The sequence below is a fragment of the Mesorhizobium sp. P3_B5 genome (genome assembly GCF_056402815.1).
Genome location: NZ_JBFUGR010000004.1, coordinates 54,267 through 109,290 on the forward strand (window position 1 = coordinate 54,267; position 55,024 = coordinate 109,290).

Here is a 55,024-nt window from a genome sequence, read left to right on the forward strand (position 1 = left end):
AGATTGCCGCCGAGCTTTTCAAGATCGGCAAAGCACGCCGCAAGATGACGGCAGGCCGGCTGGCGTTGGGGCCGCTCATGGCTCGCCTGCGGCGCCTCAAGTGCCATGTCGCCGAAAATCCGCCTATGGGCAGCATCGCGCGCCGGATCATTTCCCATGCGTGAGCGGATCTCCATACTGAGCAAATCCATGAAAGCACCGAGCGGCCGATGCATGCTGACCGTCATGTAAATACCTGTGTCATTGGCCGGCGGCGCTCGTAAACCGAATAGCGCGTCGCATGGCTGTCCTTTTCACCAGCTGGGATATCCTGCGAACTGACAAGCCGCCACAAATCCGGGTCGATGTCAGGGAAATGCGCGTCGCCATCGACACTGGCCAGCACATGGGTGACGTGCAGACGGTCGGCCAGCGGCAGCGCCTGAGCATAGATCTCGCCGCCGCCGACGACGCAGATTTCGTCGGCGCCGGCCATGCAGCGCCCACGCACGGTCGCCAGTTTGATGGCCTCGTCGAGCGAATGCGCGATTTCGATGCCCTCGGCGCGCCAGGCCTTGTCGCGGGTCACCACAATATTCAGCCTGCCCGGCAAGGGCCGGCCGATGCCTTCATAGGTCTTGCGGCCCATGATGATCGGCTTGCCCATCGTATCGGCCTTGAAGCGCTTGAGATCGGTGGAAAGCCGCCATGGCAAGCCGCCATCGCGTCCGATCACGCCATTCTCGGCAATGGCAACATAGATCGCGAGGTCCATCAGTTGGCTTCCCCGGCGTCGTCATCCGACGGCTCCAAAAGCAATAGGTCGATGTTGTGCTCGGGATAGAAATCCTTCGCCGTCGTCTCGAAGGTCGTCGGCCCGACCTTTTTGACATTGTCACCGCAGAACGAGATCAGCGCTTTCGGATTGCCCTTGTCGACGGTCAACTTGAACTTGCCGATGCTGCCGTTCGCCCAGTTGCCGCCGGTGGTCAGGATATAGGAGATGCGTTTCTCGTAGAATTTGGGATAACCGTCCGGATCTTCCTTGGCCGCCTTGCTCACCGCATTCTCGAAATCGTTGTCCAGGCAATAGCGGGTCTTGTAGGGAGCATACTGGCTACCCTGGAACTTGCCGTCATAGAAGAAGCTGACGGATGACGTGCCGCCGACGCTGGGCTTGTAGCGGTGCGAGACATGGACATCCTTGTTGGCCGGAAAGGTCGAGTGCCACCAATAGGTCGAGCGCAACTGCCACCACGGCGTATAGACCTTGTTCGCCTCAGTACCGTCGCTTCCCGTATCCTCGATGATGATGCCACGGTTCTCCCAATCCTCGGCTACCGCCTTCGGCAGCTTCGCCAGGGCCGCCTTTGCCGCATCGCCGAATGGATTGAACGGCACGTTCTGCGCCTTCAGATCGGCGCCGATGTCGATGCCGAGCGCAAACACCTTCTGCTCGAGCTGCGGCTTTGCCGCAACGCCATCGATCGTCACCTCGAAGCCAAGGAAATTGTCGCTCTGATTTTCAGGGATCGCCGGCATTTCCTCCGGGTTACCTTCGATGTCAGGCAACGGGAAGGCGACGATGGCATCGACATCCTTGTCGGTGTTGTTGTGGAAGACGTAGTCGACCGTCACCTTTTCCGGCGAGATAAAGAGATCCTCGCTTTGCATCGACACCGCATCGCTGCGCGACAGGATCAGCCCGCCGGTGCCGAGTTCGGCGACCGAATCATTGGCCAATGCAGGTGCGGCAGAAAGCGCCAGCGCTGCGATCAGGATGGTACGAAACATGGAAGCCCCCTCGGCAAGAATGCCGCGGCGACACTAGACGTTTCAATGTGGCGTTTCAAAGCCCTTCAACATGCCCGGCAAGGCTTGCGCACATGTCATGGCCGTCTGGACACCGACGTTGCGATCGGGCAGGAGTTCGCCCATGCGCAAGCTTCTCGTCATCGGCATCGGCGCCGGCAATCCCGACCACATGACGGTCCAGGCCATCGACGGCCTGAACCGGGCGGACGTCCTGTTTATCCCCGACAAGGGCACGAAAAAGAACGACCTTGCCGAATTGCGCCGCCATATCTGCGACCGTTTCGTCACCAATCCGAAATCGCGTCGAGTCGAGTTCGACGTGCCGGTGCGCGCCGAACCGGCGCCCTCTTATCGCTCGACCGTCGATGACTGGCATGAGGCGATCGCGGCGATTTACGAAGGCCTGATCCGCGACGAGCTTGCAGACGACGGCTGCGGCGCCTTCCTGATCTGGGGCGACCCGTCGCTCTATGACAGCGCGCTGCGCATCCTCGAGCGGGTGGGGCTCAGAGGCAATGTCGGGTTCGAGCTGGAAGTCATTCCCGGCATCACCGCCGTCCAGGCGCTCGCCGCCGGCCACAAAATGGCGCTGAACCACATCGGCGATTCCATCCTGGTCACCACCGGTCGCCGCCTCACCGAGGAAGGCATGGCCGAAAATGCCGGCAGCACAGTCGTCATGCTCGACGGCAAATGCGCCTTCAACACGCTGGCCGACAAGGATCTCATCATCCACTGGGGCGCCTATCTCGGCACGCCCGACGAGATCCTGATCGCCGGCCGCCTTGGTGATGTCGGCGCCGCGATCGAGAAAACTCGCGAAGAAGCCCGCCGGATGAAGGGCTGGATCATGGACACGTATCTGCTGCGCAAGCAGGAATAGGGAGTAGTCGATAGTGAGCGGTGAAGCCGGCGTCGTTCCCTACTGCCTACTGCCTACTGCCTACTCACTACTGCCTATTCCCTCACCCCGCATCAATCTCCGCCTGCAGTGCCTCCATATGCGTCGCTGCCGCGGACGTCGCCGCCCGTTCTATGGCGCGAAAGCGGCTGACCACGGCGAGCCCTACAGACGTCAATTGGGCGCCGCCGCCTTTTCTGCCACCGGTCTGCGCTGCGACCAGCGGCTTGCCGAACACCCGGTTCATGTCCTCAACCAGATCCCAGGCGTGCTTGTAGGACATCTCCATGCCGCGCGCCGCGGCCGAGATCGAGCCGAAGGCGGCGATCTGCTCGAGAAGCTCGATCTTGCCGGGTCCGATGCGCCCGTCCGGATCGAGGTTTATGCGCAAGCTCAGCGATGGCATTTCCGGTCCTCCGCAGTCACGTCCTTACCCACATTAGGCCCTCAACGCGCTCACCGGTATTCCAAATCGATATAACGACATCGTTCGCGACTATCCATGCGCCTCGGCAGGCAGGCCGGCGCCGGTATTCGCCCGATCGAAGCTCACCGTCTTGACCACCGCGAAGACTTTTCCGCCGAGCCGCAATTTCAGCGTCTGCCGCGACTGCTCGGTGATGCGGGCAAGCACGATGGCGCCGCTGCAGTCGATGCCGATTTCGACCGAGGGTCCCTCGCCCGGCTTTATCGCGATGATCGTGCCTGGCAAAATGTTGAGTGCACTGAGCCCCGCCGGCTGCTCGGTGGCGATCATCACGTCGCGGGCGCGAATACGGATGCGCACCGGGGCACCGGCCGCCATTGCCAGCCGCGGCACACGGATCTCGCCCGCTGCCGAGCCAAGCACGGTCATGCCGAACGCCTCGTCGTGGCGCAGCACGCTGGTGTCCAGCACCGCGCCGCCTTCTCCGCGCTCTTCCGCCGGCAGAAGGTCGAGCCGCTGCATGATCGCCCCGGTCGGGCCGAAAGCGGCTACCTGGCCTTGCGACAGCACCACCACGTCGCTTGCCAGCCGCGCCACCTCGGCGACGGAATGGCTGACATAGACGATCGGGATTTTCGTCTCGTCGCGCAGCCGCTCGACATAGGGCAGGATCTCGGCCTTGCGGGCTTCGTCGAGCGAAGCCAGCGGCTCGTCCATCAAAAGCAGTTTCGGACTGGCCAGCAGCGCCCGGCCGATCGCCACGCGCTGTTTTTCGCCGCCGGAAAGCTTTGCCGGCCGCCGGTCGAGCAGATGAGCGATGCCAAGCAAGTCGACCACCGCATTGAAATCCGCGTAGCGCTCCGCCGTCGGCGTAAACCAGTGGCCATAACGAAGGTTGCCGGCGACGCTCAGATGCGGAAACAGCCGCGCGTCCTGGAACACCATGCCGATTCGCCTTTTGTGCTTCGGCATGAACAGGCCGGCATCGGTATCGACCAGCACACGGCCGTCGACTTCGATCCGCCCCTTGTCGGGCCGGATCAGCCCGGCGATCAAATTGATCAGCGTCGTCTTGCCGGAGCCGGAGGGCCCGAACAGCGCGGTCAGCCGCCCGTCGCTCTCGAAGCGGGCGTCGATGCCGAAATCGCCGAGGCGATGGCTAATGTCGACGAGAACACTCATTCGATGTCCATCCGCCGGCCGACGCGCCGCGCCAGCACTTCCGAGGCGACCAGCGCCGCCATCGAGATGACGATCGAGATCAGCGTCAGCCGCAGCGCGCCTTCATCGCCGCCCGGCACCTGCGTAAAAGTATAAATCGCCGACGGCAGCGTCTGCGTCTCGTTCGGGATGTTGGAAACGAAGGTAATGGTCGCGCCGAATTCGCCCATCGCCTTGGCAAACGACAGGATGGCGCCGGCAATCAGGCCAGGCAGGATCAACGGCAGCGTGATGGTGGCGAACACCCACACAGGATTGGCGCCAAGCGTTCCCGCCGCCGCTTCCAGCTTGCGATCCACCGCCTCGATCGACAGCCGGATCGCCCGCACCATCAGGGGAAAGCCCATGACGCCACAGGCCAGTGCCGCGCCCGTCCAGCGAAAGGAGAAAACAATGCCGAAATGCTCGGCAAGAAAGGCGCCGGCCGGGCCGCGCTTGCCGAAGGTCAGCAGCAGCAAATAGCCGGTCACCACCGGTGGCAGGATCAACGGCAGATGCACCAGCCCGTTGAGCAGCGTCTTGCCCCAGAATTGGCCTCGGGCAAGCACCAGTGCGATCAATATGCCCGGTGGCAGGCTGGCGAGCATCGCCACCGTCGCTACCTTGATGGACAGCCGGACCGCATTCCATTCGTCGGGAGTGAGGTCCAGCAGCCAGTTCATGCGTCAGGCGTTGCCTTAGTTGCTCGGCGCCAGGATCGTGAAGCCTTGTGCCTTGAACAGTTCCGCCGCCTTGGCAGACTCAAGACACTTCAGGAAAGCCGGCGTATCCTTGTCCTTGGAATCGGCCGTCTGGGCAACCGGATAGATGATCGGCGGGTGCGAATCCTCGGGGAAGGTGCCGACCACCTTCACAGCTTTGTCGGCATGCGCGTCGGTGGCGTAGACGATGCCGAGCGCCGCTTCCCCGGTCGAGACCAGCTTGAGCGCTGCGCGCACATTCTCGGCCTGCGCCACCTTGCCCTCGACCGAGGACCAGACGCCGAGCGATTCAAGTGCGGCCTTGCCGTATTTGCCGGCCGGCACCGCCTTGAAATCGCCCATGGCGAGCTTGCCGTCGCCGATAAGCTTGGCGAGGTCGAAACCCTTCTCGATCTTGGTCTCGGCCTTCGAATCCTTCGGCGCCACCAGCACGATCTGGTTGCCGAGCAGCTTCACTTGCGTGTCGGGCTTGGTCAGCTTCTTGTCGGAAAGGTATTTCATCCAGTCGAGATCGGCCGAGATGAAGACATCGGCCGGCGCGCCGCCCTCGATCTGCTTGGCCAGCGCCGAGCTTGCCGCGTAGGAAATGGTCGCGGCTTCGCCGACATCGGCCTCGCAGGCCTTGTTCACGGCGTCAAGGCCGTCCTTGAGGCTCGCCGCGGCAAAAACCACGACCTTGTCTTCGGCATGCGCCGCCGGCACGGCAGCCATCAGCGCCGCCGCAAAACCACCGATCGCAATCGCCCTCAATCCAAAACCTTTGCGCGTCAGCATGAAATTCTCCCTGGGTTTGAAATTCGCTCGGCTCGCAGCCTGCCGACCGATATATCCGGATGAACATAACAAGGGAAGGCTTTTGCTCTACGCCACCATTGTGCCTCGAGGCTATCGCAGCCTACGATGGTTTCGATCGGATACAGCGAAATAAAGATCGAAGGAGACGTATTTTGAAAATCAGTGCCCGCAACATCCTCAAGGGAACAATCGTCGAAATCGTCAAAGGCGCCACAACCTCGCACGTTCGTATCGACATTGGCGGTTCGGTCATCACCGCCTCGATCACCAACGAGGCCGTCGCCGACCTCAAGCTTGAAAAGGGCAAGCAGGCCTATGCCGTGATCAAGGCCTCGGACGTCATGGTCGGCATCGATTGACAGCGATGGTCGGGCAGACGTCCTGCAAATTCCGACATTGAACCTAAGGTGTGTTCAGGTCAGGCCGAGTCGAAAATGGCTGATACCGAGAACCGGAGCGGAGCGTACTTAAGTACGTGAGCACCGGAAGCGCAGGTATCAGCCATTTGCAGGCCGGCCTCACCTGAATATCGGCACGCCTTAGACCGCGATCGGCGCCTTGATCGTGGCATCGGCGAGGTAGTTCTCGAGCCTGAAATCCTCGAAGCGGAAAGCAAAAAGATCGTTCACCTCGGGATTGATCCACAGCGTCGGCAGCGCCTTGGGCGTGCGCCGCAACTGTTCGCGCGCCTGCTCGAAATGGTTCGAATAGAGATGCGCGTCGCCAAGCGTATGGATGAAGTCACCCGGCTTCAGCCCGGTGACTTGCGCCACCATCAGCGTCAGCAGCGCGTAGGACGCGATGTTGAACGGCACGCCGAGAAAGATGTCGGCGGAGCGCTGGTAGAGTTGGCAGGAGAGCTTGCCCTCCGAAACATAGAACTGGAACAGGCAGTGGCAGGGCGGCAGCGCCATGGCTTCCACCTCGGCCGGGTTCCACGCTGAAACGATCAGCCGCCGCGAATTAGGGTTCTTGCGTATCTCCTTGAGAAGATTTGCAATCTGGTCGATCCCGCCGCCATGGCCATCCGGCCACGAGCGCCATTGCTTGCCATAGACCGGGCCGAGGTCGCCGTTCTCGTCGGCCCATTCATCCCAGATGGAGACGCCGTGGTCGTTGAGATACTTTATGTTGGTGTCGCCGGCCAGGAACCACAGGAGCTCATGCACGATCGACTTCAGGTGCAGCTTCTTGGTGGTGGTGACCGGAAAGCCGCGCGCCAGATCGAAGCGCATCTGGTAGCCGAACACCCCGCGCGTGCCGGTGCCGGTGCGGTCGCCGCGATCGGTGCCGTTTTCCAGCACATGCTTCAAAAGGTCGAGATATTGGCGCATCGGTTCGCCTCGATTCGGGGTCTCACCAATCATAGCGCAAGTATGCCCTGACGCCACGCCTGTCTGAAATCTTACCCATCCTGGCAGGCTGATGCGGTGGAGACCTTTTTCAGAATTCGCTCTGGCGAGTCGAATGGCGTGGTTTTCGAGAACCGGAGCGGAGCGTACTTAAGGTACGTGAGCACCGGAAGCGCAGAAAACCGCGCCAGTCGGCCGCCAGAGTAGAATTATCAAAAAGGTCTCAGAGGGAGCCGAGTTTGCCCAGGTCCTTGGCGACCAGATAGTAGAAGGTCACACGGCTCTTGGTGTTGTCGGCCGCCATCGCCTTGCATACCTTTTCGATCGAGGCATCGGCCTTGCTGCCGTCGGTGATGCCTAGCTTCTTGGAAACCCAGCCCGCCTTGACCCGATCGAGTTCCTTGGGATCGGTGCACGACACCAGCGAGGAATCGCGGTTCCTCAGCGCGATGCCGAGATGCTTGACGATCTTGGCGACCGCATCGGCGCTTGCCGCGGCGTCGTATTTCTTCACGTCTGCGAGATAGTCGGCCATCAAAATTCCCCACGTCGGCGCCACGGATCCGATCGATGAGGGCTGTGGCGCGCTGCCGCAACCTGTGCGCTAGGTCGTTAACTCCTCACCACCGCAAAGCTTCGGTTGAGACCGTTTGCAAGTCAACCCTTTGCGTCACCGTTTGCCACACACTTCGACGCGGGGACAAAGCATCAATGCGGCCTTTCATTTTTTGCGATGGCCCCCTATATTCGTTTTGTCGGCTTGACCGACTATGGCGATAAATGGGCGATGAAATAAGCCGTTCGGACCCGGGGGCGGTACCCGGCGCCTCCACCAAGAACCGCTCTGTCATTCAGGGCGGCTGTTGATGGGGGCGAAATAGGATCGACGAAGGTGTAAAGATCGTACTTTTGCCCGGCATGGTACCACCGTCATCGGGCTAAACCTGTAGTTGCAAATGACAACTATGCGGAAGCACGTCTCGCCGCGTAAGCGGTGCGATAGCTTCAATTCAAGTCCTAGAGGTTCGCACTTCTAGGCGGGGTTCGGAGGTACCTGGCAACAGAAACCTCCACTTCTCCCCTCACCATGCCTGTTTCGCTGCAGCCTGAAGCTATCTTCAAGCGGCACGCATCATTTGGCGAAGCGTTTGGCGCCGGCGACACAGAGAACCACGGCGGCGGTAACGGCGACCATGGCCCAGCTTACGGCTTCGTGCAGCAAGGTCGCGGCCAGGGTCAGCCCGAAAAACGGCTGCAGCAGCTGCAATTGCCCGACGGCGGCGATGCCGCCCTGGGCGAGCCCCCGGTACCAGAAGATGAAGCCGATCAGCATGCTGAACAGCGAGACGTAGGCGAGACCGATCCAGGCCGCCTGCCCCGTTCCGGCAAAAGACGCCGGCATGATGACGACGGCCAGCGTTGCCATGATCGGCAACGAGATAACCAGCGCCCAGGAAATTACCTGCCAGCCGCCGAGCGTTCGCGACAGTTTTGCACCCTCGGCATAGCCAAGGCCGCAAACGACGACGGCCGCGAGCATCAGCATGTCACAGACCGGCGAAACGGAAGAGCTCTGCGTCATCGCAAATCCGGCAACGAGGCTGCTGCCAAGGCAGGAGAACAGCCAGAAGGCCGGGCGTGGTCGTTCGCCGCCGCGTATGACCCCGAAAATCGCTGTCGCCAGCGGCAGCAGGCCGATGAAGACAATGGAATGCGCGGACGTAACATGCTTGAGCGCCAGCGCCGTCAGCAAGGGGAACCCGACGACGACGCCAAGGGCGACGACGATCAGCGAAACGATATCGGTCGCTCCCGGCCGCTTCTCGCGAAAAGCCAGCAATAGACAGAGCGCCAGCACACCGGCGATTCCCGCGCGGGCGGCAGTGAGGAACACCGGGTCAAACGCGGCCACCGCCACCCGTGTCGCCGGCAGCGATCCGCTGAAGATCAGCACCCCGAGAAAGCCGTTGATCCAGCCGCTGGTCGCCTTGTCCATCACACCTGTCCTGTTTCGTCGCCAGTATCGGTTGCGTCGAGCCAATTTCTAAGAGACAGTGCACGACAGTTTCGGCAAACTGTCATGGCTGCAGGAGCAGTACGGATGGACATCAGGCTGGAGAGCGATACCGGCACACTTGTCGGCCGCGTCATGGCGGCGATACGACAACGCATCGTCGGACGAACGCTCGCGCCCGGTGCGAAACTGCCCTCCATCCGCGGCTTTGCCAAAGTCATGGACGTTTCGAAGTCGACCGTGGTCGAAGCCTATGACCGGCTCGTCGCCGAGGGCGTCGTCCAGTCGCGGCGCGGCTCGGGCTTCTATGTCGCCGGCCACCTGCCGCCTTTGGCTCTCGCCGAAATCGGCCCGCGGCTGGATCGCGCCGTGGATCCGTTCTGGGTGTCGCGACAATCGCTGGAAGCCGGCGGCGACACAATGAAGCCGGGCTGCGGATGGCTGCCCGCTTCATGGATGCCGCAAGCCGATTTGCGCCGGTCGCTGCGCGGCCTTGCCCGCGCCGATGGCGCTGTATTGACCGACTACGGCACGCCACTTGGCCTTTTGCCGCTGCGCCAGCTTCTGTCCCGGCGCATGGCGGAGCGTGGCATCGAGGCAGCACCCGACCAGATCATGCTGACGGAATCCGGCACGCAGGCGATCGACATCCTGTGCCGGTTCCTGCTCGAGCCGGGTGACACGGTGCTTGTCGACGACCCCTGCTATTTCAATTTTCTTGCCTTGTTGCGTGCGCATCGCGCCAAGGTCGTCAGTGTTCCCTACACGCAATCCGGCCCCGACATGGAGCTGTTCGGGCAAGCGCTGAGCGAGCATCGGCCGCGCCTCTACATCACCAATTCGGCGATCCACAATCCGACCGGGGCGACGCTCTCGCCTGTCGTTGCACACCGGCTGCTGAAGCTCGCCGAGCAATCGGGGCTGACCATCATCGAGGACGATATTTTCGCCGACTTCGAACACGAGCCCGCGCCGCGCCTGGCCGCGTTTGACGGGCTCGACCGGGTCATCCACATCGGCAGTTTTTCCAAGACGCTGTCGGCAGCGACGCGGTGTGGGTTCATCGCCGCCCGACGCGATTGGACGGATGGGCTGATCGACCTGAAGATCGCCACCTCATTCGGCGGCAGCCCGATTGCCGCCGAGCTTGTGCTCGGCATTCTCAGGGATGGAACCTATCGCAAGCACATCAACAGCCTGCACGATCGCCTGTCCCGCGCCATGGCGGAAACCGGCGCGCGGTTGAAGGTCATGGGCATCAAGCCATGGATCGAGCCAAGGAGCGGCATGTTCCTGTGGTGCACGCTGCCTGAGGGCCTGGACGCGGCCGATATTGCGCGCCGCGCACTGGCTGAAAACATCGTGCTGGCGCCGGGAAATGCCTTCAGCCTCGTGCAATCCGCCACCGGGTATCTGCGTTTCAACGTTGCGCAATCATCGGATCCGCGCATCTTCTCGGCGCTTGAACGGGCGATGCAGGGCTGAAATGCGCTCATGAAAAAGGCCGGCACTGACCCGGCCTTTTTCGATCTCGGTGGTGTTGCTTATTCTGCCGGCGCTTCGACCGCGTCGCGCGAACGGCCAAGCGTCACCTTCGCCAGTGTGAACGAGATCACCGCGCAAAGCGTGATGCCGGCCACCATCGGCAGCGGCGTGCCGTCGAAGAACACACCGGCGACACCCATGGCGACTGCGCCGATGGCGAAGTGCAGCGTGCCCATCAGCGCCGAGGCCGTTCCGGCGATCTCGCCATGCTCTTCCATGGCCAGCACCGACGTGGTCGGGATGACGAGACCGAGGAAGCCGTAGCCGACGAACAGCAATGCGGCCATCACGTCGAGCCGGTCGACGCCGGTTGCCATCACCGCAAACAGCACCACCATGGTCGTCGCATAGCCGGTCACCGCGACACGCACTACGCGCCGCAGCCCAAACCGCTCGGCTAGCAATCCGGTCAGCTGCGACATGCCGATGAAGGCAACCGCGTTGATCGAGAAGAACACGCTGTAGACCGAAGGCGACAGCCCGTAATGGTCGATCAGGATGAAGGACGAGCTGGAGAGATAGACGAAGAAGCTGGCAATGCCGAAGCCTGCGATGGCCACCAGGCCGAGGAAGTTGCGGTCACCCATCAGCAAGCGGTAGCCTGAGAGCGCGGTGCCGAAGGAAGAACCGACGCGGTCTTCGACCGGCCGTGTCTCCTTGAGCGAGGTCGCCAAAAGGATGGTGGCGAGCAGTGCCGCACCCGTCACCGTCCAGAACACCGCGCGCCAGCCGAAATTCTCGATGATCTGGCTGCCGGTCAGCGGCGCCAGGATCGGCGACACCGAAAACACCAGCATCAACAAGGACATCAGCTTGGCCGCTTCAGTGCCGGTGTGCAGATCGCGCACGATCGCCCGCGGCACCGCCATGCCGGCGCTTGCGCCAAGACCCTGCAGGAAGCGGAAAGCGATCAGCCATTCGATGGTCGGCGCCAGCGCCGAGCCGACGCCGCCGATCATGAACAGCACGAGGCCGCCATAGAGCGGCAGCTTGCGGCCGACCATGTCGGAGATCGGCCCGACGACGATCTGGCCGAAGCCCATCGACAGGAAAAAGATCAACAGGCTCATCTGCACGGCAGCAGTGCCGGCGTGCAGATCCTCGCCGATCGAGGGCAGCGCGGGAAGATACATGTCGATGGCGAACGGGCCGATGGCGGACAACAGGCCGAGCACGACCGCAATGCGGAGGAATTTGGGACTCATGATAATGGCTTCTTTCGAATTCTGGTTGCCGCCGCAAAGCGGCGTCTACCCCTAGGACGTTCCATCCCGTGAAATCCCGACTCCAGAGCGAATCTATTCGTCTCTCTGGAGCGAAATCTCTTTGCGTTATGTCCACAAATTTAGACAGTCTTGTCTAATTCGTCAATCACCTCTATATAGATTTTCATGAAGCTGCACGTCTCTCCTGACATTTTCCCGCCACGCGGCCATGAGGCCAAGCGCATATCGATCATTGATGCTGCAGCCTCGGTGTTTTGCCGGGAAGGCTTTGCCGGCGCCAACATCGACCTGATCGCGGTCGAGGCCGGCGTGTCGCGCCAGACCGTCTACAACCATCATGGCGACAAGGAGAGGCTGTTCGTTGCCGTGGTGCGTGACCTCACCGAGCGCTGCAATGCCGGCATCTTTGCCACCTTCGCCAGCTTCCCCGACCAACCCAGGGATCTCGAGGCCGACCTGATCGGCTTTGCGGTGCGCATGAACCGCAATTGCATCTGCAATCGCGATGGAAAATTCCTGCGCAAGCTGATCCAGACCGAAGGCGAGCGCTATCCCGAGCTTTTTGCCGAGTGGCGCGACCAGGGGCCAGGCCGGACATGGCCCGCACTTGCCGCCCGTTTCGCCCGCCTCGCCCATGCCGGGCACCTGACGATCGAGGATCCCGATGTGGCGGCGCGCCAGTTCCTGGCCCTTGCCAATGCCGAACTGCAGACAACCTTCATGCTCGGCGGCTCGCCCGGCGATGATGAGGTGCTGCAATCCGCAACCCATGGCGTGCGCACTTTCCTGCGCGCTTTCGGCAAGCGGCAGGCGGTTCGCGCCGACAAACACAACGCCCTCGCCAGCGCCTGAACGACCAAATCGCGGGTATCGCCCCTCGCATCTGCGAAGTCGGGCGCTATATCAGGTTTACGCCGCCCTCAAGCTTGATTACAGCTATGCGGACGATTCAACGGAACCCGACCGCCACATGGCCGACGACCACATCCGCTACGACATTCTGGCCCAGGAGGCGTTGCGCGGCGTCATGCGCAAGGTTCTGGCCGAGGTCGCGCGCACCGGCCTGCCAGGCAACCACCATTTCTTCATCACCTTCCTCACCGGCGCACCGGGCGTGCGCGTGTCCTCAAGGCTGCGCGAGCGCTATCCCGAACAGATGACCATCGTCATCCAGTTCCAGTACTGGGACCTGAAAGTGACCGACACCGGCTTCGAAGTCGGACTGTCCTTCTCCGACGTGCCGGAAAAGCTGGAAATCCCATTCTCGGCCGTGCGCGGCTTTTACGACCCGTCCGTCAACTTCGAACTCGAATTCGACGTCAAGACGGACACGCCCGCAGAGGACGAACCAACGGCAAAGCCTGCTCCCGAACCGCTGGCCATCGTCACCGAGAAAAAGCCGAAGGCGGAGAAGAAGGCTGCCGCCGAGGCCGAAAAGAAGCCTGCCGTGGCCGACGCCGCCGCCGGCAAGAGCGCCGATGTCGTCTCGCTCGACGCCTTCCGCAAGAAGTGAGCCCGACAGGTCTTCGCGAAAAAATGGCCGACATCGTCAATCTCCGCCAGGCCCGCAAGCAGAAGGCACGGATTGAGAAGGACCGTCTGGCCAGCCAGAACCGGGCGCTGCATGGCCGCACCAAAGGCGAGCGCGAGCACGATCGCCTGACCGCCGACAAGGCCGAAAAGTTCGTCGCCGGCCATCATCGCGACAAGTCCGACCCGGAATAGGGCGAGACGACGTGAGCCCGGTCGAAAAACGCTCGGTCACCATTCGCGGCCACCGCACCAGCTATTCGCTCGAAAAGCCGTTTTACGACGACCTCAGCGTCATCGCGGCTGCGCGAAAACTGACATTGGCGGCGCTGGTCGCCGAAATCGACGAAACCCGTCCGCGCGACGCCAACTTGTCCTCGGCGCTCAGGCTCTACGTGCTGGACTGGGCAAAGCGCGGGATGGGAGCCTAGAGCATGATCCCGAAAAGTGGGAACCGGTTTTCGGAAAAGATCATGCTCAAACAAAGAGATAGAGCCCCATCCCGATTCCATCGGGATGGAACAGGCTCTAGCCGCCGCCTAGCGACTTCAGCAGATTGTCTACCGAGAACGGGTTGGCCTTCGGCTTCGGCGGGGCCGGCGGTGGATTGTCGTTGACGCCAGGGAGCGATCGGTCGACTTTTGGCGCCTGCTCCGCAGCCTTGCGCTCGGCTTCGAGCCTAGCTTTTTCCTGCGACGCGATGCGCATCGCGTCTTCCGCCTTCTTGCGCTGCTGCTCCTCAGCCTTCGCTGCTTCCTCGGCAGCCTGCTGCTCGGCCTGAGCCTTTGCGTCGGCATCTGCCTTGGCCTTTGCGTCGGCTTCCGCCTGGGCTTCCGCATCCGCTGCAGCTTTTGCCGCGGCGTCGGCCTTGGCTTTTGCGTCCGCCTCGGCCTGAGCCCTGGCGTCGGCTTCCGCTTTCGCCTTGGCGTCCGCTTCAGCCTGCAACCGCGCCGCCTCCTCCTGCTTGCGCAATTCCTCGGCCGCGTTGTCGCGTTCGGTCTGCAGCGCCGCGTAATAGCGGACCTCGCGCCGCAGCCGCTGTTTTTCAAGCAGTGCCGCCTGCATCGCCTCGACCCGTTGCTGTTCCTTCTCCAGCGCGCGCTGGGTCAGGAACTGCGCCAACGGTTCGCTGTCGAACTGCCGCTTCGCCGCACCGAACGGCCCGTCGACGCTGACATTCATCGTCGGCTCGGAGCCGACCAGCGCCTCGTCGCCTGGTCTGTAGGCGATCGATCCCGCTGCAGCGACAGTGCCGGCATTCAGGTCCGCCGTGATGCCGGCGGACAGTGTCGCCTGCGGATTCTCAAGCTTGACCGGCGGTGCCCGCAACGTGCCGCCGGCAATCGCGAAGGCAACATCCGTGTCCTGCGCCGGAAAACTGCCATCGGCGGCAATCTGCGGCGCGAAGTCGGCGGTCTTGGCGGCATCGATATCGCGCCCGATCGTGTCGGCCTTGGCAATGAAGGCGCCAAAGGCGTCAGGATTGACGCCGGCAATGGTCAGGCCTTTCAGCGCTGCCGTGCCGGAGCCGGACAACGCCGCGACCATTCCGTCGACCGATTTGCCGCTGGTCGAAAGCGACGTGGAGAAATCACCCTTTCCAGTCATTCCGGCGTCCGGCAGCACGGTGGCCAGATCGGCGCTCGACAGTTTCATCTGACCGGTGAAAAGCCCGGTGCCGTCGGTGTTCTTCAATTCGAACAGCCCGGTCAGCGCACCACCCAGGAGCTTGGCCTTGAGGTCCGAAACGCGAATCCCTTCCTGGTCGAGCTTCAGCGTAAAGCCTGCGTCGTAGGCTGTGGCGAACGAGCCGGCGGCAAGGGCCGCCGTGGTCAGGTCGAGGTCGGCGGTAAACGGCAGGCTGGACTTCTGGCTGAAAGGCGCCGTCGGCCAGGCCCCGCCCTCACCAAGGAAGGCCTGGTCACCGAACAGCGTTACCGCCATCGAGTCGAGGTCCAGTTCGTCGAGCGTCAGCGCGCCGGCAAGATGCGGCAGCCCGTCCTTCACATCGATGTTGAGGTCGCCGGCAACCGCCGCTTCGTTGATGGCGCCGCTGAGCCCGCTGAGCACCAGCAGGCCGTTGCCGAAATCGGCGTCGGCCGCGAGCGATGTCGACATCCCTGCCCCCATGCCCGGTAGCCCGACCCCAGCCGTCATCAGCCATGGCTCGATGTCGGTGGCCTCGAGGCTGACCTTGCCCTTGGCGGTCGCCCCTTGCGGCGTGTCGGCGAACGTCCCGTCAAAGCCAGCCTTGAAGTCGTCGGCGGCAAGGCTGACGCTCGTTGCCAGGCCGCCGCCAAGCGTGCCTTTCGCCGAGACGTCAGTGGTTGCCTGGCCGAGCATGCCGAGCGGCAGCGCCGGAAAACCATAGAGCGCCAGCAGCGCCGTGGCGTCAGGATTTCTCGCATTGAAGGTCAGCGCCATCGGCGCATCGAGAGGCCGGTCGGGCGCCCCCTTGCCGGACAGCGACGCTGAAAAGGCCGAGCCGCCGGCCTTGCCTTGCCCGCTGACCGCGAGCCCCGTGGTGCCGTCGCCATTGTCGGCGGCACTTGCCACCAAATCGATGCGCGCGTCCTGGAACAGGTCGGGATAGGCCGCTGCGCGTGCCGAGAGCCCTTTCAGCACCACGTTGTCGGGATAGTGTTGTGCGGCAACATCGATCAACGGCTTGAGGTCGACAGCGACCACCGACGCGTCGAGCTTGCCGGTCGGGCTCTCCGGAAAATCCTTGATGCGGCCGGTGGCGCTGATCGATGCACCGGCCAGCCCGCCGAGCGACAGCCGGTCGATTTCGACCAGCCCATCACGCAGCCTCAGCGCCGTATCGACCGTATCGGCGGTCAGCCCGCCGGCACTGACCGGCCCCGCCTTGATCTGGAAATCGAGGTCGCGGTCGGAAAAACGGTTGGCGCCCTTGTCGCTGACAAAGATCGAGGCGAAAGCTGCAAGCCCATCGACGTCGAGCTCGCCGCCTTGCAGCCGCATCAACACCGACGGTTTGGCATCGTCCGGCTGGCTGGAATCGATGCGGCCGGAAAATTTCGCCTTGCCGAGGATGAGTTCGAGATCGGTGAAGGCCTGGCGCTTCTCCGAGAGATCGACCTTGGCCTTGAAGCCGGCGGCGGGCAGCAGCCGGATTGCCTTGTCGACATCCTTCGACAGCCAGGCGGCAAAGCCGGAAGGCTGCGCCACGGCCAGCAGCAGCGAACCGGTGAAGTTGAAGTTTTCCTCGACGCTGAGCAGGCCGTTGGCTTCCAGCGTGGCGCGGCCGGGCAGCGTCGCGGCCAGCGACTTCACCGACCAGCCGCCATCGGTCGGTTCGGCGGAAAGATGCACGTCGCGAACCGTGGTGTCGCCGGCCACCACCGCCGGCAGCTTGACCTCGACCGTGCCGGGTATGGTCGGCTTCGGCAGGTCGAGCAGCGCCTGCTCCAGTGCTGCGATGCGCTTGGAAAGCGTCAGCCCGGCGCCGGCCGCGGCTCCGACAGCTTCGTCGAACTGCACCTGCGCGCCATTGGCCTCGATGGAAAAGCGTGGCTTCAGCCCAAGGTCGACGCTTGCCTTGCCATCGGCGGTGTAGGGATTGTCGATCGGCCCGGTCTCGAAGCGGAACTCATCGATACCGAGTTTCTGGTGGTCGAGGGAAAACTTGCCGTTCAGCCGGAACCCAGGGTCCAGCTTGCCGGTGCTGACCTTGACCGTCTCGCCGTCGGTGCCGCGCAGCTCGGCCGAATTCTTGTCGGCACCAGAGATCTTGAACTGGCCCGAATAGACCGCGGCCCCCTTGACGATACCGGCATTGCCGTCGCTCTCGATGACCACGGGATAGGCATCCGGATCGGCCTTGAGTCGGAGCCGCATCTGGCCGGTGCCCTCGGCCTTGCCGGTGGAAGCGGTGATCGCGGTGCGCAACCCGTCGAGCCGCAGCGATCCATCCATCCGCCATGGCCCGGCCAGCGACTTGGCCGAAATGGTTGAATTGATCTCAGAAATGAGATGGCTGCGCCCGCCGGCGGCGTGGCTCAACGCGATCTCTCCCTCCGTCACTGTCAGCTTCTCGATCGAAATCTGGTTGAGGTCGAAGGGCGAGGACGGCCGCATCGCCCAGTCGACGGTGCCGTCGGCGGCAATGTCGATCGTCGCCTTCGGCCGCACCAGCCGCATGTCGAAGATCAGCACCTCACCGCGCAGGAAGGGCGCGAGTTCGGCATCCATCGAAAAAGTCTCGACGGTCATTGCCGGCTGGCCGCCCGGCCCCCCGGCGACGGTGACGTCCGAAAACGTCACCGAGGGAAACGGCAACAGCCTCGCCGTCGCATCACCCTCGACGGTGACCTTGCGGCCCAGAACGGCACTTGCCTCGCGTTCGAACTCGGCGCGGTAGCCCGTCCAGTCGACAAAATACGGCACCACCAGCGCCGCACACAGCACCAGCACGAAAAGGCCACCGAAGATCACGAACAGGCGTGCGAGCATCAGCTCCGATTGGGTTGGTTGAAAGCCAGCCGCACTCTACCCGCATCAGCGTGTCTATAAAGAGGCAATTCATCCAGAGACGCTTGATCTCTGATGCATCTGGAAGATCGGAGGTTCTCGGCAGCCGGTGATTGCGTGCCCGCCTATACGCAGCCTATCCCGCCATGGCCCTTCGGCGATATTCGTTCAGCAACACGACCATCTCTTCGGGCGACAATGTCCAGCCCTGAGGCAATGCGGCTTCGGCGCCCAGGCTTTTGGTGACGCTGCGCACGACGGAGCTTTCCTTGACCCCCGGTGCGAAATCGTACCCGATCATATCGCCGATTCTGCGCCGACGATGGACGACGTAGAAGCCTTCGATATCCTTCCAGGGGACCAGCTTGGGCGATCGGACAAGACCTCCGCCGAGACTGAAACCTTGTACGTTCAGCATCAGAATCTGCGGGCGCGCAAGTTGCCAGGCAAACACCAACGCGCCCAGTCCGAAGAAGGCCATGCACCACCAAAGGCCGGCGGTGTCGCCGTCCTTGGAGACATGGATCAGGAAAGCGCAGGCCAGGACAAAGGCGAGACTGGCCGACAACAACAACAGTGTCTTGCCGCGCGATGCGCTTATGACCAGGGGCTCAATAGTCTCTCTCCCGTATCGCATTGCCGCTCCTCACATTTCGGCTATGCAGGTAATATCTTGCCAGGGTTCATGATGTCTTGCGGGTCGAGCGCTTTTTTGATGGTGCGCATGATGTCGACGCCATGGCCGAGCTCATGGCGCAGGAAGCCGACCTTGCCCTGGCCGATGCCGTGTTCGCCGGTGCAGGTGCCATCCATGGCGATCGCCCGCATGTTCAGCCGCGCGACGAATTTTTCCGACAGCGCGATTTCCTTGGGGTCTTCGACATCCATCAGCACCAGCACGTGGAAATTGCCGTCGCCGGCATGGCCGACGATTGGCGCGATCAGCCCCATCTCGGCAATGTCGGCCTCGGTCTCGGTGACGCATTCGGCAAAGCGCGAGATCGGCACGCAGACATCGGTCGACAGGCCCTTGGCGCCGGGCCGCAGCGTCAGCGACGACCAATAGGCGTCATGCCTGGCCTTCCACAGTTTCGTCCTCTCCTCGGCGACGCTGGTCCACAGGAATGGTCCGCCGCCATTTTCTTCTGCAATCATGCCGAACGTCTCGGCCTGCTCGGCAACACCGGCGTCGCTGCCGTGGAATTCGACGAACAGGCACGGGCTCTCGGGATAATCGAGCTTCGAATAATTCTTCATCGCCCGCATCTGCAGCGCGTTGACCAGTTCGATGCGCGCCACCGGGATGCCCATCTGGATGGTTGCGATGACCGCGTTGCAGGCCGCCTCGAGGCTCGGAAACGGGCACACACCACCGGAGATCGCCTGTGGTATCCCCTGCAGCTTCAGGGTCAGCGAGGTGATGACGCCGAGCGTGCCTTCCGAGCCGACCAAAAGCCGGGTAAGATCATAGCCGGCCGAGCTCTTTTTCGCCCGCTTGCCGGTGGTCACCGTCTCGCCGTCGGCCATCACGGCCGTCAGCGACAAAACGTTCTCGCGCATGGTGCCATAGCGCACTGCATTGGTGCCGGACGCCCGCGTCGCCGCCATACCGCCGAGCGAAGCGTTGGCGCCCGGATCGATCGGGAAAAACAAGCCGGTGTCGCGCAGATGCCGGTTCAAATCCTCGCGCGTCACGCCGGGCTCGACGGTGCAGTCGAGATCTTGCGGATTGACCGCAAGGATGCGGTTCATCCGCGACGTATCGACCGAGATGCCGCCGCCCGGCGCATTGGTGTGCCCCTCGAGCGAGGAGCCGACGCCAAACGCGATCACCGGCACGCGATGCGCGGCGCAGGCCCGCACGATCTCCTGCACCTCTTCAGTCGTCTCCGGAAAGGCGACGCCGTCTGGCGCCTGCGTCGGGATATAGGTGGTGGTATGCGCATGCTGGGCGCGGATCGCCTGGCCGGTCTGGAAGCGCTCGCCCAGCTGCTGCTTGAGAATGCCAAGCACGGCCGCGATGCCTTCTTCGTTGCGCTCGACCGGGTTGAGGTCGCTCAGAGCCATGAATTCCTCCGCGAATGGACCAGCGTCCACGCTTGTTATGCGATTATGGATCATGCCTAAAGCAATTCCAGGAAAAGTGTGAAGCGGTTTTCCCGGGAAAAGCGAACAGCGCTTTCCCTTGGGGATTCCGTCAGACCAAAAGACTCGCACCAGCCACGCTCTGTCCAGCAAAGACGAAAAGGAAGCTCTTCCATGTCCATCCCCGCCCCCTTCGTCTCCAAACCCATGGACATCGAGAAGGACTGGATCGACTACAACGGCCATCTCAACATGGCCTATTACAACGTGCTGTTCGACCGCTGCTCGGACGAAGCCTTCGAGGCGATGGGCATGGGGCTGGACTATGTGAAAGAGCGGCGGCTGACCATCTACACGGCCGAAGTCCATGTCTGCTACGTGCAGGAGCTGCATCTCGACCACAAGGTCGTCGTCTCCTTCCAGCTCATCGACCATGATGAGAAGCGGCTCAGGGCCTATCAGGAAATCCGCCACGTCGATGGCTGGCTCGCCGCAACCTCCGAAACGCTGTCGCTGCATGTCGACATGTCAGGCCCCAAGGTAGCGCCCTTTCCTGCCGATGTGCTGGCCAAGGTGGAGGCCATGCGCGCCGCCCATTCCGTGCTGCCAATGCCGGAGCGCGCCGGCCGCTCGATCGGTATTCGCCGCAAGACATCTTGAACCTGAAGCCCGCCGCCGTTAACCTTACCGGGGTTTTAACGTGAACAAGCGAATTGAGGCGTTGAACGACTCAGCGCGGCGGTAGAAACCGTTCGTATCGGGTTTGCGATACGGGGGGCGGGGGCGGAAGCTGGTTCGGGGGAAGTGCATGAAAACCGACATCAAGGTCGAGGTCGACAGGTTGGTCGCCGATCCGCGCATTACCGACTATGATTTCTGGCGCTCGTTGAAGAACGTCAACAACGAGATCTTTCACATCGCCAACAGCAACGAGCCGATTCCTTTCGACATGATCCGCTGGCGCGCCATCCTGAAACAGGCGCGCATGAAGCGCGGCCGCGCCTGAGAATCACCGCCCTTAGAATCACCGCCCTCTCACCACGGCTTCCAGCGGCGAGCGTGCCACCACTGGTGACGACTGGATGATCGCCGTATTGGTCATGGCATAGGGGATGATGCGGTCGATCACCCGTTCGAGCTCGCCCACCGAGCCGACATGCGCCAGCGCGATGAAACAATCCTCCCCGGTCACCCGGTCGCATTGCGCGATTTCCGGGAGGTCGCGGATGATCTCGGCTACGACCGCCAGTTGCCCCGGCACCGGCCTGATCCGCAGCCATGCCGACAGCTTCATCCCGAGCGCAGCCGGATTGAGCCTGACCATATAGGCCTCGATGACGCCGCTCTCCTGCAGCCGCTTGATACGCTCGGCCACACTTGGCGCAGAAAGGCCGACCGCCCGCGCCAATTCAGCCGTGCTGGTGCGCGCATCCTTTTCCAGCAGGCGCAGGATCTTCAGATCCGCTGCATCCAGATCTGGAATTTCATTTCTAAGGCGTTTCACGACAACCTCCTTGCATTCAGATATATTTTAGCCGTTTCGACTAACCATCACCCATATAAATCGCGGAAATCGCCTGCGATACTGATCGCATGGATGATCGAACGCAAGCACCCATCGCCAACCCCACCCGCTCTGTCCATGCAAACCTGGCGACCTCGCTACCACCGCATGTCTGGTTCGGCGTCAGCGCCGTATTCCATTATCTCGGGCCGGCTTTCGCCGTGCTGCTGTTTCCGCATGTCGGCGTGCTTGGCATGGCATGGCTGCGCATCGCCACCGCCGCCCTTGTCTTTGCGCCGCTGACCAAGCCTTGGAAAACATTCGCCCGCGCCGACCGGCACACGCGGCCGCTGCTTCTGGCTTTCGGCGCTTGCCTGGCGGTGATGAACTGTTCCTTCTACCTCGCGCTCGACCGCTTGCCGATCTCGCTGGTGGCGGCCATCGAATTCGTCGGCACCATCGGCGTCGCGCTGATCGGCCTAAAAAGCCCGCGGAATCTCGCCGCCCTTGCCGTCGCCGTTACCGGCACCTTGCTGCTCATCGACGTCAAATGGGCAAGCGACCCGGTCGGCCTGTCCTGGGCCTTTCTCAATGGCGCGCTGTTCGTTGGTTACATCGTGCTCGGCCACCGCGTTGCCGGTGCCGGTGCCGGCGACGGCATAGCCGGCCTGGGTGCGGCGATGGCGGTCGCCTTCCTCATCGTGCTGCCGGTCGGCTTCACCGACGCGCTGCCAGCCTTCTTCTCACCGCCGCTGCTGCTTGCCGCCATCGGCGTCGGCATCTGCTCGTCCGTCATTCCCTATATCTGCGACCAGCTCGCCATGTCGCGCCTGCCGCGCTCGAGCTTCGCCCTGATGCTGTCGCTGCTGCCGGTCACCGCAACGCTGATCGGCATCGTCGTGCTCGGCCAGATCCCGAGCATCCGCGATTGTCTGGGCATCGCGCTGGTCGTCGCCGGCGTCGCCTGTCACAAGCCGGCGCCGGAGTAGTCTGTGGCGCGGTTTAAAGTGTGTTGAGATTCAGGTCAGGCCGAGCCGAGAATGGTGGGTTCCGAGAACCGGAGCGGAGCGTACTTTTCGTACGTGAGCACCGGAAGCGCAGGAAGCCATCGTTTGCAGGCCGGCATCACCTGAGTATCAACACGCCTTACGCCAGCTTCTCCTTGAGAAAGGCGATCGTCCGCCCCCAGGCGAGATCCGCTGCCTTCTTGTCATAGCGCGCGGCCGATGTGTCGTTGTTGAAGGCGTGGTTGACGCCGTCATAGACATAGACGGTGTATTCAACATGGGCGGCGTCGAGCGCCTTCTTGTAGGCATCGATGCCGGCGTCGATGCGCTCGTCCAGGCCGGCATAGTGCAACAAAAGCGCTGCCTTGATCTTCGCTACATCCTCGGCCTTCGGCTGCATTCCGTAATAGGCGACGCCGGCTGCGAGATCGGGCGCGTTGACGGCCAGCGTGTTGACCGTGCCGCCGCCCCAGCAGAAGCCGACCGCGCCGACCTTGCCGTTGCCTTCCTTCTCGCCCTTGAGGTAGGCGATAGTCGCCACGCCATCGGCCGTGACCTGGCTGGCGTCGAGCTTGGTGAACATGTCGCGCGCCTTGTCCTCATCTCCTGGCGTGCCGCCGAGCGGCGACAGAAAATCCGGCGCAAGCGCCACGAACCCTTCCAGCGCCACGCGCCGCGCCACGTCGCGAATATGCGGGTTGAGCCCCCTGTTTTCATGCACGACGATGACCGTGCCGAGCTTGCCGGTCTGCGCCGCCGGTTTGACCAGATAGCCCTTCATCTCACCGCTGCTGCCGGGATAGGTGATGTCCTCCCCCTTCACCCGCGGGTCGTCGTCGGCGACAATCGCCGCCTGCGCCGAATTGGCGGCGAGCAGCGGTGCAATCGCTGCGGCCGCGGCACCCGATCCGGCCAGCCTGGTCAGCTGTTCCATGAAGCGGCGGCGGTCGAGCGTCAGATGCGTGTATTCGTCATAGGCATCGATCATCGCCTGGGTAATGGCAGGCTCGGTGCTGGCGGCCTTGGTCATCATACGCTCCTCGACTTCGGAAATGTCTGCTGCGCAAGATAGGGGCGAGGTCCGCATGGTCCAGTCACGGGTGAGTGAGACGCCGCGTGAAGAAATCGGCGCGTTGCCCTTTTTGCCGATCTTGCACAAGCCTATGGACCGATGAAGGGATATCCGTAAGGTGACGCTTCGAGGAACAGGCGAATTTGCGCTGATATGGGCGTCGGGGTGGCATGCTTGCACGCAAGGTGGGTAAATGGCGCACACTCGGGCTGATGGCCCGTTTCGCGGCTGAACCGCTGACCGCAGCGCGCGACGCACACCGTGTTTTCGGCCCTTTTATTCGCGCCGAATACCCCCATTCGACGACGGCAAAGCCAAGGCGTGTCTTCATGATCGCCGATGCCGGGCTGTATCGGACCATGCTGTCCGACACAGACACCTGGCGCAACGTCCAGATCAGTGCGACCAGCAAGCGATCCGGCGCCTCGAACCGGCTTTCCTACGGCATGACGCGGCTGCGCGGCGAGCGCCATGAGCATTACCGCAAACTGTTCGCACTGCCGTTGAAACGCCCCGCCGTCATGGCGATGAGCCCCGAAATGGCGAGGATCGCCGCCGAGCAGGTTTCAACCTGGCCCATCGGTACGCCCTTCGCGTTGACCGAAGCCGCCAAGACGATGGCCAAGCACCTGGCAATCGGCCTTCTCTTTGGCGACGACCATGCGCGCGCCATGCCGATTGCCGAGATGATCGCGCGCGCCATGCAGGCAAGCTGGATCCTTCCCACCCCGGCCTACTTCCGCTGGTTGCGGGAGGCCGAAGGCCAGGAACGCGCCATCCTGTCATGGGCCGAAGAGAAACGCGGCAACAAGGACGCACAGGACATCCTCTCGATCCTGGTCAACAACACCGATGAAAAGGGCAATCCGCCCGCTGTCGAATTGATCGGCGGCATCGTCAGCTTCGTCTTCGGCGCCGCTTACGACACCTGCCAGAACGCGCTGGCCTGGACGTTGATCCTGCTGACCCAGCATCCGGACGCGATGGCGGAGCTTGTCGCCGAAATCGACGCCGCCACCGGCGGCCATCCCGCGACCATGGACCGGATCGGCATGCTGCCTGTGCTCGATGCCACGATCCGCGAGGCCATGCGGCTGTTTCCGCCGGTGCCGCTGCAAATGCGCAAGGCGACACGCCCGACGAATTTGGGCGATGAGCAGGTCGCCAAGGGCGAACTTGTGCTGATCAGCGCCATGGCGATCAATCGCGACCCCGAACTCTACCCCAACCCGGACAGTTTTCAGCCCGGACGCTGGGCGACGATCAAGCCATCGCCGTTTCAATATACGGTGTTCGGCGCCGGCGGCCACATGTGCCCGGGCGTCACCTTTGGCATGCAGATGATGAAGATCGCGCTCGCGACCATCCTGTCGACACGTACCGTGGAACTGGCGCCAAAGGCGCGGATCGCCTATCGAACCCGTGTGACGCTGGCGCCGATCGGCAACGTCGAGGTGATCATGCGCCAGCGCGGCCAGTCCGTTCGCCCGGGACGGGCTGTCGGCCGCTTTCTCGAACTGGTCGACCTCCCCGCATTGACATAAGGACTGCCGATGACCGCGCAGCAGAAAATGGTCCGCATCTACGATCGGGTCATGAAAAGCAGCAAGCAGCGCCGCTACTATGGCGGCAGCGGCTTCTACAATTTCGGCTATTGGGCGACGGGCGCCACATCGCAGCGCGAAGCCAGCGAAGCCCTTGTCGACACATTGCTGGCGCGGCTGCCAAAGAAGACGGGCAGCATTCTCGATGTCGCCTGCGGGCTCGGCGCGTCGACGAAGCGCTTGCTGCTCAGCTATCCGCCGGAGGCGGTCACCGCCATCAACATCTCCGACGCCCAGGTCGCTACAGCGCGCCAGAACGCGCCGGGCGCAACGGTGCTCCAGATGGATGCGGTCAAGCTCGCCTTTGCCGATGCAAGTTTTGACGCGGTGATCTGCGTGGAAGCAGCTTTCCATTTCGATACGCGCGCAGCATTCCTCGCGGAAGCGTTTCGCGTTCTCAAGCCGGGCGGCGCGCTGGTTCTCTCCGATATTCTGTTTCGCGGCTTCACATCATCGATCTCGGATCGGCTGGGCGTTCCGAAAGCCAATCTCGTGCCCGATATTGCGGCCTATCGGGCGCTTTTCGCCGCTGGCGGCTTTCAGGACGTCGAGGTGGAAGACGCAACCGACGATTGCCTCGGCGGCTTCCGCCGCAGCCTCGTCGCCTGGCCGGCGTCGGAACGAAGAAACGGCGCCATGAGCCTGAAGTCCGCCCTCGGCACGGCCGCCGTCTGCCGGCTGATCGCGGGTTATTTTGGCGCGGTCAGCAAGGCCTACTTGCTGGTGTCGGCAAAAAAGCCCTGACGCGAAGGCCTTAATCACATTTTGGTCATTTCCGACAATCTTGATGCTGCCGCCACAATATAAAGGGAAGCTGCCGGTGGCGGTCTCGTCCCTACCCTGCAGTTGTGCTCATTCCGACCAAGAAGGAACAACGCCCATGACCTTCCCCACTCCGATCCTCGCCGGCGCGTTCATGCTTGCCGGCGCCGCCTTGCTGGCGCTGCGGTCCGCTGCCTTGGCTGCGACGAAGCGATCGATGGTCAAGGTCCGCAGCAACCGGCCCCGGCCCGCTGGCCGCTCGAAAACCAACGACTGAAACCCAAGCCTGAGGGAAGACCATGGACGCCCAGGACATCGTGAACACCGTCTCCCAGAAGGCCGGTCTCAATCAGGCAACGACGGAGAAGGTCGTCGGCACCATTTTTTCGGTGCTCGAGCATGAGGCGGAAGGCACCAGCGTCTCCTCGTTCTTCGCCAAGATTCCCGGGGCCGACGCCCTCGCCCAGAAATACGACGTCATGGCTGCCGGCGCGGCCGGCGGCACCAGCGGCGGCGGCTTGCTGTCGTCGCTGCAAGGTGCGCTCGGCGGTGTGCTTGGCGAAAAGGCCGGCGCGCTGATCAACGGCGTCGCCGCGCTCAAGGCGTCCGGCCTCGACATGACACAGATCCAGAAGGCTGGCACGACCCTGATCCAGCAGGCGGAAGCCGCTGCCGGCCCCGACCTGACTGGCCAGGTGCTCAGCTCGGTGCCCAGCCTGAAGAGCCATCTCGGGCTCTGATCCCGCCTTCCCTCTCTCTCTACAATCTAGCGTATCGCGCCGGCGCTTTGGTCGGCCGCGCGGCCCGTCGCGGCCTGAGCGACCGTTGAAGTCTGGCAGGTCGCTCTGAAGCTGACGATCTGCTGTCTGCCAAAATATCGATATTTAGTGTTTTATGAGAAAAACCTACACTTTCTGGAAACCATGCATTGAGACGCCACGAGCGCTCGACTAGGCAATTAATCACCTATTAGAGGTTGAACTCCACGGTCACGGTTGAACTATCGGCAACCGTGTTTTGGAGGCAGCTACCCCTCTCGCCTATGTGGTTCATGTCGGAGGTCGAAACCAGCCCGCAGGCCAAAGCCATCATCCGCGCGATGCTGGCGCTTGGCCAGAGCCTCGATATCTCGGTCCTAGCCGAAGGCGTCGAGACGCACAGCCAACTGTCGATCCTACGCGCTGAAGGCTGCAACGAGGCACAAGGCTTCCTGCTCGGCCGCCCAGCACCGTTCGCCGAGATCTTCGCTCTTATGCATCACGACGAAGTCGCCGGCGCCGAAATGCCAGTCCACCAGGCTGTTGCCTAGGCAACAGCGCGCCAAGATTCAGGTCAGGCCGAGTCGAGAAAGGTGGGGCCGAGAACCGGCCTACGCCGGCCGTAGGTAGTGCGTCAGTTTCCACTCGCAACCCGAGTCGATTTGTGGCAGGCCACGTGTAAGTTGCAAGCGCGGTTATTCCCGGAGGAACAAAAGTGAGTGTCGTGAGCGGTGTGGTGCTTTGTACATCCTCTGCCGAAGACTGTTCGAGCCCGAACGGTCAGCCCGTTCTCTTTGAGCGCATACAGGAATGGCTGGCGGAGCGCGCCGGCCCCTTCCAACAACTTAACAGCGTCGAGGATAGCTTTGGCGGCAGCAAGCACCCGCAAATGTTTGTGGCCGGCGGCGGCTTCAACCATTTCCCTGAAGACGACTTTGCGGCCTACGTGATGTCGCTGCCTTGGCAAAACCCAGAAAACGTCGTGCTGGTGATCGAGCCCGAAGAAGGAGCGACCCGCGTCTTCAGGCACGAGAATTCAAACTGACGCAGTACCCGGCCGTAGCCTTAGCTGACACGCAACTCTCATAAATGGCTTCGGTCGGCGAAGGCCGGAAGCGCAGGTATCAGCCGTTCGCAGGCCGGCATCACCTGAATATCAGCGCACCTATTTCGGCAGCGTGTAGGCCATCACATAGTCGCCCGGCTTGGTGCCGACCGAACCGTGGCCGCCGGCAACGATGACCACGAACTGGCGCCCATCGGCGACCGTGTACGTCATCGGCGTCGACTGGCCGCCGGCCGGCAAACGGGCCTGCCAGAGCTGCTTGCCCGATGTCAGGTCATAGGCACGGAAATAGTCGTCGACAGCGGCTCCCAGGAAGGCGACGCCACCGGCGGTGATCATCGGCCCGCCAATGCCCGGCACGCCGACCTTGAGCGGCAGCGGCAACGGCGTCATGTCGTAGACGGTGCCGTTGCGGTGCTTGTAGATGATCTTTCCGGTCCTGAGATCGGCGCCCGCCACATAGCCCCAGGGCGGCGCCTGACAGGGAATGCCGAGCGGCGACAGGAATGGTCCCATCACCACTGCATAAGGCGCGCCCTCGTTGCGGTTGAGCCCCTGCTCGCTGCCCTTGGTGTCGCTGGGCGGCGGCACCTCCGCGCGCGGCACAAGCCTCGACGTGAACGCCAGATAGGTCGGCATGCCGAACATCACCTGCCGCACCGGATCGACCGCCACGCCACCCCAGTTGAAGGTGCCGAAATTGCCGGGATAGATCAGCGAGCCCTGCACGGACGGCGGCGTGTAGCGGCCCTCATAGCGCAATTTCTTGAGTTCGATCCGGCAGGCCAGCTGGTCGAACATGGTGATGCCCCACATGTCGGCGCCGGTCAGCGGCTTCGGATTGAAGCTGAGGTCCGAAGCCGGCTGTGTCGGCGAGGTGTGATCGCCTTCGATCGCGCCGCCTGGCGCCGGTACTTCCTTGACCGGAACGATCGGCTCGCCCGTGCGCCGGTCGAGCACATAGAGGTCGCCCTGCTTGGTCGGCCCGACCAGCGCCGGCACCACGCCGCTGGCGGTGGTGATGTCGACCAGCGTCGGCTGCGCCGGCACGTCCATGTCCCAGAGGTCGTGGTGCACGGTCTGCCGCACCCAGCGCAACTGCCCGGTGGCGAGATCGAGCGCCGTGATCGAGGAGGAAAACTTCTCGACATTGGCGCTGCGCCCGGCGCCGAGTTGGTCAGGGGTCTGGTTGCCGAGCGGCACATAGAGCAGGCCGAGCTTCTCGTCGGCGCTCGCCGTCGACCACATATTGGGTGAGTTGTTGGTGTAGGTCTGGCCCGCCGCCAGCGGCGTCGTCTCACCCGGATTGCCGGAATCCCAGTTCCACACCAGGGCGCCGGTGTCGACGTCGAAGGCGCGGATGACGCCGGACGGTTCCTGCGTCGAATAATTGTCGTTGACCGCACCGCCGACGATGATCTTGCCGCCCGATATCAGCGGCGCAGAGGTCGAATAATAATAGCCCGACTTCGGGTATGGCATGTTGGCGAGCAGGTTCAGCGTCCCGGCTTCGGCAAAGGACGGGCACACCTGACCGTTGGCGGCGTCGAGCGCGATCAGCCGCGCGTCGGACGTCGGTAGATAGACGCGCGTCGCACAGGGCTGGCCGGAGGCGATCTTGGCGTCGGCATAATAGGACACGCCGCGGCAGGTCTGGTGCTGGCGATCCTTGTCCAGCTTGATCTTGGGATCGAAGCGCCATTTCTCCTTGCCGGTTGCGGCATCGATGGCGATGGCGAAATTGTGCGGCGTGCAGATGTAGAGCGCGTCGCCGATCTTCAGCGGCGTCACCTGGTAGGTCGTCTCGCCAATGTCGTCGGGACCCTTCACGTCGCCGGTACGATAGGTCCAGGCCGGCTGCAGCGTGGCGACATTGTCCGATGTGATCTGGTCGAGCGGCGAATAGCGCTGGCCATACTGCGTGCGGCCATAGAAGTGCCATTCGCCTGCAGGCACATTGCCGCCGAGATCGGCGGTCGGCGTCACCTTGTCGCTGCTGAGTTCGCCGGCAATGTCCTTTGGATCGGCGGTCATCGAATAGCCGGCGACGGCGAGCGAGGCCAGCACCGCCAGGATCAGCGGGGCCCGCGCGTCGGGGCCGGTCAGGCCGCGCCGCGCCCACGGCGTCAACAGCCACAGCGCCAGAAGCACGATGACGCCGCCGCGCGGGCCGAGTTCCCACCAGTCGAAGCCGATTTCCCAGACCGCCCAGCACAGCGTCCCGATGACGATCGCCGCATAGAGCCACAGCGCCGTGGATTTGCGCCTGTAGAGCAGCCAGGCTGCGACCAGGAAGGCGATGCCTGTGATGAGGTAGTACCAGCTGCCGCCCAGCATCGCCAACCGGATGCCGCCGCCGCCAATCACCAGTCCGATAACAGCCAGAACCAGGGCGGTAAGGACGGTTGCCATGACGACACTCCTTCGGGCGCAACAGGCGAGCGGCCCAAACCGCCACCATGAAATGGAAACGTACCCCGCTTCCAATTCTATTTCATCCGCGGCCGCAGTTTTCCGCCCGCCTGCGCCCGGTGTCAAATTAGCAGAACAACATCCTTTGAAGCCCGGACTTGCTTTGCCTATCTTCTGGTTGTGTCGCCGCTCACGTCGATATGACGGGGCGTGGCATTCGCTATTCTTCTGCCGCCCGCTGGGCAATGCTATGCTTTGCCGATGAAAGCCGATGCCGCCTCGCTGCTCGAACAGGCCCGCAACGCCTATGGACGGCGGGCATGGGCAGATGCATTCGAGCTTTTGCGGGCGACGGATGAGATCGCGCCGCTGGGCCCGGAAGACCTGGAACGGCTGCTCTGGTCGGGAGGCATGCTGGACCGCGATGAGGACGTCTTCGCCGCCGGCGCGCGTCTCTACGACATGCATATCGAAGCCGGACGTGACGACCTCGCGGCCTACTGGGCATTCTTCCGTGGCTTCCGTCTTTTCGCATTGGGCGAGGAAGGCCACGCAACGGCCATGATCCAGCAGGCGCAACGCCTTGCGGATGGCTTCGGCCGCGAGTGTGCGGCGCATGGCTACCTGGTGTTGCTGGCCGCGCAAAAGGAGCTCATGACCGGCAATGACCCGGCATCTGAGATGCTGGCAAGACAGGCGCTGGCGGTCGGCGAACGCTGTTGCGACATCGACCTGATCGCCTTCGCCAGATGCTATCTCGGCCGTGCCCTGGTGCGGCAGGGCCGTATCGAGGAAGGCATCGCCTTGCTCGACGAAGCCATGCTTCCGGCTGCCGAAGGCAAGCTCTCGCCCATCGTCACCGGCCTCATCTACTGCAACCTCATCGCTGCGTGCCGGCAGGTCTATGCGCTCGACCGCTCGCGCGAATGGACCGATGCGCTGTCGGACTGGTGCGGAGCACAGCCGCAGCTGGTTCAGTTCCACGGCATCTGCATGCTGCACCGCGCCGAGATCCTGGAGTTGAACGGCGCCTGGCAGGAAGCCATTGCCGAGGCGCGGCGCGCGACGCTGTCGCTGGCCCACGCGATCGGCAACGAGATGGAGGCCGGAGCAGCCTATCAGGAGGCCGAAATCCACAGGCTGCGCGGCGAAGTCACCGCCGCCGAGAAGCTCTACCGTTCCGCCAGCCGGCTCGGGCTCGAGCCGCAGCCCGGCATGGCCCTGCTGCGTCTCATGCAGGGCCGGGCTGAACAGGCAGCGGCAACCATTCGCCGCGTGCTGGCCACGACCAAGGCCCCGCTGAGCCGGGCCCGCCTGCTGCCGGCGCTGGTCGAGATCATGATCGCCGCCGGGGCCAAAGTGGAGGCGCGCGACGCCTGCCAGGAATTGCAGGCGATCTCCCACCGCTTCGCCACCGACATTCTGGCCGCGATGGCCGCGCAGGCGAAAGGCGAAATCGAACTGGTCGAAGACAACCCGGCAGCAGCGCTCGGCCATTTCCGCGCCGCGCTGACGACCTGGCAGCGGGCCGGCGCGCCCTATCTGGAGGCGCGTCTGCGCGTCCTGGCCGGGCAGGCCTGCCGCAGCCTTGGCGACGAGGACAGTGCCGGGCTTGAATTCGACGCCGCCCGGGCGATCTTCGCCGAACTTGGCGCCGCGCCCGACCTCGCCCGCGTCACTGCTCTGACTGGACCAACCAATTCGCGTCCGCACGGCCTGACCCGGCGCGAGATCGAAGTGCTCGGCCTTGTCGCCACCGGCAAGACCAACAGGCTGATAGCAACCGAATTGGGCCTCAGCGAAAAGACCGTCGACCGGCATCTGAGCAACATATTCGACAAGCTCGCGGTCAACTCGCGCGCCGGAGCGACCGCTTACGCCTTCCAGAACGGCCTGCTCTGACGCTACGGCATGGGGGGAAATCCCCATGCCGTTTCTTTTGTCGTCTGGGGTATCTCCCCGAAGCGCCGCCGAGCCGGTTCGCTATCTTTGATCCATGACTGACGAACCGCATGGAGACGATCATGACCCCGACTTCGACATCCGGCCCAATCTCAACGCATGGAATTAAGCCCCGCAGCAGCCGTGTCGGCATCGCCGAGACCAGGGCGCGTGCCGGCGCGCTGCTGGAACAAGGCGTGGCGTTCATGCAACTGGAGGCCGGCACACTGCAGGCAGTTGGCAGCCAGGCGCCGATCGGCGACGAAACGCGACCAGTGCCGAGGGAAGAACATGTCGATGTCGTCGTCATCGGCGCCGGACAGAATGGCCTTTCCGTCGGCTATCACCTCGCCCACCGGGGCGTGAAATTCGTCATGCTGGAGGCCCGCGAACGCGTCGGTGACATCTGGCGTTCGCGCTGGGATTCGCTGCGCCTGTTCACACCAGCGCGTTTTGACGGGCTGATCGGCATGCCCTTCCCCGCTGGTCGTTATTCCTTCCCGACCAAGGACGACATGGCCGACTATCTGGAGACCTATGCTGGAAAATTTTCCTTGCCCGTGCGCACCGGCGTCAAGGTCGACGAGGTGACCCGCATCGACGGCCGCTATGTCGTGACGGCTGGCCGGACGCGGTACATCGCCAATCATGTCGTGGTCGCGGCCTCGAGCTACCAGAAGCCGAAGATCCCGGAATTCGCGGCCTCGCTCGATCCGTCGATCCGGCAATTCCATTCGGTCGCCTACAAGAACCCCGAGCAACTCAAGCCGGGCAGCGTGCTGCTGGTCGGCGCCAGCAATTCCGGCGCGGAAATCGCCATGGATCTCGTGCCTACGCACAAGGTCTGGCTGGCCGGCAGGCATCCAGGCCACATCCCGGTCGCCTACAATGGCTATCTCGCGATGCGCCTGATCCTGCCTGTCGTCTTCCGCTTCGTTTTCCATCGATTGCTCACCGTCGATACGCCAATGGGCCGCAAGGCAAAACCCGGGCAGCTCGCCCATGGCCTGCCGCTGATCCGGGTCAAGCCTCGGGATCTGGATGCCGCCGGCGTCCGCCGGGTCGCCCGCGTTGCCGGGGTCCGCGACGGCAAACCGCTGCTCGACGACGGCCAGCTTCTTGACGTTTCGAACGTCATCTGGTGCACCGGGTTTCGGGCCGGACTGGATTGGATCAAGCTGCCGATCTTCGACGACAGCGGCCGGGTGAAACAGTATCGCGGCGCTGTGGAGGGCGAAACCGGCCTCTATGTCTGCGGCCTGCACTTCCAGCACTCCACATCCTCGACGATGATCCATGGCGCGGCACGCGATGCCGGGTATGTCGCAGACAAGATCAGCGATCGGATGCGGGCGGCCGCCGGGTAAGGCCGGGCGAGAAGGTTTTGCACAGCTTGCCGGGTGCTGCGGCGACAATATTCGCACGGCGCCCGGGAATCTGGCTTCCAAACCAGAACAAAACGTAGACACTTCTGGCCTTTCGCCACCGAATCACTACATTCGGGGGCGATGTCCGGCTTTTCGGAAGACATGCCTTTTTTTGACGAACCGAACGCGCGGCCTACGGCCCCGTCGGGCATAGCCGCGCGCGCCATGGCGGCCCGCAGCGGCCACAACAATGCCCCCGATTATCTGAACGGCCTCAACCCCGAGCAGCGGCTGGCGGTGGAAACCACCGAAGGTCCGGTTCTGGTGCTGGCCGGCGCCGGCACCGGCAAGACGCGCGTTCTGACCACCCGCATCGCACACATTCTTGCCACCGGAAAAGCCTTCCCTTCGCAGATCCTCGCCGTCACCTTTACCAACAAGGCCGCGCGCGAGATGAAGCAACGCATTGGCCTGCTGGTCGGTGAAGCAGTGGAAGGCATGCCCTGGCTCGGCACCTTCCACTCGATCGGCGTCAAGCTTTTGCGCCGGCACGCCGAGCTTGCCGGGCTCAGATCCGATTTCACCATCCTCGACACCGACGATGTCGTGCGCCTGATCAAGCAGTTGATCCAGGCCGAAGGGCTGGACGACAAGCGCTGGCCGGCCAAGCAGTTCGCGCAGATGATCGACGGCTGGAAGAACAAGGGCCTTGGCCCCGCCGACATTCCGGAGGGCGACGCTCGCGCCTTCGCCAACGGCAAGGGCCGCGAACTCTACAAGGCCTATCAGGAGCGACTGAAGACGCTGAACGCCTGCGACTTCGGCGACCTTTTATGCCACCCGATCCGTATCTTCCGCGCCAATCCGGATGTGCTGAAGGAATACCACAAGCGCTTCAAATACATCCTCGTCGACGAGTATCAGGACACCAACACCGCCCAGTACATGTGGCTGCGCCTGCTGGCGCAAAGGCCGGAAGGTGTGGGAAAAAGCGCGAACGCCGGCGGCAAGCCGATCTCCCCCCATGTGGGGGAGATGTCCGGCAGGACAGAGGGGGGCGCGAAGGATCGCGGCGCCTCCAATGCCCACAGCGGAGATGCCGGCGGGACAGCGCCCCCCTCTGTCGGCTCCGCCGACATCTCCCCCACAAGGGGGGAGATTGGGCGCTCTTCGGCCGAAACCCGCGCCACCGTAAACATCTGCTGTGTCGGCGACGACGACCAGTCGATCTATGGCTGGCGCGGCGCCGAGGTCGACAACATCCTGCGCTTCGACAAGGATTTCCCCGGCGCTACCATCATCCGGCTGGAGCGCAACTATCGCTCCACCGCGCACATCCTCGGCACCGCCTCCCACCTCATCGCCCACAATGAAGGCCGCTTCGGTAAGACGCTTTTCACCGAAAAAATCGCCGAGGACGACGAGAAGGTGCATGTCCATGCCGCCTGGGATTCCGAGGAGGAGGCCCGTGCCGTCGGCGAGACCATCGAGACCTACCAGCGCGCAAAGCACAATCTCAACGACATGGCGATCCTGGTGCGCGCCTCCTTCCAGATGCGTGAGTTCGAGGACCGCTTCGTCACGCTCGGCCTCAACTACCGCGTCATCGGCGGCCCGCGCTTTTACGAGCGCCTCGAAATCCGCGACGCGCTGGCCTTCTTCCGCGTCGTCGCGCAAGGCGCCGACGATCTCGCCTTCGAGCGCATCGTCAATGTGCCCAAGCGCGGCCTCGGCGAAGCCACCATCCGCCAGATCCACGACACCGCGCGCGCACTGCGCATCCCGATGCTGGAGGCGGCGTCGAAACTTGCCGAAAGCGACGAGCTGAAGCCGAAGCCGCGCGCGGCATTGCGCGAGGTGTCGGCCAATTTCGAGCGCTGGCAAAAGGCGCTGGAAACCACCCCGCATGCCGAGCTCGCCGAGACCATTCTGGAGGAGAGCGGCTACACCGATATGTGGAAGAACGACCGCTCGGTCGAAGCCCCTGGCCGGCTGGAGAATCTGAAGGAATTGATCCGCTCGATGGAGGAGTATGAATCGCTGCGCTCCTTCCTCGAGCATGTCGCGCTGGTCATGGATGCCGAGCAGAATGCCGAGCTCGACGCCGTCAACATCATGACGCTGCATTCGGCCAAAGGCCTCGAATTCGAAACTGTTTTTCTCCCCGGCTGGGAGGAAGGCCTGTTTCCGCATCAGCGCGCGCTCGATGAAGGTGGCCGCTCCGGGCTGGAGGAAGAGCGCCGCCTCGCCTATGTCGGCCTGACCCGCGCCAAGAAGAACCTGCACATCTGGTTCGTCTCCAACCGCCGCATCCACGGGCTCTGGCAGTCGACCATCCCGTCGCGTTTCCTCGAAGAGTTGCCGAACGCCCATGTCGAGGTCGCCGAAAGCGGCAACTCCTATGGCGGCTACGGCAATTCCTATGGCGGCGGTTCTTTTGCCTCCGGACGTGGTGGCAGGCAGAATCCGTATGGCGCCTCACGCTTCGACAATGTCGGCGCCAACACCGGCAGCGCGGAAAAATCCGGCGCCTTCTCCAACACCTATGCGACACCGGGCTGGCAGCGCGCGCAAGCCAACCGAACCGAGGCAACCGACCGCAACTGGGGCTCGCGCTCCGGCCATCAGGTCGAGCGCATCGGCTATGGCGAGACGGACAGTGGCTATGGCGCTGGCCGCACCAGCGTCAAAGGCCGCACCATCGACGGCGAGCTGGTCGCCAAATCCGTCGCCGACACGCCGTCGGCCTTCAGCGTCGGCGACCGCGTCTTCCACCAGAAATTCGGCAACGGCAACATTTCGGCCATCGAAGGCAACAAGCTGACCATCGACTTCGACAAGGCCGGCCAGAAGCGCGTTCTGGACGGGTTCGTCGCGGCTGTGTGACGCCTCTCGGCTACAAAGAGCCTACTGTCACCGATACCGCGCCTGGTTCCATTTATGCCCGAGCAGCGACAGGATGATGATCAGGCCGTTGAAGAACTGGACGTAGAAGCCGCTGAGGCCCGCCGCCACGACGCCGGTCTGGATGAACGACACGGTGACGGCGCCGATGGCTCCCCCGACGACGGTGCCGATGCCGCCCCAGGTCGGCGTTCCGCCAACGAACACCGAGGCAAGCACCGGCAGCAGATAGCCGTCGCCTGCGGTCGGCCACCATGTGAAGTTGATCATCACCGAAAAGGTGCCGGCGATCGCGGCACCGATGCCGACGAAGACGAACACTTTCACCCGCACGCGCTTGACGTCGATGCCCATCTGCTGGGCGCTGTCAGGGTTGTCGCCGACCACCCTCACCTGCGCGCCGAAGCGATGGCGGTTGTAGAGCATCGCCGACAATACGACGAAGGCGATGGCCCAGAAGATCTGCACCGGAATGCCGTAGAGCTGGCTGGAGAAGATCTTGTAGGCCCAGCTGTCGGCAAGGCCGGTCAGCGCCATCGACTTGCCCTCGTTGATGATCTGGATCAGGCCGCGCAGCAGGAAATTCATGCCGAGCGTGGCGATCAGCGACGACAGCCCGCCATAGACCACCAGGGAGCCGACCAGGAAGCCGAGCAGCATGCCGGTGACGAGTGCGGCGGCGATGCCTAGAAATGGATCGTAGCCGGCCTGCACGACCAGCGCGAAGACCCATGAGGCAAAGCCCATCGTCGCCGGAAACGACAGGTCGATCTCGCCGCAGGTGACGACGAAGACCAGCGGCACCACCACGAACAGCGCCACCGGCAGCGTGGTCAGCACCGAACTGTAGAGATACCAGGTGGTGAACACGGTCGGGTTGGCGATCATGAACACCGCCATCATCACCACGAACACGCCGAGCGTGCCGAGCGAAGCCCGGTTGTCGAGGATGAAGCCGCGCATCCAGTGATCGGATGGGTGCTTCCACTCCTTCTGGGGGCTGGGGCGGGGAATGCCGGCGGGGTGCAGATCAGGTTCCATGGTCTTGCTCATCGTGTTGCGTGCTCCGCGTCGCCGGCATCGTGCAGCCCGGGCAACCCGCCCGGATGCGCGACGTCTTCCATGAAGTTGATGAGGTCTTCAGCCGACTTGACCTCGCTGCGGTCGGCGGTCAGCGCGACCTTGCCGCGGTCCATCACCACGAAGCGGTCGGCAATGTCGAAGACGTGATGGATGTTGTGGCCGATGAACAGGATCGAGCGGCCGCTCGCCCGTACCTGGCGCACGAAATGGAACACCTTGGCGGTCTCGGTCAGCGACAGTGCCGTCGTCGGCTCGTCGAGGATGATCAGCTCCGCCTGCTTGTAGATGGCGCGTGCGATCGCCACGCCCTGGCGCTCGCCGCCGGAGAGCTGGCCGACGATCGACTGTGGCGTGAACACTTTCGAAGTGAAGCCGATCTCGCGCATCAGCCGGCTCGCCTCCTCGATCTCCTTGTTGACCTTCAGCCAGCCCATGAAGCCAGTGAGTTCGCGGCCCATGAAGATGTTGCGCACGATGGTCTGCTGCACGGCGAGCGCCCGGTCCTGGAACACCGTCTCGATGCCGGCGTCGCGCGATCGTGCCGCACTCCATCCCGTCACCGGCTTGCCGCGCACGAGAATCTCGCCGCTGGTCGGCTTGACCACGCCCGACAGGATCTTGATCAGCGTCGACTTGCCGGCGCCATTGTCGCCGATCAGGCCGACCACCTCGCCGCGGTCGACGCTGAGATTGACCCCGCCCAGCGCATAGACCTGGCCATAGGACTTGCTGATGTCGCGCAGTTCGATGATGCGTTCGGCCATCGTATCCTCGCTTGATTGTCGCTTGCCAGCCTCTTTGCCGGCGGTCCCGCCGGCCGGGCGAAATCCCGGCCGGCAGCCTTGGGAGGTCAGCGCAGCGCCTGCTTGGCCAACTCGGAAACGATCTCGTAGTTCTGCGGCGTGACGAAGCCGGCGCCGGTGTCGACATTCATTGGCGCCAGCCCAAGCACCACTTGCTGGCAGAGGCTGAGGATCGGCAGATAACCTTGCATGAACGGCTGCTGGTCGGCCGTCAGCTGCACCCAGCCGCCCTTGAAGGCCTCGACGATCTGCGGGCTGGTGTCGAAGCCGAAGTTGAAGATGTCACCGGCCTTCCTGCCCGCGGCCTGCATGTAGGTCGGCACATTGCCGAGCATCTGTCCGCCGGGATAGCCGACCGCCTTGACGGTGGGGTTGTTGAGCAACGCGGCGGTGATCACCGGGATCGCGAGATTCGGATCTGCAGCCCATTCGGGTACAGAATTGATTTGAATGACATCGATGCCGGCCTCTTTCAGCGCGGCCACCGTCCCACGCTCGCGTGCGCCCCGGCTCTCATTGTCGAACGGGCCGATCATGATCGCCTTGTCGCCGGATTTCAGCCCGGCCAGCTTGAACGCCTCGGCGCCGAGCGCACGGCCCTGCTGTTCCTGCTGGGCGCCGACATAGCCGCCGCCGAACGCCGCCGTCACCGTCGGCACAGGCACGTTCTGGTACATCATCTTGATGCCGTCCTTATGCGCCTGCTCGGCGAGCGGCATGATCGCGGCGTCGCCCGGATGGCCCATCATGGCGATGCCGGCGGGCTTGACCGCGACCGCCTCGCGCAATTGCTGCACCATCTTTTCGACGTCCCAGCCGGAGAAGATGTAATCGACCTTCGGCCCGAGATCGGCCTCGGCCTGCTTGGCGCCATTATAGACGATGGTGCCGAAGGCGTCGCCCTCGGCGCCGCCGACGAAGAAGCGGATGTGGACGTCCTTGCACCATTTGGCGTCGAGCGCCTGCGCGGGCAAGGTCGAGATCGCAGCGGCGAGCGCGGTGGCGGCGGCCACGACGGTCGAGCGCAGAAGTGTCCTTCTCATCGTCATGCTCATGCACTTATCCTCCCTTTGTTCCCTCGCAAGCCGAGGGGTTTCGACGATCGGCAATACGCCGCAATCTTGGCTGGCCGGCACCTTCCCGCCGGCCCGCACTCACACCGGATTCGGCAAGAAGCTGGCACCTCCCCGGCATTGCTTGAGATAGTCCAGCGCCCGCACCTGGCCGGTGATTTCGAGATCGTCGCGATAGACCGGGTCGTGCCAGCCCTCGATGTCGATGGCGCCCTTGTAGCCGGCCAGCCGCAATTCGCTGATCACCCGCGTCCAGTCGCTGTCGCCGAAGCCCGGCGTGCGCATCTGCACGAAGGGCAGACGGCCGAACACGCCATGCTCGCGGATCACGTCCCAGCGCACCGTCGCGTCCTTGCCGTGCACGTGGAAGATGCGCGGCGCCCATTTGCGGATCTGCGGCATCGGGTCGATCAAATAGACGAGCTGGTGGCAGGGCTCCCATTCCAGGCCGAGATTATCGTCAGGCAATTCGTTGAACATCATCTCCCAGGCATCCGGATTGTGGGCGATGTTCCAGTCGCCCGCCGCCCAGTTGCCGTCCATGGCGCAGTTCTCGAAGGCGATGCGCACACCCTTGTCGGCGGCGCGCCTGGCCAGGGGCCCCCAAACCTCCTTGAAGCGCGGCAGGCTTTCCGGCAGCGGCTTGCCGCGAAGGCGGCCGGTGAAACCGCTGACCGTGGAGGCGCCGAACAGATGCGCGTTGTCGATCACCGTTTCCCAGGCCTTGAGCACACCGCGATCGACATCGCCGCTCTCCAGCGGATTGCCGAACACGCCAAGCGAGGAGACCGTGACGTCGGCATCGCCGATCGCCTCGCGAATCTCACCGGCGAGGCGCGGCAGGTCCTTGCCGCCCAGCGTCTGCCAGAAGAAGGGCTGGACGCTCTCGAAGCCGAGCGGCAGGATCGCCTTGATATAGGCGGCTGGGTCTTCAAGATTGGCCCGCACCATGGTGCCGATCCTGATGTCGAGAAGCGGGTTTGGCATCATTGTTGTTCCTGTGAAGCGATCGCCACCCGGCGCCCGGTCTCGGCGCTCTCGATGGCGCCAAAAACCATGGCCAGGCTCTTGATGTTGTCGGATCCGCGCGTTTCCGGCTCGGTGCCGGTCTCGATGGCGCGCATGAAATCCTGGATGATGCCGAGATGGCCGCCAATGCGGTCGGCGGGATCGAGCGGCGGCACGATGATCGGCTGGGTCAGGTCGAACAGGCCGTCGCGGACCGACAGAACAACTTCCGCCTTCAGCCCCTCCTCGCCGTCCCAGACCAGGCTGCCGTTCTCGGCGATGATGCGCCACGTGCTTTCCCAGCTGGTGCGGAAGCCGGCGGCGCACCAGCTGCCGGCGTAGGTGAAACGCTTGCCGCCGCCGAGATCGAAGACGGCGCTTGCCGACGATCCCTGCCGATACCAGGAATTGGCCGGCTCCCATTCCTGGCAGTAGACACCGGCCGGTTCGCCGGCGACCATGTAGCGGGCGGCATCAAATGTGTGGATCGCCATGTCGAGCAGCAGCACATGCGCCATCTCTTCGCGAAAACCGCCGAAATGCGGCGCGACGAAGAAGTCGGCATGGATGCTGGTTGGCGCGCCGATGGCGCCGGAATCGAGAAAGCGCCTGATGCGCCTGACATTGGCGACATAGCGCCGGTTCTGCACGACGGCATGGATACGCCCGGCACTGCGCGCCGCCTCGACGATGGCGCGCGCATTCCTGGGACTGTCGGCGAGCGGCTTTTCGGTCAGCAGATGGCAATCATGGGCAAAGGCCGAGAACGCAACGTCGCGCCGCGCGGCGGGAACAACGACGTCGAAAACGGCATCGGGCCGGGTCTGGTCGAGCACCGCGTCGAGGCTGGTGCCGATGACGGCGCCGGTGAGCTCGTATTCGCGCGCCCTCGCCTTCGCCCTGTCGGCGTCAAGGTCGACAAGGCCGACAATGGCGAGCCCGGCAACCTGCCTGGCTGCATCAAGCCAGGCCTTGCTCATCGCTCCGCAACCGACCAGGACGACGTTGATCATCCAGCACTCCTCCCTCTCGGTCCCTCCAGACCGGTCGTCACGGCATTCACGGCTTGATCGTAAACGTTTTTCCGTAAACGTTTACGAGAACACACCCGATGAGGTAGAATGTCAATCGCCTGCTTGTAAAAAATCGTCTTGTCGCCTTGGCCTGAGCAGCCGCCGGTGATAGCGAGGGTTGGGGGAGAACTGTCCTTTGGCGTCCAGCATTCACGACCTTGCACGTCACCTGAACATTTCGATCGGCACCGTGTCGCGGGCGCTGAATGGACGCGCCGACGTCAATGCCGATACGCGTCAGCGCGTGCTGGCGGCGGCCAAGACGCTGAACTATTCGCCGAACCAGTCCGGTCGCAGTCTGCGCCAGGGCGCCACCCATTCGATCGCCTTCATGCTGCAGCCGCATCCGGGTGACCAGCAATATGGCGAGCCGTTCTTCATTCCGTTCCTGATCGGACTCCAGGCTAAACTGGCTGAGAGCGGGCTCGACCTCACCGTGGTCATGGGCGCGCCCGGCGACTATCAGTCGGAACGTCTGCGCCGTGTCGTCGAGACGCGCCGCGCCGACGCCGTGGTGCTTGCCTGGACGCGGCGCGAAGACGAGCGCATCGATTATCTGACCCAGGCCGGCTTCCCTTTCGCCACGCTGGGCCGCAGCCGCTCCGGCGCCAAATCCTATCCCAGCCTCGACCTTGACTTCGAAAAGGCCGGTGCCGACGCGGTCGACCGGTTGGTGGCGCGCGGCCACCGCCGCATCGCCGCCATCCGTCCGTCGCTTGACCTCAATTTCGGCTATCTGTTTCTCGACGGCTATCGCAAGGCCCTGCGGCGGCATGGCATCGAGGTCGACCCCGCCCTGATTGCCTCCGGCTTCATCAACGAGGCCGGCGGCTACGAGGTGACACCGCAGGTCATGCAGGCCAAGCCGACCGCCATCATCTTCAACAATGACGCGATGGCGCTTGGCGGCTGCAAGGCGTTGGCCGAGATGGGCATCAAGCCCGGTCACGACATGGCGGTGACCGTCATCGTCGACACGCCGCTCTGCCGCTACTTCTCACCGGCGCTGACCGCCTTCCGCCCGGCGCTGGAGCCGATGGGCCAAAGGCTCGCCGAGATTCTGCTGGCCTCGATCCCGGCCTTCGCCGGCCCGGACGGCCCGCGCCTCATCCGCGAGGTCTGGCCGCTGGAGTTGGTCGCGCGCGACAGCGATTGATCTGGAGCAGCGGCTGGTGGCTAAGGCCGGTAGCTCAATCCACCTTCTTCTCGCCCCTCTCGCCTGCCTTGACGATATCGCCAGTGGTGAACAGGATCTCCTTCAATTCCGCCCGCCAGTCCGTCTTCTGACGCAGCAGGAATTCCAGATCCATGCCGAAATGCTTGAATTCCTCGCCTTGCGCGTTCTTCATGATCGCCTTGGCCTGAGGGTCTTTTTCCACCGACATGCGCTGTTCGTACCAGCCGATCGCCTCCGCCTCCTCGATCAGCGAGGTGATCATGCGGGCAAAGGTTCGCACCTTCTGCGACAGTTCTTCCGGCGGCTCGTGATACTGATCGAAACCCATTTCTGTCCCTTCCTGATCCCATAGCCCGGCCGATCAAGCGAAGCGGCATCAGGCTTCGTTGCAACGGATCAGAATGGAGAATGGTTCCGGCTGCCGGCGAGCCCGCCCCTGTCACGCCAGTATCATGTTCGCGTCCTAGACCGCTTCCGGGAAAAGGGCTCGCGGCATCGTCCGATGCGACGTGGAGTCCTTTCGGGTTTTGGCCGCTCCAGCTTTGTCGCAAAGAGGATAATCATGAAGAACTCGCACCTAACCCTGTCGCTCGGCGTCGCGCTGGCGCTGTTCGGCGCCGTGACGCCGACGCTGGCCGACGGCACCGCCACCATCGGCGGCCTCGTCAACAAGGGGCTGGTCGGCGTCGGCCGCATCCCGGCCAACCTGAAGGACAAGTTCGGCGAGACCTTCGGCTCCGGCTCCGGCATGTCGATCGACACCGCTGGCTGGACGCATGACGCCGACGGCTACAGGGGCTCGCTGTGGCTGCTGCCGGACCGCGGCTACAACGTCGTCGGCACCACCGACTACCGGCCGCGCCTCAACACGATCGGCATCGAGTTCACGCCGGTGGCACCCGGTGCCGCTGCTGCGGCCGGACAGGAACAGACGGGCGTCAAGGCGACGCTCGCCGACACCATGCTTTTGACCGACGACAAGGGTGCTGACGCCACCGGCCTCGACCCGCTCAACGGCGTTCGCGCGGCAAGCGGCGACCTGCCGATCCTGCCCGAGGTCAACGGCAAGCTGGCGCTCGACAACGAGGCGATCGCGCGGCTGCCCGACGGCACCATGTTCATCTCCGACGAATACGGCCCCAACATCTACCGCTTCTCGGCCGACGGCCATTTGCTGTCGGCCACGCAGCCGCCGGCCGCCCTGGTGCCGATGCGCCATGGCGCGCCGAATTTCGCGTCCGACAATCCGGGCCCGGGTGCGGCCGAGCCCGATCCGAAGGATCCCGACACCGGCCGTCAGAACAACCAGGGCCTCGAAGGCATGGCGCTGACACCGGACGGCAAGTTCCTCATCGCCGTCCTGCAATCGGCGCCGCGGCAGGATGGCGGCGATTCTGGCTCGACGCGCCAGAACACCCGCGCGCTGGTCTATGACGCCTCCGACCTCGCCCACCTCAAACTGGCGCATGAATATATCGTGCCGCTGCCGGTGTTCACCGACGCCACGGGCAAGACCAAGATCGCCGCGCAAAGCGAGATCGTGGCGCTGTCCGACCAGACGTTTCTGATGATCACGCGCGACAGCAACAACGGCCAGGGGCTGAAAGGCGACACCTCGCTTCTGCGCCTGATCAACATCGTCGATCTCTCCGCGGCGACCGACATTGCCAACGGCGCCTTCGACGCTGCCGACAAGTCGGTCGCGCCCAAGGGCGTGCTTGACCCCTCGGTGACGCCGGCCAAGCTGACGCCGTTCATCGACATCAACGACAAGGGTGAGCTCGGCCGCTTCGGCCTGCACAATGGTGCGCCCAACGACAAGAACAACCTCTCCGAGAAGTGGGAAGCGATGTCGGTGGTCAGCGTGCTCGATCCGGCGTTGCCCGACGACTATTTCCTGTTCGTCGCCAACGACAACGACTTCCTCACACAGGACGGCTTCCAGGTCGGCGCGCCCTACAAGGCCGAGGACGGCGCCGATGTCGACACCATGTTCCTGGTCTATCAGGTCACGCTTCCGGGCCTCGCCAAGAAGTAGTCGGATACAATGGAAAAAAGCGGACGCGCCGGGCGAGTCCGCTTTTTTATCGGCGATCAGCGATACCGCTGAGAAACTTACTTCAGAATCTCCGCGTCCCTTGGCACGCCGGCATCGATCGGCTCGGCGGTCCTGTTCGACACGGCGGAGTTCTCCCCGGCGACCGAGAAGGTCTCGCGCACATGGACCTGGGTTACGCCGTTGACCCGGCTGTACAGGTCGATGATGTCCTGGTTCATGAAGCGCACGCAGCCCGACGATGCGTTCTTGCCAATGGAATCCCACTCTGGAGTGCCGTGCAGCCGGTACATCGTGTCCTTGCCGTCACGGAACAGATAGAGCGCACGGGCGCCGAGCGGGCTCTGCGGTCCCGGCGGCATGCCGTCCTTGTATTTCGCCAGTTCCGGCCGGCGCTGGATCATTTCTGGCGGTGGCGTCCACACCGGCCACTTCTTGCGCGCCTGAACGACAGCGGTGCCGGTCCAGCCGAAACCGGCCTTGCCGAGGCTGACGCCGTAGCGGATGGCCTTGCCGCCGTCGCGCACCAGATAGAGGAAGTGCTCCGACGTATCGACGACGATGGTGCCGGGCTTTTCTCCGGTCGGATCGTCCACGATCTGGCGCACGAACTTCGGATCGAGCTTGGATATCGGGATCGCCGGCAGTTGGTAGCCCTCGTCGACACGTGCCGCGTACATGCTTTCGGCAGCGCCGAAAGCCGAATCGCTTGGCGGCGGCGGCGCTACCACCGGCGGCGGCGCCACGTCCGTCGTTGTGCAGGCCGAAAGCGCCACGGATGCAGCACCCAAGGCGGATGCCCCCAGAAACGCGCGCCGGTTCAGGCGCTCAGAAAAAAGCGGATTGTCGGACATGATATTGCGCCCCACGCGGCGACGATCCATATCCCATTCCGAATGCTTTGAGAACCTGATTGGCGCAGGCGCGCAAAGCGGAATGTTCCGATGCCGCATCGACCTTGTCCGTTAAATCGGCGATCATTGCGACCGGACTGAGACAGCGCCGAGCAGCCCACCATGGACGAAAAGATACTCGCGCGCCGGCGCACCGGCGACCTGACCAGCGGCCCGATCCCGCGCACGCTGCTGCTGTTCGCGCTGCCGGTGCTCGGCTCCAACGTGCTGCAGTCGCTTAACGGCTCGATCAACGCCGTCTGGGTCGGCCGCTTCCTCGGCGAATCGGCGCTGACCGCGACGTCCAATGCCAATCTGGTGCTGTTCCTGATCCTCGGCACGGTGTTCGGCATCGGCATGGCGGCGACCATCCTGGTGGCGCAATCGGTCGGCGCGCGTGATCTGCCGGAGGCGCGGCGCATCGTCGGCACCAGCGCCACTTTTTTCTTCATCGTCTCGGTGGTGTTCGCGGTCTGCGGCTGGATCTGGGTTGATGCCATCCTCAACACGCTGGGCACGCCGGCCGACGCGCTGCCGTTGGCCCGCTCCTATCTGCGCATCATCTTCGTTGCCGTGCCGATGATGAACCTGTTGTCCTTCGTCATGACGGTGCTGCGCGGCGCCGGCGATTCGCGCACGCCGTTTTTCTTCATGGCGCTCGCGGTCGTGCTCGACATCGTCTTGAACCCGCTGCTCATCCGCGGCATCGGCCCCTTCCCCGAGCTCGGCATTGCCGGCTCGGCCACCTCGACACTGATCGGCCAGACGGTGAGCGTGATTGCCATCCTCGTCGTGCTCTATGCGCGCAAGCACCCGCTCAGGCTCGCCGGCGCCAACCTGGCCTTGCTGCGGCCGGACCCGGCGCTGCTGCGCATCGTCGTCTTCAAGGGCGTGCCGATGGGCCTGCAGATGATCGTCATCTCGGCGGCAGCGCTGACCGTGATGGGCATGGTCAACTCCTATGGCTCGCAGGTCGCCGCCGCCTACGGCATCGCCGCGCAGCTGTGGACCTATATCCAGATGCCGGCGCTGGCCATCGGCGCGGCGGTGTCCTCGATGGCGGCGCAAAATGTCGGCGCCGGCCGCTGGGACCGGATCGGCCGCATCGCCGCGTCCGGCGTCGGCTTCAATCTGGTTTTGACCGGCGCCCTGGTCGCCGTGCTGTTCGTCTTCGACCGTTCGGTGCTCAGCCTGTTCCTCTCCAGCGACAGCACCGCGATCGACATCGCCGCCCACATCAACAAGGTCGCCTCCTGGTCGTTCATCCTGTTCGGCATCACCATCGTGCTGTTCGCCACCGTGCGCGCCACCGGTGCGGTGATGCCGCCGCTGATCATCCTGGTGATCTCGGTACTGATCGTGCGCACCGGCTTTGCCTACTTCATGCGTAGCGTGATCGGCGAGGAAGCGCTGTGGTGGAGCTTTCCCGCGGGATCGATCACCTCGCTGCTGCTCGCCGCCGCCTACTACCGCTTCGGCCGCTGGCGCACCATGCACATGATCGAGGACAGGCCTGCCGCCGGTGAGCCGCCGGACACCGGCCTCGGCGTGCCGCGCCAGCGCGCCAACATGATGCCCGAGACACCGAACGGGTGAATGGTTGGCGCCCCAGCCGGTTCCCCCAGCCATTTGGCCGGTAGCCGCACGTTCCGCCATCGCGTAGATTTCACCCTATAGAGAGGGGGAATCATGGGCAAAGGCCGGGTCGAGGCATTCACCGATGGCGTCGTCGCCATCATCATCACCATCATGGTGCTGGAGCTGAAAGTGCCGCATGGCGAGGATCTTTCAGCCCTGGAACCGCTGTGGCCGATCTTCCTCTGCTATGTCCTGTCCTTCATCAATGTCGGCATCTACTGGAACAATCTGCACAACATGTTTCACACCGTGCAGCGCGTCGATGGCGGCGTGCTGTGGGCAAACCTCAACCTATTGTTCTGGCTGTCCTTGATTCCGGCGACGACGGCCTTCATGGGCGAGAACCATTTCGCGCCGGTCCCCGTAGCGGTCTATGGCGTGGACCTGGTGCTGTGCGCTATCGCCTACACCATTCTCGTCACCAAGCTGCACCATTTGCACGGCCACGAGACTGCCTTCGCCAAGGCGCTGGGCAGTGACCGCAAGGGCAAGATCTCGGTGGCCCTCTACATCTGCGCCGTCCCGCTTGCCTTCGTCAACCAATGGATCGGCGTTGCGATCTTCGTGCTGGTGGCCGCGATCTGGTTCGTGCCGGATCGGCGTTTTTCCCGGGTGCTCGAAAAGTAGCGCCTGCCGCTCCTACTTGCGCATCGCCTTCAGCTTTTCGGCGACCGAAGCGGCGAGATCGGCATAGCGCTCCTCCAGCCGCTCGGCCGCCTTGATGATTGAAAAATCATGGCCGAATTTCTCCAGCGCCATGCGCAGTTTCTCGACGAACTCGGCCTGCTTTTCGAGCGCCGAAAACAGCGTCTTCACCTGCGCCTCGCTGATATCAGGATTGGCCAGCATTTGCGGCACCTCGCGACCCATCTGGTCGCCTGTGGCGGTCTGTTCTCTAAGGATCTCGATCCAGTCGGCCAATCCGCAGTCTCCCTGTTCAGCCGCAACATGCGCAGCCGTCGCGGACGCGGTCAACCCGAACACGCTGGACGGCCTTGCACGAAGCGCATCCCGCGCTAAGTTCGGCGCAACCCAAGACAAGGAAGAAATCATGACCACCGATGCCGAGATCCAGACCGCTCTGCCCGCCCTTAGCCCAGGCAACGTCGCCGTCATCACCGGCGGCGCCAGCGGCATCGGTCTTGCCGCTGCCAAGCGGCTGGCGGCGATGGGCATGAAGATCGTGCTCGCCGACATCGCTGGTGCGCGCCTCGACGAAGCCACCCGCACTGTTGCCGCGATTGCCGGCAACGATGGGGTTCTCGCCATCGCCACCGACGTTGCGAAGGCCGACGACCTCGACCGGCTGGCCGAAAAGACGTTCGCCGCCTTCGGCGACGTGTCGCTGCTGATGAACAATGCCGGCGTCGGCAACAATCCGGGAAAGCCCTGGGAGAACCGCGACGCCTGGAAGCGGCTGCTGGACATCAATTTCTGGGGCGTCGTCCACGGTGTCGAGGCCTTTGCCCCGCGCATGCTGGCATCGGGAAAAGCTGGCCTGATCGTCAACACCGGCTCCAAGCAAGGCATCACCACGCCACCCGGCAACCTCGCCTACAACGTCTCCAAATCAGGCGTCAAAACGTTCACCGAGGGCCTGGCGCATGCATTGCGCAACGAGCCGGGCGCCAGGATCAGCGCACATCTGCTGATCCCGGGCTTCACCTTTACCGGCCTGACCGAGGGGGCGACTGAAAAGCCGGCCGGCGCCTGGACCGGCGAGCAGGTCATCGACTTCATGCTGGCGTCGCTGCTGCGTGGCGATTTCTATATTCTGTGCCCCGACAACGAGGCAGCGCGGCCGATGGACGAAAAGCGCATGGCCTGGGCGATCGGCGACATCATCGAAAACCGCCCTGCTCTGTCGCGCTGGCACCCCGACCACAAGGATGCTTTCGCAGCTTTCATGAAAGGCTGACGCTCAAGCCGCCTGCTTCTTCGCGCCGCGCTTCTGCGCCACGGCCTTCTTGGCGGCCATATCGGCGATCTCCCGGTCATGCCGCTTGGCCGCGCGTTCGCAGCGGTCGCGGATTTCCTCGACTTCGGATTCGGTCAGGTGCTCGATGCCGATGAAATGATTGTGGCCTTTGCTGACCCGGATCAGCTCGTCGAGCTTGGCCTGGATCGCCGCACCATCGCGGTTCTGCGTGTTCTGGATCAGAAACACCATCAGGAAGGTGATGATCGTCGTGCCGGTGTTGATGACCAGCTGCCAGGTATCGGAAAAGCCGAAGAGCGGCCCGCTTCCCGCCCAGACCACGATGATCAGGCAACAGGCGGCAAAAGTCAGCGGCAGGCCGGCAAGGTGCGCGACCTCGTTGGCGACCTTCGTAAAAAGTTTCTCGAACATCTGAAAAATCCCAAAATGGCGGCGACGAGATGACCCCGGACGAGATCATCTCGCGCCGGGGAGAAACAACCGGCGGCCGCTCCGGGTTCCCTGCCGAAAAGGATTTCGTGAACAATCGCATGCACGTCTGACGAGCTCAGGAAGCGTCGTTTTCCCAGCGGTCGAGGAAAGCCTCGATCGGCATCGCCTGCATATCGGGGACGGCTTTGGCCAGTTTTTCCGGCGTCCAGTCCCACCAGGCGAGGCTTTCGATCCGCGCCACAATCCCGCTGGTGAAACGCGGCCGGAGCGGCTTGGCGGGCACGCCGGCGACAATCGCATAAGCTGGCACATCGCGCGTCACCACCGCATTGGCGCCGACGATCGCGCCATTGCCGATGCTGACGCCCGGCATGATCACCGCGCCATGACCGATCCAGACATCGTGGCCGATGGTGACCGCCTTGGCCTGCCGCCGCGCCTTGAACGCGGTGTCGACACCCAGCCAGCGGAAATATTCGTTCGGCCGGTAGCTGACCTTGTGCTGGGTCACCCGTTCGATCGGATGCTCCAGCGCATTGATGCGGCTGTTGGCGGCGATCGAGCAGAATTTGCCGATCGTCGTGTAGATCGCTTCCGAATGGCGCTCGAAATAGGAGAAATCGCCGACCGTCACTTCGCGCAGCACGACGCGCTCGCCGATAGAGGCGTAGCGCCCAAGCTTGCACGCCTTCAGCTCCGCGGTCGGATGAATGCGCGGTTCGGGGTCTTTCAGGACAAGATTTTCCGGACGGTCCATGCGGGCGATTTACGCCCGAGCGATTGGTCCCGCAAGCGGGACCAATCGTCCGTCAGCTGTTGCCAACCTTTATTTCGGCTTGCCGCTGGTCCACACCACGTTCTGGCCGTAGAGCGGAACGGTGGTGACCGACATTTTGGCCGAGCCATCCTGCACCTGGCGTGAATGCGACAGGTAGATCAGCGTCTCGTTGGTCTTGTCGTAGATGCGGTTCACCACCTGCTTCTTCCAGATCAGGCTGATGCCTTGCTTGAACACCTCCTCACCGGCCTCGCTCATGTCGATATCACCGATGGTGATCGGCCCGGTCTGGCGGCAGGAGATCGAGGAATCGGAAGGGTCTTCGAACCAGTTGCCTTTCTGCAGGCGGTCGATGACGCCGCGATCGAAATAGGAGACGTGGCAGGTGACGCCCTCGACCTTGGGATCCTTGATCGCCTCGACGATGATGTCGTTGCCGAGCCAGTCGACGCCGACCTTGCCGACTTCCTCGGCGACCGCTGCACCAGAGCCTACGACAAGGCATGCGGCCAAAGCGCCGCCGATCAGTTTCTGCAAGGGAGCCTCCTGCGGGTTCGAGTTGCCGACATCAGGTGGGATAAGCTCGCCCCGTTTACAAGCTAGGCCTGGCCGAACGCGAGCATCCGCCGCAGCACGTCGCTCCTAAGGACAAAATGCTGAACCAGCGCGCCGGCAGTGTGCAACAGCACGACATAGAGCAGGATGTTCTTGCCCAGCACATGCACCAGCCCTGCCCCGGGCACGCCCAGGAACCAGGCGGCGGCGCCCGACAGCGGCACGATGAAGATAAGCCCATAGATGACAAAATGCGTGGCCTTGGCCAGCAGCCGCAGCGCCTTGTGTTCCATCCCCGAAACCGCCGGAACGCCGCGCGTGGCCCTGAGCCAGAGCCGCCAGCTGGCCAGAACCAGCACAGCGAGGCCGATCACGACATGCAAATAGGCCAGCGGCAGGTCACCGGGCGACGCCTCCTGGCCCCGGCGCAAGGCACGCCAGACATGCTCCATGCCGTCATGGGCGAGGAATTGCACCAGGATCAGCGCGGCAATGCTCCAGTGCAGCCAGATCTGGGTCTTAGAATAGGAGGCAACAGGCGTATCCGGCATTGGCTGGTTCCACTGCAAAAGCGCAGACTATCAAAATAGGCGGGGGTCCGAACCGTTCAAATTACGATTTGGTAAGGCGGTATCGAAGACCGGTTGCGGCAACGCGACATCTTTGCGTGCGCGCGGCCAACCCGCTAAGAGTGTTCGCCGAATGGTGCTGATCCAGCACCCAGTGAAAATCACGACGGACATTTACTGATGATGCGTTCAATTCTGGTCGGCATTCTCGTCCTGATGGCGGCGGGCATTGGCTGGCTCACCTTCGACTGGTACCGCGGACACTATGGCGGCGAGCCATACGGCAGCGCCTTCACGCTGGTCGACCAGAAGGGCGCGCCGATCACCGAAGCCGCCTTCCGAGGCCATCCCAGCGTCGTCTTCTTCGGCTTCACCCATTGCCCGGAAGTCTGCCCGACCACGCTGTTCGAACTCGCCGGCTGGCTGAAGACGATGGGCGACGACGGCAAGACCCTGCATGCCTATTTCGTTTCGGTCGATCCGGAGCGCGACACGCCCGAACTCATGAACACCTATGTCAGCAATTTCTCCGACCGCATTGTCGGCATCAGCGGCGATCCGGACAAGGTCCACGCCATGGCCAAGTCTTTCGGCATCTATTGGAAAAAGGTCGAGACGAGCGACGGCGATTATACGATGGACCATACGGCCTCGGTGTTGCTGCTCAACGGCAAGGGTGAGTTCTCCGGCACCATCGCCTATGGCGAAAGCCCGGACGCCGCCATCGCCAAGCTGAAGCGGCTGGCGGCGGAAGGCTGACACACAGTCAATGACCCAGACACGTCTCCACTTCACCGCCGGCAAGATCGACGCTGACCGCATCTTTGCCGCCCTTGAGACGGCCTTCGAGGATGACGGCCTGCCGATCGCCGTGCTCGAGGTCGACGAAGACCGCGACATCCACGAAGTCTCGCTCTACGCCGACGATGATGTCGATGCCGTCGAGGCGCGCGTCAACGACATTCTCGCCGGCCTCGCTTTGTCGAAGCCGGTCGAGCGCGAATCCTTGCCCGACATCGACTGGGTGGCGCACTCGCTGGAGGGGTTGAAGCCGGTGCGCGCCGGCCGCTTCTTCGTCCATGGCGGGCATGACCGCAGGAAGCGCCACAGCGGCGAACTCGCCATCGAGATCGAGGCGGGGCTTGCCTTCGGCACCGGCCACCACGGCACCACCGCCGGCTGCCTTGAAATGCTGGAGCAAGTCGTGCGGCGCGAGCACCCGCGCAACGCGCTCGACCTTGGCACCGGCAGCGCGGTGCTGGCGATCGCCGTTGCCAAGCTGGCGCATATTCCGGTGCTGGCAACCGACATCGATCCGATCGCCGTCAAGGTCGCCGCCGCCAACGCGCGGCTCAACCACGTCAAGGCGCTGGTTGAAACGGTGACGGCGCCGGGCTTCCATCACCCGATCTTTGCTGCGCGCGCGCCATTCGACCTCATCGTCGCCAACATACTGGCGCGACCGCTGATGCGGCTGGCGCCTGAGATGGCCAGGCATATTTCGCTCGGCGGCTCGATCGTGCTGTCGGGCATCCTCGACCGCCAGCGTGACGCCGTTGTCTCGGCCTATGTCGGCCAGCAGTTTCGCCATGTCAGGACCACGCACCGCGAGGGCTGGGTGACGATCCACCTCAAGCACTGACCTGGACCAAATCAGACCTATGGATTGCCGGTCTGGAACGTCCGGAAATCGATTCCGGTTTACGGGCTCATGCGCTACGCTTGGCCCCAAGCACCCGAGGAGGCCACCATGTTCCAGACCTTCGATTCCGCCGGCGACCCCGCAGTGGGCAAGCCGCATGTGGCGCTGCTGCGGCAATGGCTGGCGGCCAACGGGCTGGACGGGTTCATCGTGCCGCGCGCCGACGAGCACCAGGGCGAATACGTCGCCGACCGCTCGGCGCGGCTGAAATGGCTGACCGGCTTCAGCGGTTCGGCCGGCGTCGCCATCGTGCTTGCCGACCGCGCCTTCATGTTTGTCGATGGCCGCTACACGCTGCAGGTGCGCCACGAGGTCGACCTCGACATCTTTTCGATCGAAAGCCTCGTCGACAATCCGCCGGCCAGCTGGATCAAGGATAATCTCGGCAAGGGCGCGCGGCTGGGTTTCGATCCGTGGCTGCACACGCTGGGCGAGGTCAAGGCGCTGAAAGCTGCGGCCGAACAATCGGGCGCAACCCTGGTGCCGCTCGACAGGAACCCGATCGACATCATCTGGAAGGATCAGCCCGGACCGCCGCTGGCGCCGGTCGAGATTCACCCGATCGGCTTTGCCGGCGAGCTGGCTAAGGACAAGCTGACGCGGCTGGCAGCGGCGATCGCCAAGGATGGCGCCACCCACGCCGTGCTGACCGACCCCTCTTCCATCGCTTGGGCGTTCAACATCCGCGGCGGTGACGTGCCGCACACACCGCTGGCGCTTGGCTTCGCCGTGCTCGCCGCCGACGGCAAGCACCAGATTTTCATGGACCAGCGCAAGTTTTCGCGCACCGTCGCCGCCTATCTCACCCAGCTCGCCGATCTGCATGAGCCCGGCGAATTCGAAGCGGCGATCGTTGCCCTTGCCAAGAGCGGCGCAAAAATCGCGCTCGACCCGGTGCTGGCGGCAGAAAAGCTGAGAATGCTCGTCGAGGACAATGGCGGCACCGTCATATCAGCGGCCGACCCCGCCCGCGTCCCGCGCGCCACCAAAAACCCTGCCGAAATCGCCGGCAGCCGCGCCGCCCACCGCCGCGATGGCGCGGCCGTCGCAAAGCTGCTCTGCTGGCTGGAGCGCCAAAAGCCCGGCAAGCTCGACGAGATATCAGTCGTCACCAGGCTGGAGGAAACCCGCCGTACCACCGGCGAGGAAACGCAGATGCCGCTGCGCGACATCTCCTTCGATACCATTTCCGGCGCCGGCCCCAACGGCGCCATCATGCACTACCGCGTGTCGCGCGCCACCAGCCGCAAACTGGCGAATGGCGAACTGTTCCTGCTCGATTCCGGTGGGCAATACCAGGACGGCACCACCGACATCACCCGCACCGTACCGATCGGCAAGCCGACCGAAGAGATGCGCGAGCGCTTCACTCTGGTGCTGAAAGGCATGATCGGCATTTCCATGCTGCGCTTTCCCCCGGGCACGCGTGGCTCCGAAATCGACGCTGTGGCGCGGATGGCGCTGTGGAAGCATGGCTGCGACTTCGCGCATGGCACCGGCCATGGCGTCGGCTCCTATCTCGCCGTGCATGAAGGGCCGCAGCGCATTGCCCGCACCGGCACCGAAAAGCTGCTCGCCGGCATGATGCTCTCCAACGAGCCTGGCTACTACAAGGAAGGCTCCTACGGCATCCGCATCGAGAATCTCGTCCTGGTGACGCCGACTGAGGCGGTCGAAGGCGGCGACATCGCCATGCACGGCTTCGAGACGCTGACGCTGGCGCCGATCGACGTCAGGTTGATCCGCACCGACCTGTTGACGCG

55 protein-coding genes, 1 other RNA gene and 1 pseudogene (2 of these 57 only partly in view) are annotated in these 55,024 nt (G+C 63.5%); 28 read left to right on the forward strand and 29 right to left on the reverse strand.

What is annotated here, in order from left to right; genetic code table 11:
- The 3 genes in view from AC1DVW_RS12385 to AC1DVW_RS12395 are tightly spaced (each overlapping or abutting the next) and all read right to left on the reverse strand, a layout consistent with a single transcriptional unit that may run on beyond the window.
- Positions 1 to 227 carry the 5' portion of a dimethylsulfonioproprionate lyase family protein gene (locus tag AC1DVW_RS12385; protein ID WP_477323410.1) on the reverse strand. 388 nt of this gene lie to the left of the window's left edge, so 227 of the gene's 615 nt are visible here — the first part of the coding sequence; its start codon is at positions 225 to 227; the stop codon falls past the left edge of the window.
- Positions 224 to 754, reverse strand: a complete 531-nt coding sequence (locus AC1DVW_RS12390) for a dihydrofolate reductase (RefSeq protein ID WP_477323412.1) — start codon at positions 752 to 754, stop codon at positions 224 to 226. Before AC1DVW_RS12390 ends, AC1DVW_RS12385 begins: the two co-directional genes overlap by 4 nt.
- Positions 754 to 1,773, reverse strand: coding sequence for a DUF4424 domain-containing protein (locus tag AC1DVW_RS12395; protein WP_477277157.1), 1,020 nt, complete (start codon positions 1,771 to 1,773; stop codon positions 754 to 756). The genes AC1DVW_RS12390 and AC1DVW_RS12395 overlap by 1 nt, the downstream gene beginning before the upstream one ends.
- A 142-nt stretch (positions 1,774 to 1,915) precedes the next feature.
- Here AC1DVW_RS12395 and cobF point away from each other — a divergent pair, with 142 nt between their 5' ends.
- Positions 1,916 to 2,677: a precorrin-6A synthase (deacetylating) gene (gene cobF, locus AC1DVW_RS12400; RefSeq protein ID WP_477323414.1), complete on the forward strand. Its 762-nt coding sequence runs from the start codon at positions 1,916 to 1,918 to the stop codon at positions 2,675 to 2,677.
- Between the two features lie 82 nt (positions 2,678 to 2,759).
- Here cobF and AC1DVW_RS12405 read toward each other — a convergent pair whose 3' ends face one another.
- From AC1DVW_RS12405 to modA, 4 genes are all read right to left on the reverse strand, one after another.
- A complete protein-coding gene (locus tag AC1DVW_RS12405; RefSeq protein ID WP_258600902.1) occupies positions 2,760 to 3,101 on the reverse strand; it encodes a winged helix-turn-helix domain-containing protein in 342 nt (113 codons plus the stop codon).
- Between the two features lie 90 nt (positions 3,102 to 3,191).
- Entirely contained in the window at positions 3,192 to 4,304 is a 1,113-nt protein-coding gene (gene modC / locus AC1DVW_RS12410; protein ID WP_477323416.1) for a molybdenum ABC transporter ATP-binding protein, read from the reverse strand.
- Positions 4,301 to 5,005, reverse strand: a complete 705-nt coding sequence (modB, locus tag AC1DVW_RS12415; protein WP_477277163.1) for a molybdate ABC transporter permease subunit — start codon at positions 5,003 to 5,005, stop codon at positions 4,301 to 4,303. Before modB ends, modC begins: the two co-directional genes overlap by 4 nt.
- Positions 5,006 to 5,020: 15 nt before the next feature.
- On the reverse strand, positions 5,021 to 5,818 hold the full coding sequence (gene modA / locus AC1DVW_RS12420; protein ID WP_477323418.1) for a molybdate ABC transporter substrate-binding protein: 798 nt from the start codon (positions 5,816 to 5,818) through the stop codon (positions 5,021 to 5,023).
- A gap of 173 nt (positions 5,819 to 5,991) precedes the next feature.
- On the opposite strand from modA, the gene AC1DVW_RS12425 reads away from it, so the two are divergent.
- Positions 5,992 to 6,198, forward strand: coding sequence for a TOBE domain-containing protein (locus AC1DVW_RS12425; protein ID WP_477323419.1), 207 nt, complete (start codon positions 5,992 to 5,994; stop codon positions 6,196 to 6,198).
- A gap of 180 nt (positions 6,199 to 6,378) precedes the next feature.
- Here the strand turns inward: AC1DVW_RS12425 and AC1DVW_RS12430 are convergent, their stop codons facing one another.
- Together AC1DVW_RS12430 and AC1DVW_RS12435 are read right to left on the reverse strand one after the other, a co-directional pair.
- The gene (locus tag AC1DVW_RS12430; RefSeq protein WP_477323421.1) at positions 6,379 to 7,173 is read right to left on the reverse strand and encodes a thymidylate synthase; all 795 of its coding nucleotides are present in this window, start codon (positions 7,171 to 7,173) and stop codon (positions 6,379 to 6,381) included.
- A 241-nt stretch (positions 7,174 to 7,414) separates the two neighbouring features.
- Positions 7,415 to 7,726 carry a DUF2853 family protein gene (locus AC1DVW_RS12435; RefSeq protein WP_477312074.1) on the reverse strand — a complete coding sequence of 104 codons (312 nt, stop codon included), beginning with the start codon at positions 7,724 to 7,726 and terminating at the stop codon, positions 7,415 to 7,417.
- A 180-nt stretch (positions 7,727 to 7,906) separates the two neighbouring features.
- On the opposite strand from AC1DVW_RS12435, the gene ssrA reads away from it, so the two are divergent.
- Positions 7,907 to 8,266: a transfer-messenger RNA gene (gene ssrA / locus AC1DVW_RS12440) on the forward strand.
- Between the two features lie 57 nt (positions 8,267 to 8,323).
- Here the strand turns inward: ssrA and AC1DVW_RS12445 are convergent.
- The gene (locus tag AC1DVW_RS12445) at positions 8,324 to 9,187 is read right to left on the reverse strand and encodes a DMT family transporter (RefSeq protein ID WP_477323423.1); all 864 of its coding nucleotides are present in this window, start codon (positions 9,185 to 9,187) and stop codon (positions 8,324 to 8,326) included.
- Between the two features lie 84 nt (positions 9,188 to 9,271).
- Between AC1DVW_RS12445 and AC1DVW_RS12450 the strand changes: the two genes are divergently transcribed.
- Positions 9,272 to 10,690 carry an aminotransferase-like domain-containing protein gene (locus AC1DVW_RS12450; protein ID WP_477323424.1) on the forward strand — a complete coding sequence of 473 codons (1,419 nt, stop codon included), beginning with the start codon at positions 9,272 to 9,274 and terminating at the stop codon, positions 10,688 to 10,690.
- A gap of 59 nt (positions 10,691 to 10,749) precedes the next feature.
- On the opposite strand, the gene AC1DVW_RS12455 is transcribed toward AC1DVW_RS12450, so the two are convergent.
- Complete coding sequence (locus AC1DVW_RS12455; RefSeq protein ID WP_477323426.1) at positions 10,750 to 11,955, reverse strand: multidrug effflux MFS transporter; 1,206 nt, start codon at positions 11,953 to 11,955, stop codon at positions 10,750 to 10,752.
- A 186-nt stretch (positions 11,956 to 12,141) separates the two neighbouring features.
- Between AC1DVW_RS12455 and AC1DVW_RS12460 the strand changes: the two genes are divergently transcribed.
- From AC1DVW_RS12460 to AC1DVW_RS12475, 4 genes are all read left to right on the forward strand, one after another.
- Positions 12,142 to 12,828 (forward strand): TetR/AcrR family transcriptional regulator, encoded by a 687-nt coding sequence (locus tag AC1DVW_RS12460; RefSeq protein ID WP_477323428.1) that lies wholly within the window; start codon positions 12,142 to 12,144, stop codon positions 12,826 to 12,828.
- A 118-nt stretch (positions 12,829 to 12,946) separates the two neighbouring features.
- Entirely contained in the window at positions 12,947 to 13,489 is a 543-nt protein-coding gene (locus AC1DVW_RS12465; protein ID WP_477323430.1) for an SspB family protein, read from the forward strand.
- Between the two features lie 23 nt (positions 13,490 to 13,512).
- Positions 13,513 to 13,701, forward strand: a complete 189-nt coding sequence (locus AC1DVW_RS12470) for a DUF4169 family protein (protein ID WP_477244720.1) — start codon at positions 13,513 to 13,515, stop codon at positions 13,699 to 13,701.
- 11 nt (positions 13,702 to 13,712) lie between these two features.
- Positions 13,713 to 13,937, forward strand: a complete 225-nt coding sequence (locus AC1DVW_RS12475; protein WP_477244718.1) for a ribbon-helix-helix domain-containing protein — start codon at positions 13,713 to 13,715, stop codon at positions 13,935 to 13,937.
- Between the two features lie 97 nt (positions 13,938 to 14,034).
- On the opposite strand, the gene AC1DVW_RS12480 is transcribed toward AC1DVW_RS12475, so the two are convergent.
- The 3 genes from AC1DVW_RS12480 to AC1DVW_RS12490 form a co-directional block, all read right to left on the reverse strand.
- Complete coding sequence (locus AC1DVW_RS12480; protein ID WP_477323432.1) at positions 14,035 to 17,982, reverse strand: AsmA family protein; 3,948 nt, start codon at positions 17,980 to 17,982, stop codon at positions 14,035 to 14,037.
- A 154-nt stretch (positions 17,983 to 18,136) separates the two neighbouring features.
- Positions 18,137 to 18,637 (reverse strand): STM3941 family protein, encoded by a 501-nt coding sequence (locus tag AC1DVW_RS12485; RefSeq protein WP_477277191.1) that lies wholly within the window; start codon positions 18,635 to 18,637, stop codon positions 18,137 to 18,139.
- Between the two features lie 20 nt (positions 18,638 to 18,657).
- The gene (locus AC1DVW_RS12490; RefSeq protein WP_477277193.1) at positions 18,658 to 20,067 is read right to left on the reverse strand and encodes an FAD-binding oxidoreductase; all 1,410 of its coding nucleotides are present in this window, start codon (positions 20,065 to 20,067) and stop codon (positions 18,658 to 18,660) included.
- Positions 20,068 to 20,259: 192 nt separating this feature from the next.
- Between AC1DVW_RS12490 and AC1DVW_RS12495 the strand changes: the two genes are divergently transcribed.
- Complete coding sequence (locus tag AC1DVW_RS12495) at positions 20,260 to 20,745, forward strand: thioesterase family protein (protein WP_477277195.1); 486 nt, start codon at positions 20,260 to 20,262, stop codon at positions 20,743 to 20,745.
- Between the two features lie 148 nt (positions 20,746 to 20,893).
- On the forward strand, positions 20,894 to 21,091 hold the full coding sequence (locus AC1DVW_RS12500; protein ID WP_477323434.1) for a hypothetical protein: 198 nt from the start codon (positions 20,894 to 20,896) through the stop codon (positions 21,089 to 21,091).
- A gap of 18 nt (positions 21,092 to 21,109) precedes the next feature.
- On the opposite strand, the gene AC1DVW_RS12505 is transcribed toward AC1DVW_RS12500, so the two are convergent.
- A complete protein-coding gene (locus tag AC1DVW_RS12505) occupies positions 21,110 to 21,589 on the reverse strand; it encodes an Lrp/AsnC family transcriptional regulator (protein WP_477323436.1) in 480 nt (159 codons plus the stop codon).
- Between the two features lie 89 nt (positions 21,590 to 21,678).
- Here AC1DVW_RS12505 and AC1DVW_RS12510 point away from each other — a divergent pair, with 89 nt between their 5' ends.
- Positions 21,679 to 22,578: an EamA family transporter gene (locus AC1DVW_RS12510; protein ID WP_477323438.1), complete on the forward strand. Its 900-nt coding sequence runs from the start codon at positions 21,679 to 21,681 to the stop codon at positions 22,576 to 22,578.
- A gap of 157 nt (positions 22,579 to 22,735) precedes the next feature.
- On the opposite strand, the gene AC1DVW_RS12515 is transcribed toward AC1DVW_RS12510, so the two are convergent.
- A complete protein-coding gene (locus AC1DVW_RS12515; RefSeq protein WP_477323440.1) occupies positions 22,736 to 23,626 on the reverse strand; it encodes a dienelactone hydrolase family protein in 891 nt (296 codons plus the stop codon).
- Between the two features lie 212 nt (positions 23,627 to 23,838).
- Between AC1DVW_RS12515 and AC1DVW_RS12520 the strand changes: the two genes are divergently transcribed.
- From AC1DVW_RS12520 to AC1DVW_RS12545, 6 genes and pseudogenes are all read left to right on the forward strand, one after another.
- Positions 23,839 to 25,212 carry a cytochrome P450 gene (locus tag AC1DVW_RS12520; protein WP_477323442.1) on the forward strand — a complete coding sequence of 458 codons (1,374 nt, stop codon included), beginning with the start codon at positions 23,839 to 23,841 and terminating at the stop codon, positions 25,210 to 25,212.
- A 9-nt stretch (positions 25,213 to 25,221) separates the two neighbouring features.
- The gene (locus AC1DVW_RS12525) at positions 25,222 to 26,016 is read left to right on the forward strand and encodes a class I SAM-dependent methyltransferase (RefSeq protein ID WP_477323444.1); all 795 of its coding nucleotides are present in this window, start codon (positions 25,222 to 25,224) and stop codon (positions 26,014 to 26,016) included.
- A 136-nt stretch (positions 26,017 to 26,152) separates the two neighbouring features.
- Positions 26,153 to 26,311, forward strand: a complete 159-nt coding sequence (locus AC1DVW_RS12530; protein ID WP_477244701.1) for a hypothetical protein — start codon at positions 26,153 to 26,155, stop codon at positions 26,309 to 26,311.
- A 22-nt stretch (positions 26,312 to 26,333) separates the two neighbouring features.
- Entirely contained in the window at positions 26,334 to 26,774 is a 441-nt protein-coding gene (locus AC1DVW_RS12535) for a hypothetical protein (RefSeq protein WP_477323446.1), read from the forward strand.
- A gap of 308 nt (positions 26,775 to 27,082) precedes the next feature.
- Positions 27,083 to 27,343 (forward strand): annotated as a pseudogene (locus tag AC1DVW_RS12540) (EAL domain-containing protein); the annotation flags it as partial.
- A gap of 164 nt (positions 27,344 to 27,507) precedes the next feature.
- Positions 27,508 to 27,837: a hypothetical protein gene (locus AC1DVW_RS12545; protein WP_477323448.1), complete on the forward strand. Its 330-nt coding sequence runs from the start codon at positions 27,508 to 27,510 to the stop codon at positions 27,835 to 27,837.
- Positions 27,838 to 27,957: 120 nt separating this feature from the next.
- Here the strand turns inward: AC1DVW_RS12545 and AC1DVW_RS12550 are convergent, their stop codons facing one another.
- The gene (locus AC1DVW_RS12550; RefSeq protein ID WP_477323450.1) at positions 27,958 to 30,270 is read right to left on the reverse strand and encodes a glucose/quinate/shikimate family membrane-bound PQQ-dependent dehydrogenase; all 2,313 of its coding nucleotides are present in this window, start codon (positions 30,268 to 30,270) and stop codon (positions 27,958 to 27,960) included.
- Between the two features lie 261 nt (positions 30,271 to 30,531).
- Between AC1DVW_RS12550 and AC1DVW_RS12555 the strand changes: the two genes are divergently transcribed.
- The 3 genes from AC1DVW_RS12555 to AC1DVW_RS12565 all read left to right on the forward strand — a co-directional run bounded on the left by AC1DVW_RS12555 (position 30,532) and on the right by AC1DVW_RS12565 (position 36,464).
- Positions 30,532 to 32,172, forward strand: coding sequence for a LuxR C-terminal-related transcriptional regulator (locus AC1DVW_RS12555; RefSeq protein WP_477323452.1), 1,641 nt, complete (start codon positions 30,532 to 30,534; stop codon positions 32,170 to 32,172).
- Positions 32,173 to 32,294: 122 nt separating this feature from the next.
- Positions 32,295 to 33,578: a flavin-containing monooxygenase gene (locus tag AC1DVW_RS12560; protein WP_477323454.1), complete on the forward strand. Its 1,284-nt coding sequence runs from the start codon at positions 32,295 to 32,297 to the stop codon at positions 33,576 to 33,578.
- Positions 33,579 to 33,719: 141 nt separating this feature from the next.
- The gene (locus AC1DVW_RS12565; RefSeq protein WP_477323456.1) at positions 33,720 to 36,464 is read left to right on the forward strand and encodes an ATP-dependent helicase; all 2,745 of its coding nucleotides are present in this window, start codon (positions 33,720 to 33,722) and stop codon (positions 36,462 to 36,464) included.
- 27 nt (positions 36,465 to 36,491) lie between these two features.
- Here the strand turns inward: AC1DVW_RS12565 and AC1DVW_RS12570 are convergent, their stop codons facing one another.
- From AC1DVW_RS12570 to AC1DVW_RS12590, 5 genes are all read right to left on the reverse strand, one after another.
- Positions 36,492 to 37,535 carry an ABC transporter permease gene (locus tag AC1DVW_RS12570; protein ID WP_477277220.1) on the reverse strand — a complete coding sequence of 348 codons (1,044 nt, stop codon included), beginning with the start codon at positions 37,533 to 37,535 and terminating at the stop codon, positions 36,492 to 36,494.
- Positions 37,532 to 38,329: an ATP-binding cassette domain-containing protein gene (locus AC1DVW_RS12575; protein ID WP_477277222.1), complete on the reverse strand. Its 798-nt coding sequence runs from the start codon at positions 38,327 to 38,329 to the stop codon at positions 37,532 to 37,534. Before AC1DVW_RS12575 ends, AC1DVW_RS12570 begins: the two co-directional genes overlap by 4 nt.
- A gap of 86 nt (positions 38,330 to 38,415) precedes the next feature.
- On the reverse strand, positions 38,416 to 39,423 hold the full coding sequence (locus AC1DVW_RS12580; protein WP_477244683.1) for a substrate-binding domain-containing protein: 1,008 nt from the start codon (positions 39,421 to 39,423) through the stop codon (positions 38,416 to 38,418).
- 99 nt (positions 39,424 to 39,522) lie between these two features.
- A complete protein-coding gene (locus AC1DVW_RS12585; protein ID WP_477323458.1) occupies positions 39,523 to 40,428 on the reverse strand; it encodes a sugar phosphate isomerase/epimerase family protein in 906 nt (301 codons plus the stop codon).
- Positions 40,428 to 41,462: a Gfo/Idh/MocA family protein gene (locus AC1DVW_RS12590; protein ID WP_477244679.1), complete on the reverse strand. Its 1,035-nt coding sequence runs from the start codon at positions 41,460 to 41,462 to the stop codon at positions 40,428 to 40,430. Before AC1DVW_RS12590 ends, AC1DVW_RS12585 begins: the two co-directional genes overlap by 1 nt.
- Positions 41,463 to 41,658: 196 nt before the next feature.
- Here AC1DVW_RS12590 and AC1DVW_RS12595 point away from each other — a divergent pair, with 196 nt between their 5' ends.
- On the forward strand, positions 41,659 to 42,678 hold the full coding sequence (locus AC1DVW_RS12595) for a LacI family DNA-binding transcriptional regulator (RefSeq protein WP_477323460.1): 1,020 nt from the start codon (positions 41,659 to 41,661) through the stop codon (positions 42,676 to 42,678).
- Between the two features lie 34 nt (positions 42,679 to 42,712).
- Here AC1DVW_RS12595 and AC1DVW_RS12600 read toward each other — a convergent pair whose 3' ends face one another.
- Complete coding sequence (locus tag AC1DVW_RS12600) at positions 42,713 to 43,027, reverse strand: ferritin family protein (protein ID WP_477244675.1); 315 nt, start codon at positions 43,025 to 43,027, stop codon at positions 42,713 to 42,715.
- A gap of 234 nt (positions 43,028 to 43,261) precedes the next feature.
- Between AC1DVW_RS12600 and AC1DVW_RS12605 the strand changes: the two genes are divergently transcribed.
- Positions 43,262 to 44,737: an esterase-like activity of phytase family protein gene (locus AC1DVW_RS12605; RefSeq protein ID WP_477323462.1), complete on the forward strand. Its 1,476-nt coding sequence runs from the start codon at positions 43,262 to 43,264 to the stop codon at positions 44,735 to 44,737.
- 77 nt (positions 44,738 to 44,814) lie between these two features.
- On the opposite strand, the gene AC1DVW_RS12610 is transcribed toward AC1DVW_RS12605, so the two are convergent.
- Entirely contained in the window at positions 44,815 to 45,609 is a 795-nt protein-coding gene (locus tag AC1DVW_RS12610) for a L,D-transpeptidase (RefSeq protein WP_477244672.1), read from the reverse strand.
- 162 nt (positions 45,610 to 45,771) lie between these two features.
- On the opposite strand from AC1DVW_RS12610, the gene AC1DVW_RS12615 reads away from it, so the two are divergent.
- Both AC1DVW_RS12615 and AC1DVW_RS12620 read left to right on the forward strand, forming a co-directional pair.
- Positions 45,772 to 47,244 (forward strand): MATE family efflux transporter, encoded by a 1,473-nt coding sequence (locus AC1DVW_RS12615; protein WP_477323464.1) that lies wholly within the window; start codon positions 45,772 to 45,774, stop codon positions 47,242 to 47,244.
- Positions 47,245 to 47,337: 93 nt separating this feature from the next.
- Positions 47,338 to 47,913, forward strand: coding sequence for a TMEM175 family protein (locus AC1DVW_RS12620; protein WP_477323466.1), 576 nt, complete (start codon positions 47,338 to 47,340; stop codon positions 47,911 to 47,913).
- Between the two features lie 12 nt (positions 47,914 to 47,925).
- Here the strand turns inward: AC1DVW_RS12620 and AC1DVW_RS12625 are convergent, their stop codons facing one another.
- Positions 47,926 to 48,207 carry a hypothetical protein gene (locus tag AC1DVW_RS12625; RefSeq protein ID WP_477244666.1) on the reverse strand — a complete coding sequence of 94 codons (282 nt, stop codon included), beginning with the start codon at positions 48,205 to 48,207 and terminating at the stop codon, positions 47,926 to 47,928.
- Positions 48,208 to 48,337: 130 nt separating this feature from the next.
- On the opposite strand from AC1DVW_RS12625, the gene AC1DVW_RS12630 reads away from it, so the two are divergent.
- Entirely contained in the window at positions 48,338 to 49,204 is an 867-nt protein-coding gene (locus AC1DVW_RS12630; protein ID WP_477277238.1) for an SDR family NAD(P)-dependent oxidoreductase, read from the forward strand.
- Positions 49,205 to 49,207: 3 nt separating this feature from the next.
- Here AC1DVW_RS12630 and AC1DVW_RS12635 read toward each other — a convergent pair whose 3' ends face one another.
- The 4 genes from AC1DVW_RS12635 to AC1DVW_RS12650 form a co-directional block, all read right to left on the reverse strand.
- Entirely contained in the window at positions 49,208 to 49,636 is a 429-nt protein-coding gene (locus AC1DVW_RS12635) for a low affinity iron permease family protein (protein ID WP_477244662.1), read from the reverse strand.
- Between the two features lie 136 nt (positions 49,637 to 49,772).
- Positions 49,773 to 50,414 carry a DapH/DapD/GlmU-related protein gene (locus AC1DVW_RS12640; protein WP_477323468.1) on the reverse strand — a complete coding sequence of 214 codons (642 nt, stop codon included), beginning with the start codon at positions 50,412 to 50,414 and terminating at the stop codon, positions 49,773 to 49,775.
- Between the two features lie 69 nt (positions 50,415 to 50,483).
- A complete protein-coding gene (locus tag AC1DVW_RS12645; protein ID WP_477277242.1) occupies positions 50,484 to 50,972 on the reverse strand; it encodes a CreA family protein in 489 nt (162 codons plus the stop codon).
- 62 nt (positions 50,973 to 51,034) lie between these two features.
- Positions 51,035 to 51,541, reverse strand: a complete 507-nt coding sequence (locus AC1DVW_RS12650) for a cytochrome b (RefSeq protein WP_477323469.1) — start codon at positions 51,539 to 51,541, stop codon at positions 51,035 to 51,037.
- Positions 51,542 to 51,739: 198 nt separating this feature from the next.
- On the opposite strand from AC1DVW_RS12650, the gene AC1DVW_RS12655 reads away from it, so the two are divergent.
- The 3 genes from AC1DVW_RS12655 to AC1DVW_RS12665 all read left to right on the forward strand — a co-directional run.
- Positions 51,740 to 52,318 carry an SCO family protein gene (locus tag AC1DVW_RS12655; protein ID WP_477323471.1) on the forward strand — a complete coding sequence of 193 codons (579 nt, stop codon included), beginning with the start codon at positions 51,740 to 51,742 and terminating at the stop codon, positions 52,316 to 52,318.
- Between the two features lie 10 nt (positions 52,319 to 52,328).
- Positions 52,329 to 53,201 carry a 50S ribosomal protein L11 methyltransferase gene (locus tag AC1DVW_RS12660; RefSeq protein ID WP_477323473.1) on the forward strand — a complete coding sequence of 291 codons (873 nt, stop codon included), beginning with the start codon at positions 52,329 to 52,331 and terminating at the stop codon, positions 53,199 to 53,201.
- 108 nt (positions 53,202 to 53,309) lie between these two features.
- Positions 53,310 to 55,024: the 5' portion of an aminopeptidase P family protein gene (locus AC1DVW_RS12665; protein WP_477323475.1), read on the forward strand. Its footprint extends 130 nt past the window's final position; the window shows 1,715 of its 1,845 coding nt (coding positions 1-1,715); its start codon is at positions 53,310 to 53,312; its stop codon lies beyond the right edge, outside the window.

Coding starts and splice junctions, on each gene's coding strand:
- AC1DVW_RS12610 (WP_477244672.1), bottom strand. CDS start 45,609: ATGTCCGACAATCCGCTTTTTTCTGAGCGCCTGAACCGGCGCGCGTTT.
- AC1DVW_RS12570 (WP_477277220.1), bottom strand. CDS start 37,535: ATGAGCAAGACCATGGAACCTGATCTGCACCCCGCCGGCATTCCCCGC.
- AC1DVW_RS12655 (WP_477323471.1), top strand. CDS start 51,740: ATGATGCGTTCAATTCTGGTCGGCATTCTCGTCCTGATGGCGGCGGGC.
- AC1DVW_RS12455 (WP_477323426.1), bottom strand. CDS start 11,955: ATGAGTCCCAAATTCCTCCGCATTGCGGTCGTGCTCGGCCTGTTGTCC.
- AC1DVW_RS12615 (WP_477323464.1), top strand. CDS start 45,772: ATGGACGAAAAGATACTCGCGCGCCGGCGCACCGGCGACCTGACCAGC.
- AC1DVW_RS12630 (WP_477277238.1), top strand. CDS start 48,338: ATGACCACCGATGCCGAGATCCAGACCGCTCTGCCCGCCCTTAGCCCA.
- AC1DVW_RS12600 (WP_477244675.1), bottom strand. CDS start 43,027: ATGGGTTTCGATCAGTATCACGAGCCGCCGGAAGAACTGTCGCAGAAG.
- AC1DVW_RS12555 (WP_477323452.1), top strand. CDS start 30,532: ATGAAAGCCGATGCCGCCTCGCTGCTCGAACAGGCCCGCAACGCCTAT.
- AC1DVW_RS12640 (WP_477323468.1), bottom strand. CDS start 50,414: ATGGACCGTCCGGAAAATCTTGTCCTGAAAGACCCCGAACCGCGCATT.
- AC1DVW_RS12575 (WP_477277222.1), bottom strand. CDS start 38,329: ATGGCCGAACGCATCATCGAACTGCGCGACATCAGCAAGTCCTATGGC.
- AC1DVW_RS12445 (WP_477323423.1), bottom strand. CDS start 9,187: ATGGACAAGGCGACCAGCGGCTGGATCAACGGCTTTCTCGGGGTGCTG.
- modB (WP_477277163.1), bottom strand. CDS start 5,005: ATGAACTGGCTGCTGGACCTCACTCCCGACGAATGGAATGCGGTCCGG.
- AC1DVW_RS12650 (WP_477323469.1), bottom strand. CDS start 51,541: ATGCCGGATACGCCTGTTGCCTCCTATTCTAAGACCCAGATCTGGCTG.
- AC1DVW_RS12390 (WP_477323412.1), bottom strand. CDS start 754: ATGGACCTCGCGATCTATGTTGCCATTGCCGAGAATGGCGTGATCGGA.
- AC1DVW_RS12465 (WP_477323430.1), top strand. CDS start 12,947: ATGGCCGACGACCACATCCGCTACGACATTCTGGCCCAGGAGGCGTTG.
- AC1DVW_RS12460 (WP_477323428.1), top strand. CDS start 12,142: ATGAAGCTGCACGTCTCTCCTGACATTTTCCCGCCACGCGGCCATGAG.
- AC1DVW_RS12485 (WP_477277191.1), bottom strand. CDS start 18,637: ATGCGATACGGGAGAGAGACTATTGAGCCCCTGGTCATAAGCGCATCG.
- AC1DVW_RS12525 (WP_477323444.1), top strand. CDS start 25,222: ATGACCGCGCAGCAGAAAATGGTCCGCATCTACGATCGGGTCATGAAA.
- AC1DVW_RS12530 (WP_477244701.1), top strand. CDS start 26,153: ATGACCTTCCCCACTCCGATCCTCGCCGGCGCGTTCATGCTTGCCGGC.
- AC1DVW_RS12490 (WP_477277193.1), bottom strand. CDS start 20,067: ATGGCTCTGAGCGACCTCAACCCGGTCGAGCGCAACGAAGAAGGCATC.
- AC1DVW_RS12635 (WP_477244662.1), bottom strand. CDS start 49,636: ATGTTCGAGAAACTTTTTACGAAGGTCGCCAACGAGGTCGCGCACCTT.
- AC1DVW_RS12515 (WP_477323440.1), bottom strand. CDS start 23,626: ATGACCAAGGCCGCCAGCACCGAGCCTGCCATTACCCAGGCGATGATC.
- AC1DVW_RS12480 (WP_477323432.1), bottom strand. CDS start 17,982: ATGCTCGCACGCCTGTTCGTGATCTTCGGTGGCCTTTTCGTGCTGGTG.
- AC1DVW_RS12560 (WP_477323454.1), top strand. CDS start 32,295: ATGACCCCGACTTCGACATCCGGCCCAATCTCAACGCATGGAATTAAG.
- AC1DVW_RS12495 (WP_477277195.1), top strand. CDS start 20,260: ATGTCCATCCCCGCCCCCTTCGTCTCCAAACCCATGGACATCGAGAAG.
- AC1DVW_RS12585 (WP_477323458.1), bottom strand. CDS start 40,428: ATGCCAAACCCGCTTCTCGACATCAGGATCGGCACCATGGTGCGGGCC.
- modA (WP_477323418.1), bottom strand. CDS start 5,818: ATGCTGACGCGCAAAGGTTTTGGATTGAGGGCGATTGCGATCGGTGGT.
- AC1DVW_RS12430 (WP_477323421.1), bottom strand. CDS start 7,173: ATGCGCCAATATCTCGACCTTTTGAAGCATGTGCTGGAAAACGGCACC.
- AC1DVW_RS12395 (WP_477277157.1), bottom strand. CDS start 1,773: ATGTTTCGTACCATCCTGATCGCAGCGCTGGCGCTTTCTGCCGCACCT.
- modC (WP_477323416.1), bottom strand. CDS start 4,304: ATGAGTGTTCTCGTCGACATTAGCCATCGCCTCGGCGATTTCGGCATC.
- AC1DVW_RS12405 (WP_258600902.1), bottom strand. CDS start 3,101: ATGCCATCGCTGAGCTTGCGCATAAACCTCGATCCGGACGGGCGCATC.
- AC1DVW_RS12660 (WP_477323473.1), top strand. CDS start 52,329: ATGACCCAGACACGTCTCCACTTCACCGCCGGCAAGATCGACGCTGAC.
- cobF (WP_477323414.1), top strand. CDS start 1,916: ATGCGCAAGCTTCTCGTCATCGGCATCGGCGCCGGCAATCCCGACCAC.
- AC1DVW_RS12550 (WP_477323450.1), bottom strand. CDS start 30,270: ATGGCAACCGTCCTTACCGCCCTGGTTCTGGCTGTTATCGGACTGGTG.
- AC1DVW_RS12565 (WP_477323456.1), top strand. CDS start 33,720: ATGTCCGGCTTTTCGGAAGACATGCCTTTTTTTGACGAACCGAACGCG.
- AC1DVW_RS12435 (WP_477312074.1), bottom strand. CDS start 7,726: ATGGCCGACTATCTCGCAGACGTGAAGAAATACGACGCCGCGGCAAGC.
- AC1DVW_RS12580 (WP_477244683.1), bottom strand. CDS start 39,423: ATGAGCATGACGATGAGAAGGACACTTCTGCGCTCGACCGTCGTGGCC.
- AC1DVW_RS12510 (WP_477323438.1), top strand. CDS start 21,679: ATGGATGATCGAACGCAAGCACCCATCGCCAACCCCACCCGCTCTGTC.
- AC1DVW_RS12590 (WP_477244679.1), bottom strand. CDS start 41,462: ATGATCAACGTCGTCCTGGTCGGTTGCGGAGCGATGAGCAAGGCCTGG.
- AC1DVW_RS12535 (WP_477323446.1), top strand. CDS start 26,334: ATGGACGCCCAGGACATCGTGAACACCGTCTCCCAGAAGGCCGGTCTC.
- AC1DVW_RS12470 (WP_477244720.1), top strand. CDS start 13,513: ATGGCCGACATCGTCAATCTCCGCCAGGCCCGCAAGCAGAAGGCACGG.
- AC1DVW_RS12500 (WP_477323434.1), top strand. CDS start 20,894: ATGAAAACCGACATCAAGGTCGAGGTCGACAGGTTGGTCGCCGATCCG.
- AC1DVW_RS12450 (WP_477323424.1), top strand. CDS start 9,272: ATGGCTGCAGGAGCAGTACGGATGGACATCAGGCTGGAGAGCGATACC.
- AC1DVW_RS12620 (WP_477323466.1), top strand. CDS start 47,338: ATGGGCAAAGGCCGGGTCGAGGCATTCACCGATGGCGTCGTCGCCATC.
- AC1DVW_RS12520 (WP_477323442.1), top strand. CDS start 23,839: ATGCTTGCACGCAAGGTGGGTAAATGGCGCACACTCGGGCTGATGGCC.
- AC1DVW_RS12605 (WP_477323462.1), top strand. CDS start 43,262: ATGAAGAACTCGCACCTAACCCTGTCGCTCGGCGTCGCGCTGGCGCTG.